Raw genomic sequence first — 57,671 nt, 5'->3', positions numbered from 1 at the left:
GCAGCGGAGGCAACGGCGGAGCTTGCTGCCGGATATTTCCTTCGAACTTGACGCTATCTGCCCGCGTAATGATGGTGCCTGTCGTAGGTTGCGTTCGAGTCAGCCTGACAAATTCAGTATCATTACCACTGAAATAATACTCCCCCAAATCAACCCATCCGGCAGATGGGCCCGACGAGGGCCTGAGATCCATAAACATGACATCCGTAATCCCATTGTGCACAATTTCGATTTTTACATTACTATCTGCTTTATCCGCCCAATTAAGCTTGTAGAACGATATTCTCGCCGTTCCTGCTTCCAACCGCGGATTCCATGTGATGCTTCTTCCGACAGCATCCGTATATTTGGAACTGGAATTATTGTATCCCTTCACTCCCGCACTTGTGGTCCAATAAGGAGCGGAGTACCCGTTATTCGCGTTATCCACATCGCTTGTAACGACATCATCAATCGTGATGCTTCCATCATCAATGATGATCGTCTTATGAGGCTCTTTCTGCCGAATATTCCCTTCGAACTTGACCGCGTCAGCACGCGTAAGTATCGTGCTAGTGGTGCTGGTAGACCGAGTCAATTTAACGAATTCTTCACCAACCCCGGAGAAATAGTACTCTCCCAAATCTACCCATCCCGCAGGCGCCCCGAATGAAGGCCGCAGATCCATAAATCGTACATCCGTCATTCCGTTATGAACGATTTCTATTTTTACATTACTATCCGCTTTGTCCTCCCAGTTAAGCTTGTAGAACGATATTCTCGCCGTTCCTGCTGCCAAACGTGGATTCCACGATATAGTTCTGCCTACTGTACTCGTATATTGGGAACTGGAATTATTATACCCCTTCACCCCGGTACTTGTGGTCCAATTGGGAGCCGAGTATCCGTTATTCGCGTTATCCGCATCAGGGGTGACGACACCATCGATCGTGATGCTCCCGTCATCGATGATGATTGTCTTAAAAGGGAAGGTCTCCGCATTAGCGGTCCTTATCCCGAATAGGCTTAAAGGAACTATCATCGTCATGATGAGAACGATTAAGAAGAACAGCTTACTTTTTATCATAAAACTCACATCCTTTCCATGATTTGCTTTCAAACAATACGGATTTCAACGTATGGAATGTTCGAATCATTCTGATAACGCTTTCAAAATAAAAACCAACCTCCTTTTTTCGAATTGTTGTGACGCAGCTATTATCCGTATCGGTCCGACTAGTCCCTACGTCTTTTTTTATCTTAGCATGTCATATAACTGTAAAATTTCTTTAATTTCAAGAATTTCTTATAAGATTTTATGTCAAAAAAGAAACCTACGTCGTATTGGACCGCTCAACTGCAGTCAGATACGATGTAGGTCTTGCGATGGGAACAATGCCGATTTGATCAATTATAATGGCGGCTGTACCAGCAACAACCTCCCAAGCTGAATCACCGTTTGCTTGTACCAATCCGGATGCTGCCGTACATGCTCCAAACTTCGTTCATTGCCACTTGCCTCAAACACTGCCACTTTATTTGTCATCTCGGCATCGATTTCGAAGTGAATTGTATGTTTCCCATTCGGAAGTTCCGGCAAGAAAACATACTGATTCCGATTATGATCGTTAAATGGCGTGAATCGATCGATGAGGAAAGGTTCCCCGCCATCCACCGTTACTTTCAATCTGCCGGAATCGGGTCCCCCGATATCGAACAGCCCGATGTGAGTGCCTATGAACTCCACCTTGATAGACTCCCCCGGATCGACCGCTCGCCATAGGCCGGGAAACAACCAATTGTACTCGCGGACCAAATCTGAATCATCGGAAGTCATATAGGTCCACCCTGCCGAAAAATTGGCAAGGCCATCCAACGGCAGCATGGCGGCGTATTCCCAAGGATTGGCCGGGACCAACGGCTCCTGAGGTAAGTTATGTTCAACCCTCCCCAAGTGTCCTCGAAGTTCACGAATCTTCTCAAACGACCGGGTGATCGTATCTGTGTAAATCTGGTGTCCTTCGGGAATTGTCGGATGGATCGAATCATGCGTAAAAACAATGGCTCCGGGAATGGACTTGTCTGCCCCTGAGGTAAAAATGAGCTTTCCCTCCGACACCAAATGACTGACCGCTACGCCCAGATGAATCGAAGGAATACCGTAATAATCGGCCACATCCTCCTGCATAAGAGCTCCCTTCTGATATTCCCCAGACTGAAATCCGACCACATCCCGCTCCTTCAACGTATAAACAAACAGGATATCAGTATAACGACTCCGTTTGCGGATTTGACGGACGATTCCTTCGATCCGCGCTTTGGACTCAGGAACTCCGCCGTCGTTACCGACAAATTCGACAAACACCAGGTCCGGCTGATGCCGCAGCACGTCCGTCTCCAAACGAGCACAGCCCAAATCCGATCCAGTCCCGTCAATGCCAGCATTCACAGAGCGGATATCCGCCTTGGGATATTGCTCACGAAGCCATTCCGCTGTCATTACACGGTATCCTTCAGAACGGGTATTACTACCGCCGAAATAGACTATTGTCACCGTGTCCTCATTTTCCAACTTTTGAATTACATTTGGAAGGCCTTCCCTAGGAAATAATTCCTTCATCGTCACTTCACCTAACCTCACTTATCTTTTTTAGGAGCATACAACTAACATGGTAGTCCTTTTTCTCTGCGTTTTTTTACATGATTTCGAGAAAAATTCATACATTTTTTTGCCCCCTAGACCAACAAAGAGAGTGGCAACTAATTGCCACTCTCTTCCTTTTTCTACTTGATTAAGCCTGCTTCTTTAAACTGCTTGGTTGCTGTGTCCTTATATTTCTGCATGTCAAACTTGGTATCCAACGTTTTGAGGAAATTATCCCAGTTGGAAAGAGGGTCTTTGCCCGTCATAAATTTGACCAAGCTTTCATTAATGAAACGTTGGCGGTCAGCTGCCAATGTATCGCTCGGGTCTGCAGTCAATAAATTCCCGGGCAAAGTAGGCGCCACATATTTCTGATTGTTCGTAAAAGCTTCTGCCGTCTTCGGATTCTGGAAGCTGAAGTACTCGGCATCATCGCCACGACGCGGCATTCTATAATGATCAACCCATAGGTACTTTTCTTTCATTTCCTTGGATAATTCGGAGGTTTTATTTTTGACCTTTCCCTCCACTACATCCCAATGAATCCCTTTAATGCCGTATGCGAAATTCGGATATGCTTCTTTGTCCGTAAAGAGATATTCCAACATAGACAAGATCCGAATGATTTTGTCCTTGTCCGCTTTCTTGGAAATGGCCCATGAATTGCCTTGGAACGATTTTCTCTCCACGATTTGATCGCCGTAAGGCCCTTTCATTGGAGGAATGACGATCCATTCCGGCACCTCTCCGCCGATTTCTTTCATTTTCTGCTGGGCATCCGGTTCCAGTCTGCGGGCATCTCTTATCATGAAGCCAACTTTACCTTTAAATAACTTTTGGTCCAACAAATCGGGCGTATTCATCGTCACCCAGTCTGGATCTACAACTTTAGCTTCCATCATTTTATTGATGTAAGCGAGCGCTTCTTTCATTTTTGGATCGATAAACAGGAACACTGGTTTATTGTCTTTCACTTCAATGGCTGAGGGAGGATTAACGCCAAACATCCACATCAAACTATCGAAGCCGTAGGTTTGCAGATTGCCTTCTTTATTCATACCGCCTATGAAACCGTACGTATCGTTCTTGCCGTTTCCGTCCGGGTCTTTCTCCGTAAAGGCCTTCATCACTTCGAACAGCTCGTCAGGGGTTGTCGGCACTTTCATATTCAGCTTTTTGAGCCAATCGTTGCGGATGAAGAAGCTTCGACTGATACCGTTTACATTATCATAACCTGGAACTGCAATGGTTTTTCCTAGATATGACATCGCATCCCAGGAGTCTTTACCAAAACGTTTTTTCAATTCGGGAAATTGATCCAAGTACGGTGTCAAATCCGCAAGAACGCCTTGGTCATAATATTGTGCGAGATCAGCCCGGCTCTTCAAGAAGAGCAAATCTGGAATATCACCGCCAGCAATGAGCGTATTTAATTTGGTTGTTGCTTGCCCTGATTGAGGAATCATCATATCCAAGTCGATATTCACTGCTTTTTCCAACATTTGGCGTTGGATATCTTCTTCACGGGGAGGAAGCGGAGCAGCAGCGTTGAAAGTGCCTTGGTTAAACATCGAGATTTTCATTTTGGTTGCAAACTTGTTGGGCTGGCCTTGAGAACTGCTCGAAGCTGTCGGTATAACTTCATTTTTTTCCCCACATCCTGACAATACCGCTCCTAAACCTACTATTGCTGTCAGAATAGTAAATGAAATCTTTTTACGCTGCATATTGACCTCTCCTTTTGCTTATATATTATCACGGTTTTCCCGCAACAACCTAGGTTGGAATGCCTTTTAACCTTTAACCGATCCCATGAGCACACCTTTAGTAAAATGCTTTTGCATAAACGGGTAAACGATCAAAATCGGAACCGTAGTCACGACTACAGCAGCCATTTGCACAGCGAACGTGCTAACGGTTCCGGAATTGGCGAGTGAATCAGCACTTTGTGTTGCGACGTTAAGCAGGATGTTTCGCAAGATAACTTGTAGAGGCATTAAGTTGGAATCATTAATATAAACAATAGCATCGAAATAACTGTTCCAGTGCCCGACTGCGTAAAATAAGGAAATCGTGGCAAGGACGGGTAAGGACAGGGGTAAAATGATCTTCCATAACGTCTGAAGTTCGCTTGCACCGTCTACCCTTGCCGATTCCTCGATTTCAGCAGGCAATTGCTCGAAAAAGCCTTTAATGATCACTAGATTAAATGCACTAATGAGATGTGGAATAATCATTACCCAAGGACTGTTTAGCAATCCCAGAGAGCGGATTAATAAATAAGTAGGAATTAATCCTCCCCCAAACATCATGGTAAAGACAATGAATAGTAAAAATGCGCTGCGCCCTGGCAAATATTTTTTGGATAACGGATAAGCCGCTATTATCGTAAAAAACACATTAAGCGCAGTACCTACGATCGTTCGAAACAAAGTAATTTTATACGCCTGCCCGATACCATGAGAAAGAAATACTTCTTTATATGCTATAAAGGTAAAGGATTCTGGAATAATAACAATTCCTCTTCTTAACACTTCCGATTCTGGAGTAACAGATACAGCAACCACATATAAAAAGGGAAACAAACAGAGTACAGAAAGCACAATAAGAATGAAATAAACGGCTGTTTGCCATACTTTTTCCCCGAATGACAGATTAATCATACCCAAAACCACCTCACCAAATTTGCCCATCGAATTTTTTGGCGAGCTTGTTCGCAGCCAAAACTAAACCAAATCCGATGACAGCTTTAAACAATCCTACAGCAGTAGCCAACCCAATCTTTAGACGCTCCAACCCTTCACGGTATACCCATGTGTCGATGATGTCGATCTTCTCCTGATTAAAGGTGTTGGCAAACATGAATATTTGGTCAAATCCAGCGTCCAGAATATGGCTTAGTTTAAGGATCAGCATCAGAATAATGACTCCTCGAATGCCGGGTAATGTTACATGCCATAGCTGTCTCCACTTGGATGCGCCATCGATTCGGGCCGCTTCATATAAGCTCGGATCGATTCCCGCTAATGCTGCAAGGTACAATATCGCCCCCCATCCAATATCCTTCCATATTTCAGATAAGATGATCAGCAGTCTGCCCCAGGCAGGTTCCGTCAGGAAGGAGATCGGTTGGAAGCCATTTCCCTTCAGAAGCATATTAAAAAGGCCATCTCCTGGGGCTAATAATGCCACCATTATTCCATAAACAATGACCCATGACAGAAAATGGGGTAAATAAGTAATTGTTTGCACGATTTTCTTAAACCAATGGACATAAACTTCATTGAGAAGCAGAGCAAGTACGATAGGAGCGGAGAAGCCGAACAATAGCTTGTACAGCGATATGATAATCGTGTTTCTCATAATATCCCAGAAATAAACCCCGTTAATAAAATCTTTAAAATTTTTCAATCCCACCCACGGGCTATCCCATAGTCCCAAGGCCAAATTGTAGTTTTTAAAAGCAATAACGATTCCCGCCATAGGAATGTACTTAAATATTGCAAAATATAATAATGCAGGGAATAAAAGAGCATACATCACTTTATACGTTCGTATCGTTCTTATCAAAGATTTCCACTTGGGAGGGAGGGGAGTGGCGTCCGCTGCCAATTTCGTTTGCATTTCATCACCTCAGCTTTATTTATATTTTTATAATAGCATCCCAAAATCGGATAAATTTCTGTGATTTCTAGAATTTCTTATAAGATATTAAGTAGGAGAGCCTGTGGAAAGAAGGCTGCCATGTGGCAACCCTTTTTTATCTTGGCTCATGCCATGAAAGCAGACTCAGCTTCCAACCACCGATACTTTCGAGGCGTGGGATGGTGTGAACTACCGAACCTATTAACTAGTGATTGATCACTTACTATTGGCTGTAAAAATAGTGCCATTTCTTTTCTGCAACGCGTGAACCGTAGCCGTAATTCCTTTTTCGAAGGTGGTTGCCCGTGCCGGTCCGATCAATCGCTCGTATTTGTCCCCGCTCAAGACAAGCGGCTCTTCGGTCAAATAGAGCATCTCCACTACCTCCTTCATAACTGGAACAGCCATACCGAGCAAAGACAGCCCGACTCTTCCAAGCGGAATAACCGATTTGGCGCTTCCGCTAGCCTGCTGGGCTATTTGCACGATCTCCTTGCCCGACATCAAGCCTGCACCAGGTATATGCCAGTTCTGCCCATAAGCATCGTTCTTGCTGGCGAGCTCCGTGATCATGAACGCCGCGTCCGGTAAGTAGACGAACTCACGAGGGACACGCATATTGCCTATGAAAAATGCCATCTTGCCAGCTGCGATCGCTTCAAGTGTAGAGCCCAGATAAGAAGCCTCATTCGCCGTTGGGCCGTAATAATCGGGCAAACGGACAATCATGACCTTAGCTCGGCTCCACCGCTGATCGAAAAGCATCTTCTCATAAGCGAGCCTGGTTCTGCCCTTCTTCGTATGCGGCTGCTTGGGATGCTCCTCGGTCGCCCGAGCCATCTGCCTTCTTCCATAGGGATAGATGCCGTCGATCACGACTACTTTTATGCCCAAACGATCAGCGGCCTCCATCACCGATTCGCCAAGAGGAATCAGCTTGCTGACCATCTCGTGATAAGGCACGTTCGCACAATGGAATAGGACATCTGCACCTTCCGAAGCGGAGACGATGTCATCCGGACGAAAAGCATCGCCCATGGCAATCATCAGATTCTCTGGATGGCCCAACCTAGCCCTAAGATCCTCCAGCTTTTGACGAGATCGCCCGAAGGCCACCGTTCGAGTTCCTCGATTGACCAGTTCTTCCGTAACCGATGCACCCGTACCTCCTGTTGCTCCTACTACTATCGCTTTTTCCAAAGGAATCACCTCTTCATTTATTTTATAATTGATCAATCACTAACTTGAAATCAATATAACACGCCGTTATTGATTGGTCAATTACTTTTTTTCTAACTCGCAATGCTCCTCTTTTTGCAACACGCGACCAGGATACCTCCAACGCCGTCAACAACAAAGCTTCTTTCACCCAAAAGAGCCCCTTGTCTCTTCCCAAAAGGAAAAGAAAGGGCTCCGCTTTATGGATGGCGAATAATAACTTTGCCAAAATTCGAAGCCTCCTTGAAGTAGCTGAACGCCTCCTTGGCTTCGTCAAAAGAAAACACACGGTCGATGACAGGCTTCATCCGGTGGACCGCAATGGCTCGGTTCATCGCGTTGAATTGAGCACGGCTGCCAACGGCTATCCCCCGGAGGGTAAAGACGTTATAAGCAATAGCTTTGAGGTCAATCGAAGTGCCTTCTTGTGTGAGCCATCCGACCTGACTGATTTGACCTTCAAAGGCGATAGATTTAATCGACTTCTCGAGGGTACTCGTTCCGCCAACCTCTACAACACGGTCGACGCCTTGGCCTCCCGTCAGCTCACGCACTGCGATATGCCAGTCGGGAACTGTATTATAGTTAATGACTTCATCTGCCCCAAGGGCCTTCAATCGGTCTGCCTTTTCATCGCTCGAAGTGGTTGCAATGACTCGGGCACCACACAATTTGGCAAGCTGCAGGGCGAATAGCGAGACACCACCTGATCCGAGCGTCAGTACGATATGTCCGGCTTGCAGCGATTGTCCGCTAGTGAGAGCATTCCATGCGGTAACGGCTGCGCATGGCAAAGCTGCGGCTTCCTCGAAAGTTAGATGATTGGGTATATGTACAACCGCCTCTTGGCTCAGAACCGCATATTCAGTAAGCATCCCGTCGAGTGAGCCGCCGAGCTGCGCTGCATACTCCCAGCTGAATGGACCGTCAATCCACTTTGGAAAGATAGTGGCCATGACTCGTTCCCCCGGCTTGACCCAGGTGACACCCTCTCCTACCTCTACAATTTCGCCAGCCCCGTCTGAAACTGGGATAAAATCCGGCCGGACCGGCAGAGGATACCTGCCATGAAATAGAATTGATATTTCTCGATAATTAAGAGAACAACCCCTAACCCGAATTAGCACTTCTCCTGGACCCGGAACCGGTATGTCGTGTTCCTTAACCGAAAGGCCGTCAAGGCCCTCTCCCAAATTTCCATGATAACTTCTCACGTGATCTCCTCCTCAATATTGGATTGATGCTGTAGTTTGCCGAATGACCAGACAATATGCTCGAATTAAGATGCTTGCAGCACATCGGTGAATTGATAGTCGGAACGGATCCGGCCATCATCGTCTAGCAGCATGAAGACGGTTCCGGCAGCAACCGCCACGTTGCCATCCCTAGGAACCATCGCCCAACTGTACCTCACGGCTTTGTGATGCTCATCGGTGACCCCTATGGTTTTAAATCTTTCATAGCCTAATCACCATTCCTTCATCGTTAAGTTGTTTACAAATATGACTATACCATTTAAACAAGACAGTTCCCGTCTTGTTTAAATGGTATAATTAAAAAAAATGAGAGGAGGAGTGCTATGTTAAAATCACAGCGACTGATCCAGCTCATCATGATCGTCAACGCCAGGAAATCCTTTACCGTTCAGGAGCTAGCAGATGAATTAGGCTTATCCAAGCGCACGATAACCCGCGATTTGCAGGAGCTCAGCGAACTGGGTACCCCTATTTATTCCGTCCAGGGGCGAGGAGGTGGCTACAGGCTGCTGCAGGAGAGGCTGCTCCCGCCGATTACATTCTCGGAAAGCGAAGCGGTTGCTATGTTTTTTGCCTGCCAATCGCTGCAGTATTTCGGTTCCCTTCCTTTTGACGAAGGGGCTTCCTCGGCACTTCACAAGTTCTACCATTACCTTCCTCCTGATATCAAAGAACAAATCGACCGGCTGAAGAACAAAGTGGTGATCTGGAACCCCCTGCGGTCCATGTCCGCTAAGTTCCTTCGCACCTTGTTGCAGGCCATCATGGTCCGAAGCGTAGTGACCATCGAGTATGACACGGGTAAAGGAGCCGAGAGTAGAGACATTCAGCCGATCGGTCTTTACGCTAGTCAGGGCTATTGGTATTGTCCTGCCTACTGCTTCGAGCGCAGGGGATATCGCCTCTTCCGTGCGGATCGCGTACGCTCCGCCAGCTTGAACGATTTGATCGAGTGCTTGGATGAGGTCGACATGAAATCCATCTTCGACTGGAATGTCGACGAGCTGAATGCATCGGAGAAACGGGAATTGATAGTCACTCTGACACCCATGGGCGTAAGAACCCTAGATGATAACGGCTGGTTTAATGAGTTCATTGAACACAATGAGGATGGAAGTGGTGTGATCCGTATGATGATCCCCGTGAACAAGGTGTCGTTTTACGCGGAGATGATTTGGGGAGTTGGAGAAGCGGCCAGGATTATCGAACCACCAGAGGCGATAATTTATATCAAACAAAAGTTGGAGCTGATGAGGAAGCAGTACGGGATTTTGTAAATTGGGGAGCGCTCCAAATATGGAGAAGAGGCTAGCATCTCTGCTAGCCTTCCTACTGTTATTGATTTAAAATCTTTTTAGCAATGGCTTCAAGGTCGATAATCGAAATTTTATTATCTTGATTGATGTCATATCTCTGAATAACTGCCTAGTCACTACTAGCGGATGTTGACCTATAGTGTGAGGATATGATGGCCAAATCGCCATGTGATCAAATAATGTTCTACTTTTGTGTCAATAAATATTGAGCGTCTCGCAGCAAATAGGTTACCGCTTCGCTTGAAATGTGTTTCCCGCTTTGCGCCTCCACCTCGTTCACAAAGCTCTTCAAATTGTTGTTCGCCAATTTAGCCTGCAGGCTGTTGGCAATTCCCCCATTGTCGATCCATTTGGCATCGGCAAAGCGTGTTACCAGCGCCTTCAAGGAATCGATGCTGGCCACCGTCTGGAAGTGAACGGTCTTGCTTCCCACATTGCCGGCCATGTCGCTGGAGGTAACAATAAGGGTATGCTGACCGAGCGGCAACTTATAGAGCGGGATCGCCGTTCCGATTTGGTAAGAATACGTATCCAGCGTCACCGTCGTCTTGCTGCTGTCTACACCCGACAAGTTATCTGTCCATGCAATCTGAGGCGTCAAATCCACGGAATCTTTATAAATATTGTTATCTCCCGGTACGGACACCACGATCGACGGAGCTGTCTTGTCGATGCTAACGGATACTGTATGTGCCCGTTCCACGTTGCCTGCTTTGTCTACACTCCAATATACAAGCTTATGCACGCCTTCTTCCGACAATACAACGGTCGTTCCCGTTTGCTTAGCGCCATCGTCTACGATGTAGTAGGTATTGGCTACACCCGATTCGTTATCGCTCGCGCTTAAGGTTACAGTGACATCTTGATTGACCCAGCCGCTTGGCGCATTGTCCGTTGTCGTTGGCGGTTGATGTTCAACTTCAAAGACATTAATCTCCGCAGCCGATGCCCAGCCGTTAACACCCGCCGTTGCTTCGAGCTTGACATATAATGCATCTGTCGGATCAAAAGTTACTACTTTCTCCGCATTGTTGTTTGCCCAAGTTCCGCTTGCAACTTTAGTAAAGGTCACTCCATCCTTACTTACAAATACGTTATAACCTGTAATAATTCCGTTGCCGCCTGATTGCCTTGGTAAATATGTGACTTTATCGATTGCGAAAGTTGTTCCAAGTTTTAAGGTAATCGATTGAGGGAGAACGTCGGATTTATTCCACTTGGTATGCCAAATCGTTTGTGGGTTTCCGTCAATCGCCATGGAGGCACTATCATCTTCACCGGCTGTTTCTTGGCTTGTCGCCGTTGCCGACTGAATGATCCTATTAACAGTTACTCTAATGCTTGTTGTCAAAGGCACGTTATTGGGATTTGCCACCCCAGTTGGCAAAGTTACAGTTCCATTTACAGTGAAGGTCTGTACAGTCATTACAGTGGGATCATAGTTTGAAGCATCTACATTCCATGTCACATTGGCATTCCCAACGCCTTCATCAGTAACCAAGGATACTGTCCCTGGCAATCTAAGGGCGTCCGCTGTCTTCGCCGATCCGAATGCCACCCCTGTTATGTCAGCAGGCGCAGTGATGCTTTTTAAATTACCAGTGTTAATCTTAAGGTCAATGTCCTCCGACGAACGGTTATACATGGAATCGTCGGCGAATACCCTGATTATATATGGAGTATTCGGCGTCAAACCTGTAAACTTATAATGCCTGTACACATCGAATGGTTTGTCCATCGGATACGAAAGGCTGTTAAACGATTTGTCCACTTTCCCCGTGAGCTTGTTGATAAGCTGAATATTATATTCCATACCGCGCACATTGTCATTTGCTTGCTTTATTGTAAAAGCAACTTCGTTGTTATTGAAGGAATCGATCTTAATGCCCTCATCAAACTGCGGAGCTATGAGTTCTCTTATATCGCTCTTGCTATAGCTAAAGGCATCTTTGCCTTCGCCAACGTTGACTACACGAGGTATGCTTACAAATTCATCTGTAGCTAAATTATACTGCTTGAGGATCAATTTTGTACCGTAAACCTCTATGAAATTCGAGATGCGAGGTGCGGTATGATAGCTTCCATACGAGCCTTCGATATATCCGCCGAACGGACCGTCATCTTGATAACTGGAATAGTTCGAACCACCGGAATCGAGAAACGAAGCCGTACCTTGATAGAGAGAACGTTCGTCGGTCGGGTCGTATTGTGTATGACCTGACATATAGAACACTTGAGAAAAATTATTGTCGGCAATAAATTTACCGAAATTATTACTTGCACCGCTGCTCCATGCCGATCCCCACACGGTTCCGCCTATCGGGTAGTGAGACATGGCAAATATGGGTTTTGTTGGATCATAATCCGCTTCACTTTTAATTTGGTTGAGGTAATTGGTGGCTTTTCCCACCGTGCTGCTGCTGTTAATATTTGCATCAAAACCAATCAAATTATATCCTTTTATCTTTACCCTATAAGCACCGTTATAGAAATCGTTATCGTACGAATTCGTTGATTCGTTCCACGCGTCCGCCGTACCGACAGGTATTAAATTTTCGGTGCCGTTCATATCATGGTTGCCTTTTACAATATATAACTTCGTAGTGTTAAATAAGCCCTCAGCTTTAAGTTTATTGTATACTTTGGTAAGCTCACCCATCCACACATATTCATTGGCATTGTTACCGCCGGTAATGTCGCCAGGCTACACCAATACGTCGGCCTGTGGGAATACTTTCAGGGCTTTTCTATAATCTGCTTCTACACGCGAGATTGTACTGGGATTTGCAGAGATTTCCGGGTCGCTGCTATCCGCTATATTTAAATCGGCGGGAGTTAATGTTTTATTGCTTTTTTGATAGATGAATATGGCGTTGTTTAGTTCACGTTCGTAATAATTGATGGTTTCCTGTGTATATAATTTTACTTTTTGCGTTGTTGCAACCGTAGCTACCGTATTCAAAACCTTTTTCAAATAATCAAAATCGGTTTGGCTGAAGCCGCTGCCGAGACCGCCTGCTACTATTGTATTTGCTTCTGATATTATGCCGTTAAGTGCGTTCATATCTACTTTATTTAAACCGTAACCATTATAATTAGCTTGAACTACATCACTGCTTAATGCACCTTTCCAAACCTTCAGATCAGCGATATCGAAAGAATTACTACCATTGCCGCCTAAAGCGTCGCTACCTATATTTAATGGGTTCGATGTATCTAAACTACCGATCCCCAGCGAAGATTCAGCCATCTCGTAACCATCAATATACAACGACCCGAGCATTTTATCTCTGTCTACAACAAATGTCACGTAACGCCAAGTGGAAGCATTAAACGTGTCGCGGCCAAATTTTACTGATGCGGTCGGGAATCCTATATTCATATTGACCGAATTGGCTGAAGTATAGATCGCCCACCCTGGGTTAGAGCTCTTGCCAAAATCCTTGTTTGATAGTATTACCTGATTATCCTTCGTGTCGCCCTTATACCAGAAGGATGTGGTAAAACTGCCATCACCAACATTCAAGCTATGCGTCATACCGGCATAATTGCCGTTTCCGCTTTCTACGTGCAGAGCTTTGGTCCCGGGTAATACACCGTCTACATAACTCAAATTTCCATTTTTTGTCAATGGATGTTCTGGATCTGCATCGTCCTTTAAATTATTATCGAATTTAATCGATGCTAGAAGGGGGTTATCATTTACGACTGTGTTTACGGCATCATTATCTGCATTTACTGCGGTATTCGATAACATACCGAATATCATCGTTGATGCGAGAGTAACGGATAAAATTCTTTTCACTACAGAAAACCTCCATACATTAGTTTTTCAAACAAACAAGGATGATCGAAAAAGTTCCCTCAATTAACCTTACTGCTTAACTTCAAGCCGATGACACCGACAACGATGATTACCGTCCAAGCTAATTGGTTAATATTGAATGATTCCTTGAAAAGCACATATCCCACCAGTGTAATGAGAACAATACCGACGCCTGACCAAATCGCGTAAGCAACTCCAACTTCAATGTAGGTTAGAGCAAAGTTAAGCAGGGTAAAGCTGCAGCCATATAAAACAAACATCAAAATCGACGGCCAAAGTCGGGTAAAACCTTCGGATAACTTCATTGACGTCGTACCCGATAATTCAAAGAGAATGGCAAGTATTAAAAGGATCCATCCCAAACCGCTCTCACCCTTCATCTGTGGATTCCTCCAACTGAAGTTCAGCGTACGAAGAGACTAGCACATTCGCGTCATTGAGCCAGCAATCGCCAGACTGTGCAGCATGTTTCATCATTATCCCTATAGTGGCTGCAACCCCTGCGGATTTACCCATCTGCATATCGCTGTTGGTATCCCCAATCAAGGCCACCTGATTCGGTGCTAATCCAAGCTCTAAGCAAGCCATGTGTACCATTTCGGGAAAAGGCTTTCCCTGTTTCACCAGATCGTTCCCGACAATAACTTTAAAAAACTGGCGAATGCCCAACCACTGCAAATGTTTTTCCGCATCCGCTGTCTCATCAGCCGTTACAATGCCCATGGGCACTTTTTGATCATGGCATTGTTTCAGAAAGTCTACAACTCCCGGCAGCGGATAAACGGGGCGAACCTGTTCCATTTCTTCATCCGCCAAGCGCTTACTTTCCCTTGCAAACCGCATGGATTCACTCCAAGGGAGTCCTAGCCGGTAGCCTTGCCATGCTAATATAGCGAGCAAATCGCCAATCGATCCCATGGCGAGTGGACCGTTTCTACTATAATCAGTCATATGCCCGGCGGCGTCATGAACTGTTCCCCACAAATCAGAGATAGGATCGATGACCCCCGTTGCAACAGCCAAGACTTTACTTGAATAGTTCCGGTATAACGACTCGCTCCAATATCCCCAAAGACTTATAAAATCGAGTAGTGTGCCATCCTTATCAAATAACACCCCCTTTACAGAATAGCTTCTCTTGTTAATCATCAATTTTGGCATTCCAATCGCTCCTGAGATCCTCATATAGGTGAAACTAACTGTCTTTCCTTACCAATAAAGCTTCCGGACGCCAACATGACAACTGTTCGCATAATCAGGTTAGCTAGTATGATTAGCAGCGACATGGCTGCCGCCTGAGCGGTACCACCTGAGTCCTCCATGTTAACAATCGCTATGGCAGCCGGTTTCAGGTCTGGCGCATACAAGAAGATGATTGCCGACACCGTCACCATACTGTTGATAAAATAATACATACAAATCTCCAAAATACTCGGTAATGACATGGGCAGCGTAACTCTGACAAGTGTCCTATACCAGGGTACATTCATCGTTTCTGAGGCGGCCTCGAACTCGCTATCCAGCTTTTTAAGCGCCGAGGTCATCGTTAAAAATGAAACTGAATAAAAATGTACAATATTACAAATAATCATAATCCAGATGGTCCCATACAGCCCATGTAAGGGTTGGTTCGGATTGTTAAAGAAGAATACATAGATGAGACCTAGCACCAATCCCGGCAATGCAAGCGGCAGCATCGACAAGAAATAAGCCGCATTGCGTAATAATGCATAACCGCGAGATTTTTCAATGAGATAGGCAAATAGGAATGTCACTACACCGCCAATCAGCGCAACACCAGTTGAAATGATCAAACTATTCACAAACGGTCCCGCTCCATCAAGAAAACCATCGTAATGGGAAAAAGAGATCTGTAAGTTATAAGGCCACACTCTCACTATCGATCCAAAGAGTGCCACAAGAATAATGCTTAGAATAGCAGCTGATATAACCGAACAAAGCAGGAATAATAGGGCGTCGCGCAGCTTGTTTGCTTCAATTCGATATGGCATTGATTTCGCGCTAAGCCACCCGCTCTGCTTCCGCTCTGAAATTCGGTCTATGACAAACGAAAGCACAGCTGGAATTAACATCAGCACACCGACGGCGGCCCCCATTTGCATATTCTGTTGACCAATCACTTGTTTGAACAAATCAGTTGCAAGAACATTGAATTGTCCGCCTACAACCTTAGGTGCTCCAAAGTCAGTAAACGTCAGGACAAAACAAACAAAAATAGAGCTAATGAGCGCAAACTTGGAGCCTGGTACGGTTACTGTCCAAAAAGTACGCCATTTTGACGCTCCAAGCGTCTCTGCTGCTTCATATAATCGATAATCCGAACTCGCAAAAGCTACCGAGAGGATGAGAAATGCTTGAGGAAAGGTATATAATATTTCGGATAGAACGATCCCGATCTGCCCGTAAAGCTCGATTCGAAATTCAGGCAGCAGACCGAAGAACCCCGTTGAAATAAGTCCTTGATTGCCAAACAAATAGATTAATGCTAATCCATGCAGCATCGAAGGAGCAAAAAGCGGAAGAAGAGCTACGGAACGGAAAAACCATTTCCCTCGGATTCCGCTTCTCTCAAGCGCATAAGCAAATCCGAATCCGAGTGTCACAGAGACTACGGTCGTAATTATTGAGACCCTAATTGAATTCAATAATGAAGTTACTAGCGTCGGTGTAGAAAAATATTTAGCAAAATTAGCGAATCCAATAAAATTTCCATCTCGATTGCTAACTGCTTTGATCAAGAGCTCTCCAAGCGGCAATAGGATCGTAAAAATTAAGGCGAGTATCATTATTAGAATGAAACTGTTTTGACTCCAATTGTTAGTATTCGGTCGTATTCGTTTTAACCATGTATCCATGTCATTCACCTCCTCACCCAACTGCAATATCGGATACCGTATCAAACCGAATGACGTGTTCAGGCGGCAAGTTGAATGTTACCTTTTGATTTAGTTTGATGTTAAAAGTCCCCATAGCCTGCGCCTGCAGATCAACGGTAAGGAATTGCATAAGCGGAGAATCCAGATGATCCAATAATTCTAGAACCATGCGGTAATGTGTCCCTCGATATTCAATTTCACGTACGATTCCTTGTCTGCCTTTCTCATGACCTTCCCGAACCAATTGAACATGTTCTGGACGGATAGCTAGTATAGGGTTCCCTTGTTTTCCGTTATCCGTTTCGATAAAGCTAACTGCACCGATAAAATCGGCAACAAAGGGACTATTCGGACGTTCATACACTTCATTCGGGGTGCCGATTTGAACGATTCGCGATTGGTTCATAACGACTATGCGATCAGCCATCGTTAAAGCTTCCTCCTGATCGTGCGTCACCATAATTGTCGTCATCCCAAATTGCCTGTGCAGACGGCAGATTTCACGTCGCAGCTTGATGCGAACCTTAGCGTCGAGTGCGGATAATGGCTCATCCAGCAACAAACAATCCGGTGAAAATGCGAGCGCTCGGGCAAGAGCTACCCGCTGCTGTTGGCCTCCCGATAATTGTGAGGGTACTTTATGGCGTTGTTCCTCTAACTCCACTAATCCTAGCAGCTCGTCCACGCGATTTTCGATTTGGGATTTGGTTAACCGATTGCGAAGTCCGTACGCAATATTCTCGGAAACCGATAGATTTGGAAATAGAGCATACGATTGAAACATCATGCCGAAGTTCCGTTTTCCAGCCGGTACAGAGGTGATATTTTTGCCCCCAATGGTCAAATGGCCCCCATCCGTTTTTTCCAGACCTGCAAGGATACGCAGCAATGTTGTTTTGCCGCATCCGCTTGGCCCCAACAAACAGATGAATTCATGTTGATAAATATCTAAATTTATGTCCTGCAGCGCAGTTTGCTTCCCAAATTGCTTGGAAAGGTTGCGAAGCGATAAATACCCTGGCTTCATAACAAATGCTCCTTTTTCACTAAATTACCCAAATAAATCCCCGAAAATGGGAGGGATGCCAAACATCGGCATCCCGTAGTAATCCAACCTTTATTTTTTCGGCTCTGACTTGGAATCGTATTTCTTTGTCCAATCTGCCAGCACGGATTCACGGTCTCTCGCAGCTTGGTACAAATCTAACTTGCTCAATTGCGATACCGGATCTTTACTGTAACCATCCGGAATGATGTTTCCATCTTGTTTAATACTTAAGATAGCGTAATTTTTATTGTATTCCTTCATCGGCTCCGCGCTAATTGCCCAATCCAAGAACAATTTCGATTCCGGCTTAATGTCTTTCTTACTCACTAATGCATTTGCTTCCATATCCCAGCCTGATCCTTCTTTAGGAAAAATGACTTCAACCGGGGATCCTTTCTTCTTCTCCTGGATGCCGCTGTATCCATATGAGATACCAATCGGAGCTTCTCCTGAAGCTGCCATTTTCGCCGGTTTGGATCCGGATTGGGTATAAATCATCATGTTATCATGCAATTTATCCATAAAAGTCCAAGCTTTATCCTTACCGTACAATTGGAGAAGTGCATTAACAGTCAAGTATCCTGTTCCTGAGGATGCAGGATTCGGCATAGCAATTAATCCTTTGTATTCAGGCTTGCCTAAATCCTCGTACGATTGGGGAATGGCCAAGTGACGTTTTTCCATCTCCACCTTGTTTACAATGATGGCTGTCTCCCAGATATCAATACCGACCCATTTTGGAATACTCGATTTATCTTTAAATTCAGGGAGTACCTTTTCGACACCTTTAGGCGCATACGGCTCAAGCATTTTTTGATCATCCATAACGAGCAAGCTTGTTGCGGCCAATCCCCAGATGACGTCGGCTTGAGGATTTTCTTTCTCTGCAATTAACTTGGCTGTCATGATCCCTGTCGAATCACGAACAATATTCACTTTAATTGAAGGATATTGAGACTTAAATGAAGTAAGATAGGTTTTAATTTGTTCATCTTCCATTGCGGAATATACCGTGATTTCTGCCGGTTTGTTTGTAGCCGCTGTTGCTGCCGGACTCGGTTGGCTGCTGTTTGGAGCAGTGCTTGCCGGATTTGCTGTACCGCATCCTGCCAATAAACCAGTAATAAGTAACATAGACCCAAGTGATTTCCATTTCGTTTTCATTGTTAATCCCCTTTTCCTGATATCATAGTTTTGAGATGATTCTACTTCGATTGTTATGGATTGTACGAATTAATCAAGCAGAAAAGCAAATCTCTGGATGTTCAAAAAAATTTGAATTAATGAGATTTTATTACCATATATTTCTACATGACCAATATGTACAATTTTTATTGTACAATAAGAATGCTTTTCTTGTGTCAACCGAGCGTTAACTCAACATTAAGATTGTGTAAATGCACAAAAACATTTTCCTTATCTATCTCAAGTGTGTTTTTTTGCTATAATATATGTACTACAAACAAAATCTATTGAATCTATCAGTCGATCAGGAAAAGGGAAGTGAAAACTAATGTCTCAAAAAGAAGAAAATCAAGCATCAGAACAACGGGTGCGTATCAGACAAGACATCATTGATGCTATTGCAGAAACGATGGATTTGTACGGAGCCACTCATTCATCCGGTCAATTATACGGGATTATGTTCTTTGAAAATCGGCCGATGACTCTCGATGAGATGAAAATTCGAATGAATATGAGTAAAAGCAACATGAGCTATGCGGTTAGATCATTGGTAGAATCCCAAATGGTAAAAAAGCTAGAGGAAAAGCAGGAGCGAAAAGAACTGTATGCCGCGGAGGTTGATTTTTTCCTTGCGTTTCAAAACTTCTTCACGCTCAAGCTTCAGCGTGAAATCAATGTCATGACAGAAGCCATTAATAAAGCTCTTCCTGAATTGACAGAATTGATTCTAGACGAGCATATAACAGACCAGGAACGCAATCTTGCTCTTCAAGATTTATATAAACTTCGGCATGGGCATACCTATTACGAATGGCTTCAGCAGTTTGTCGATGCCCTGAAGCGAGGGGAATATTTCAAGGACCCTTCTTCAACGTAATGGATTGTTTAACTAAGAACCAAGCGGCTTTATGGAGCTCTTGGTTCTTTTTTCATTTTTTAGTTCTTGACCTGGGAAAATAAAGATCTTTCATGGAATGTTGATTTGGCGCGGTTTCTAGATGTTCAATGTAAAGACGGATAATAATTAAGTTTTTTAATATGCTGACTACCAATCAAAACATTATGAAGCAACAAGAAAATAAAGTTCTTTAATGGGACTCAATCCTCGTTTACAATTGTAAAATCGCCGTTATGATGCTATTTTGCTACATGAAATTCTTTTCCTGCTAAATCAATTTTCAACTCAGCCAGCTTATATTTCAATACTTCTTCCCTTTTTGCGTCCCGGCATTAAACTGATCACATATTATGAATTGATCTTGGTTTTCGACTTTTTTTACCTTTCTTATATTGCTGTTCTATCTTATTCTGAATCATCTTGGTGACGCTTGAAACTCCGGTTCGTTCATTAGCCTCACACTCCTTAACATTAATTTCCTGAGATGCTCCTATATAAAAAACTTGGCTTAAGGAAACATTAGTCACATGCCAATATGCCAGTATGAATCAGGGGGGATGACATGTACTACCTTTACAGCACCAGTCTCGTATTTGGAGGCTTATTCATCGTCAATTTCATTTTTTCTTATCAAAGTAAACACATCGATCCTCACTTTTGGACGACGCTCAAGTTTCAGCTTTTGATGCTTCCTTTATTTCTGGTTGCCAATACATGTATCGGTTATGGAGTGAAGTTCGGATTAAAAGTCATAGGAAACCTCAGTTATGTTTTAGCCGCGGCAAAAGGAATGGAAATCTTGATTTCATTGATCATGGGATACTTTTTTTTAAGAGAAGTTCCGACATGGAAAACAGGAATCGGTTTAGGGATTGTCCTCATCGGTTTTGTAGTGGCAATAACCAAAAAAAGTTAACATACCCAAATATCACGCACCTGTATGTTAACTTTCCTGGTTCATTCAATCCCTTATCCGCGTAATAACCGTAGCCCGTTCAATATGACGAGAATGGTGCTTCCTTCATGTCCAACCACCCCTAGCGGCAGGGAGATACCCGAAATAAAATTCAACGCAATTAAACAGGCAATTACCGAAACGGAAAATATGATATTTTGTTTCACGATCGAATTCGTTCGTTTTCCAAGCGCAATCGCCGCAGCGATGTTTTCAATTCCGTCATTCATAAGGACAAGATCTGCTGTTTCAAGGGCAGCATCGCTGCCCGATACGCCCATTGCGATGCCAACTGTCGCCGCTGCCAAAGCTGGTGTATCATTAACGCCATCACCTACCATAGCTACATGGCCATAGTTCCGCTTCAAGTCTTTCATACAGCTTACCTTATCTTCAGGCAGCAATTCAGAATATACCAATGAAATCCCAGCATCTTGAGCTATCGACCGGGCAGTGCCATTCTGATCGCCAGTCAGCATTGCGACTTCGATACCGAGGTTTTTTAACTCTGCGATGGCTTGTTTCGCCTGTGTGCGAATACTGTCTTGCAGTGCGATAACGCCAACCACATCTTCTGAATTATGAATGATCGTTACGGTTTTTCCTTGATGTTCCAACCGGTCGACAACAGATTGTAGTTCCTCAGTCAACATATCATGTCCGAGCAGAGTCGGCTTGCCAATTTTCCAAGTTTGACCCATCCACTCCGCTTGGACGCCCCATCCTGTAAGAGCCTGAAAGTCAGTCGGTCGTTCAAACGATAGTCCTTGCTCAGTTGCTTTTTGCACGATGGATCTGGCAATCGGATGTTCAGACAAGCTCTCAATAGAAGCCGCTGCTTGCAGCATTTCTGTCGCCTTATATCCTTGGAATGCAACAAGATCCGTGACCAAAGGACGGCCATTCGTCAACGTTCCTGTCTTATCAAAGGCAACGAGTTTAATCCGAGCGAGATTTTCAAGATGTGCCCCTCCCTTAAAAAGCAGCCCTTTTCTCGCACTGTTCGAAATAGCGGATAGCATAGCCGGCATAATCGATGCAACCAATGCACACGGAGAAGCTACGACGAGAAAAACCATCGCTTTATATAGCGTCTGTTTCCACGTCCAATCGAAAAGAAAAGGTGGCACGGCAATAAGCAGAAGGGTTGCCATGATAATGCTTCTCGCGTAAATGCGTTCGAAACGCTCGATAAACATTTGCGAAGCCGGCTTCTCGCTCTGTGCTTCTTGGACTAAACGGATGATCTTGGAAAATAAGGTAGATTCGCTGGGCTCAGTAACTTCAATGAATAATGCACCTTGCCCGTTTAACGTTCCTGCGAACACATCGTCTCCGGCCACTTTATCAATCGGAATAGATTCCCCCGTTATGGATGCCTGATTGACGGCGGATGTTCCTTCTTTTACGGTGCCATCAGCAGGTATCCGTTCACCTGGTTTTACTAAAACAATGTCTCCCACCTCTAATTGTTCAATGGAAACAATGGATTCTAAGCCGTCTTGATACCGTGTGGCTGTCTCTGGCTTCAAATCCATAAGTGATGATATATCCCGGTGACTGCGCTCCATCGTATAACTTTCCAATGCGCCGCTTAATGAAAAAATGAAAATCAGCATGGCTCCTTCTGTCCAGTAACCGATGCTGGCAGCACCAATGGCTGCAACAATCATAAGCAAATTAACGTCGAGATCCCGTTCTGTGATGAGTGTATGCAATCCTTCCTTCGCCTTGACAAATCCGCCCACTGCAAAAGAGAGGAAGTAAATAACCACAGACCATGCATGAGAAACATGTCCTAGCTCCCAGGCGAGAATGATCAGAACACCGCTTGCTAAAGCGGCGATGCCCTCGCCAAACTTTTTGATCCATTCAAATATCTTTTTCTTGTCGGTTGAAGCATTAGTTGAATGAATTTGATCTTTCACCAGACCTTCTGCACTGCCGATTGAAGAAGTTTTCATGAAGACTCTCTCCCTTTCAATTGAGAATGATTTGCATTTTTAATACCCTTAAAATGACACATGCTGCTCCGTTTAGGGAGCAGCATGCAAAACGAGAAGGATCTCGTTTTTGATTGATTCAATTAATTTGACCTAATGCAACTTTACAATAATTATTCTAATAAAGAAAAATGGAAAAGTAAAGAATAAATTTTGCCTTAGGTAAAAATTTTGTTGTACAGGCAATTCTTTTGGTGTAGGATAATAATATATTTACCAAGGCCATACATATTTCTAAACATCCATATTTTTTTAATTTAAATTTTGCCTTAGGTAAAAACTATTGTTCAAAGGAAAGAAGGGTGAAGAATGGAACCTGCAGTTCAACAGGAAACAGAATCTTCCATCCCCCTCTCGGGATGGCGGAGGAAAAGAACGGAACCAAGTTTGCCGGAGGTGTACAAAACATTATCTGTCCCGAAAAAGGGAAGTTTTCTGCGGAGGCTTCTGGCCTTTGTCGGACCGGGATATTTGGTGGCCGTAGGTTATATGGACCCGGGCAACTGGGCGACTGATTTGGCCGGAGGCGCGTTGTTTAACTATACATTGCTCTCTGTTGTCCTCATTTCCAATTTAATGGCGATATTGCTTCAGTCGCTGACAGCCCGGCTCGGCATTGCTACCGGAAGAGATCTGGCGCAAGCATGCCGCGATCATTACAGCAAGCCCGTCAATTTCGGACTGTGGGTTCTCTGCGAGCTGGCGATTGCGGCGTGCGACCTGGCGGAAGTAATTGGTTCCGCCATTGCGTTAAACTTGTTATTTGGGTTGCCTCTCATAGCAGGGGTTTTAATTACCTCTATGGATGTCATTCTCGTACTCCTGCTGCAAAATAAAGGATTTCGTTATATCGAAGCCATTGTGATTTCTTTGATTGCGACCATCTTTATCTGCTTCGGCATCGAAATGTTTCTTTCGAAGCCCGATATTGGCGGAATATTCGGCGGATTTGTGCCCAGCGCCGAGATCGTCAAAAATCCTGAAATGCTCTACATCGCGTTAGGTATTCTCGGCGCAACCGTTATGCCGCACAATCTTTATCTGCACTCTTCCATCGTACAAACAAGAAGATATGAAGAAACCTCTTTAGGCAAACGGTCTGCGATCAAATTTGCTACCATCGACTCCACCGTCGCATTAATGCTCGCGCTGTTTGTCAATGCGGCAATTCTAATCCTGTCTGCAGCCGCCTTTCATACTACCGGACACACGGATGTAGCCGAGATCCAGGACGCTTATCAACTGCTGAATCCACTGCTTGGAACGAGTATAGCCAGTGTGCTTTTCGCGATAGCGCTGCTCGCCTCCGGGCAAAACTCAACGCTGACGGGGACGCTTGCCGGTCAAATCGTTATGGAAGGATTTTTAAACATTCGGTTGAAGCCATGGCTAAGACGATTAATTACCCGCCTTATCGCCATTATCCCGGCCATCCTGGTGATTGCGATAACCGGAGAAAAAGGAACCGGAGAATTGTTAATCTTGAGTCAGGTCATTCTTTCCCTACAGCTCTCGTTCGCAGTCATTCCACTCGTCATGTTTACATCCGATAAAAAGAAAATGGGCGAGTTTGTCGCGCCGAAATGGTTATCATTGCTTTCATGGGTAGTGGCAATCATCATTGCAGGCTTAAATGCATATCTGCTTTATGGCACGTTCTTCGGTTAGGTTCTAGATCATGTCTGCATATAGACCATCAGAGCAAAGTCTATATGCAGATTCTGCTTTTGGCTGCTTTTCATAGGGCGCCAATGTCAAGTGGGATAGAATGCCATGTCTATAGCATTTATGGAAGACTATCTTGAAAAAATCGAGGACTTTGAATCATTTGTAAATCAATATCTTTCAAAAGGAGACCCTTCCCGTGTTTATGTTTCTTGTTGGTACGATTATGATGTATGCCCTCCTTGCTTTACTAATTGTCCTTTTTTTAGTTGCCCAAGTCGTTCTGGCTGGAAGAAACAAAAATCATTACTAGGACATACGAAAAATTATATTATGGATATATGAGACCACAAACTTCTGTAATCCCCCTATGCACAATACAAGACCCAGCTCCTTTTTGTTCGTAAACTTTTAGATATCCGTATATCCCATGGACTTGATTTTACTTACCAAGTAATTGAGTCACCCATTGTAATTTAAAACACCAAAACCGCCATCTTCCACAGAATATACTGGGAAGATGGCGGTTTTGGAATTGTATTCGTATTATTTAATAGAAATACCTAACTTTTCAGCATTGCCTTTTAGCATGTCTTCTAAATTTTTCTGAGCAGGATCAGGATAATTACGAAGTTCAATTCGTGGAACTTTAGCCATTTCAGCAATGCCCTGACCTTGCGGCATGTGCATATTATCAGCAATAAAATCAGGCCCAACTGCTCCACCTAAAAGAGCCATGTGCATCAGTGCTAACCGGATCGTTTTCAATTTCAACATAACAATGTCGATACCCAATAATGAAAAGGTTGCGCCTGCTAATATGGAGACCAACAAAGCTTCTGTCCGCCAGAGAGGGATCGGCAGTCCTGCTCCTTGAAGTCTTGCAAACCCACAATCTTCAGCATGCGCTCCGCGATATCTTTGTCCCTACTGGAAGGCCGACGTAAATAGGCAAATGAAGTTCCCCATCTGCCAAGTAGAACCGCTTCAAACACCGAGATCGGAAACTGCCTTGTCCTTAAGTTAGTGGTACGTAGCCGATCTGTGATCGAGCCCATCTTTGATCAGACATACGTTCCATTGTTCTACCCAAGATTTGCACTTGTCCTGCATGCTTAGGAAGCAATTGCATGATGGAACGAAATAATGTTGTTTTGCCTGCTCCAAGCACAGCAATAACTTGACCTAATTCAGCCTGGAAATTTACACCTTGTAAAATAGGTTTTCCACGATAACCTGCAGAGTAGTTTTTCATAACAATTGCAGCAAAATCATCAATCATTTATTTCATCCTTTTTTTACAACGAACATTTTTTTATTGATGAGCCTATCAGAGCGCGAGTTCTCTGGATTCCGTCATGGCACACCTCTTGCATTCAGATGTCAAATAGATGACTACTTAAAAATTTAAGTTGATGGGGACAATCTCATAGAGCGTATATACGGCTTTCTCGTTTCTACATCTATTTCTATTCGAGCATGAACTCCAAACACCTCAGCGAGCGACTTCTGGTTCACAATCTCTTCAGGTGTCCCTTTGTATCGTATTTCCCCACCTTTCATCATGATTAAGTCATCCGAGTACATCGCCGCATGATTCAAATCATGAAGCACCATGATAATCGTCATATCCATAGATTCTTTTAGTTTCACAACCAACTCCATGACTTCCAATTGATGACTAATGTCCAGATAGGTAGTCGGCTCATCCAAAAACAGTAATCTTGGTTGCTGGGCAAGAGCCATAGCTATCCAAGCTCGCTGCCGTTCTCCACCAGATAAAGAAGCTACGCTGCGGTCTGCAAGCGGTAGCACACCTGTTTGTTTCATCGAATTGTTGATAATTTCCTGATCTTCATCATCCAATCTTTGCAGCATATTTTTATGGGGAAATCGACCGTAAGCCACTAGATTGCGTACACTAACATCCGTTGGTTGATCATGCTGCTGCATAAGAAAAGCTAACTCTCTGGCAAGTTCCTTCGGTTTCCTTCGGTTTCCACGACTTCATTTCCCTGCCATCCAGCATGACGCTTCCTCTATCCATCTTCATCTGCCGTGCTAAAATTTTAAGTAATGTACTTTTCCCACATCCATTAGGCCCCAAAATCGTTGTAATATGGCCCTTTTTCATATCCGTTGTCAAAGAAGAAATGATGGTATGCGCGCCATAACGGACGGATAGCTGCTCCACTTTAATGATATTCATAATTCCCTCCTGCGAAGCAAAAACAAGAAGAATGGCGCCCCAAAGACACCCATGACAATCCCTACTGGAAGCTCAATGGGAGCAAATGCAATACGAGCTACCGTATCAGAAATAGTAAGTACAGCTACGCTTAATAAAACACTTGCCGGAAGCAGCCAGCGATAATCGCTGCCGATGAGCAACCGAGCAGAATGTGGAACAATCATGCCCACAAAACCGAGCAAGCCAACTACACTGACAGTACTGGCCGCAAGTAAAGTAGCGATCGCTGTAAAGTATAGCCGATAGGCTTCTACACGCAGACCTAGTGCCTTGGCCTGTGTATCCCCGAGTGCCATAATATTTAATCGTTGGCTCCCAATCAAAGCAAGCAAAGTTCCTATTATCGTATATGGAAGAAGGATATTAACATGCGGCCAGCTTCTTGCTGATAGTCCCCCAACCAAGAATAACAGGGCTCCTCCCACTCGATCACTGTAAAAAGTGAGCAATGCAGAAATTCCAGAATTCAACAAAGCAGACACGGCTACTCCCGCAAGAATAACTCTGATCGGACTTACTCCACCGCGCCAAGCCATAAGATATATGAGTAATGCAGCACCAATAGCCCCAATGAATGCAACGGGTGTAAGTAAATACGCATAGGCAGGAAATAAGATGAGAATACCAATTCCAAATAAACCGGCTCCTGATGATATACCAATAATATGAGGATCAGCCATTGAATTACGCATGACTCCCTGTAAAAGCGCCCCTGATAATGAAAGACTAATACCTACCAATGCGGCAACGATTGTTCTTGGTAGCCGAATATTCCAAATAATATCGCGATATGTGCTCTCCCCGCCGAATAAGGAAAGTATAACTTCTGGAATCGCAATATTAACTGCCCCACATATGAGGCTCAAGCCTATGCCCGTTAAAGCGAATAGTGCAAGTATGATAAGCATACTCGCACGCCATGATACACTTTTTTGTACAGTTATCATTTTGTCATATTTCCGTAAATTTCAGGATATACCAGTTTAGCCAGATAGGTTAACGATTGATTAAAGTTTAACCCTGGATTAGTCACAAAGAGATTAGATGGAAGGAAATAGATTTTATTTTCTTTGACCGCCCTCAATGTTTTCCAAGCAGGATTACTTTCCAAATCTGTTTTAAGTTTCTCCTTGCCATACTCTTCTGTGCCATGCACGATGAAAAATAAATAATCCGGATCCAGTTCGACAAGCTTTTCCAAGCTGAAAGGAGCAGCACTAGGCATCATTCCTGCCGGGAGAGATTCAGCGACATTTTTTAGTTTCAATCGATTTGCCACGTCTAGTGATAGGGTCGAATTCTTTTGTACACTAATACCCATTGGCATAATGGTAATCATCGCAAACTTCGGGCTTTGTTGCGGAAGTTTGCTTATAACCGTTTGCATCTTTTGCTCCGTTTGATCAATCGCAGCCTTAGCTTCTACTTCTTTCCCGACAATTTTGCCAAAGAGTTCCGCAGCAGATTTAATATCCTCATAGCTTTTGATATCGATCAGCGCCAACGGTATTTGAGAAGAAGCTAAAGAATCCTTTAAGGAAGCGTGGAACATGGTTTGACCTATCACCAGATCTGGTTTCAGGCTCATCACTTTTTCCAAGCTAACTTGGTTAATTTCACCGACCTTTTCGGCATCCTTGGCCGCTTCTGGAACTGGAATTCCTGGAGCTGTCGCTAATCCAACGGCTTTGCCTCCCACCTGATAGAACAATTCTTGAATTTCTGTGTTTAACAAAACAACACGCTTAGGTTTTTCCTTCAAAGTCACTTCTTGCTTCGTGCTATCTTTAAAACTAATCATATTCCCTGCTGCAGGAGTTGAATTGTCATCTGATTTCGGAGTCGCAGTTTGTACTGTGATGACTGTAGGTTGCGTAGAAGAATTCTCCAAGGGTTTGGCAGTTGAGCAACCCATAACTATTGCTGATAGTAAAACTGTACTAGTAAGTGCGGAAACTATTTTTTTCAAGAAATTTCCTCTCCTTCATGTTTGGATGCTATTGATCATACAGAAATTTTTGCATTTAGAGATGACTCAAAAGTGCTATACGCAGGGCAATTATGTGAAAAATTCTGGAAATCTGTTTTAAACGTCCACAAAAATGTCAAGAGAATAGCACCTTTGAGTCATGCCGCTGACAGTACTCAATGTGTATAGTAAATTCATAAAAATCTGTCAATGGTAAGGGAGAGTTTAAAAATGAAAGACAAAAAATTCAGAGTTTTAATTATAGATGACGAAGCCAATGTACGCAGCCTACTGCGAATGCACATAGAAAAAGATGAATTTATCGTGGACGAAGCTGAGGAAAGCTTGTTGGCTCTCACGATGGTTCAGCAAAATCATTACGATGCCATTCTACTTGACTGGGTGATGCCCGATCTTGATGGTCGCGCATTTTGTCGACAAATTCGTGAAGTTAAACAAACGCCATTGCTTCTGCTTAGCGCCAAAAGCGGAGTAGATGACCGGATAGCTGGATTCCAAGCTGGTGTAGATGACTTCGTATCCAAACCATTCAGTCCACGTGAAGTATTACTAAGGATTAAAGCTATTGTTCGACGTTTTACTTTCCTGCATCACTCGGATTACCAGATAAGCGATACAAAATTCATCCACTTCCCGCAACTTACGATTGATTTAAATGCATATAAGGTTATAGCCAATGGTATATCCATTTCACTTACACTAAAAGAGTTCCAAATCTTACTTTATCTAGCTCGAAACCACGATATTGTGTTTACGAGAGAAGAGCTGTTTACACAAATTTGGCAGCACTCACCACAAGGAGATTGTCGGACCATTGATACGCATATCAAGCGGATTCGCGAAAAATTGTTGGTGGTCTCTCCATTAGCAGCTGACATGCTGCGTACGAAATGGGGAATTGGTTATTCGTTAAAACTTTGAATGAAAAAGAGTTCTGCAAGTACGTATTCCCTGCAGAACCCTCTTTTGAAATTATTTTTTTGTAGCTAACCAGTTAGCCAGTTCCTGAACGTCCTGGTCTTGAAGCTTCGATTTAAAGGCTGGCATCCCTCCGCCACCATTTTGGATCTTAGTCGCAATTTGATCATGACTACGCGTCTCTGCAACGTTTTTCAGGCTTGGGCCAATCTTCCCCTCTAAATTAATGCCATGACAACTCATGCAATTGCTCTTGTAAATGGTCTCGACTGACCCTGCTGAACTTGCTGTCGTTAAAGTCGAACTTGAGGCCACTTGCTTCTCATTTTGATCAGCAGGCCTAGTATTGGATCCACACCCGGATATCAACCCTGTAAGTAACAAGTAGCAAATTGAAAAGAATAGTCTCTTATTCATCATTGTGTAACACTCCACATTTTATCGACCTTTCTGATGCAACCATCCCTGATCAAATACATATCTGGTAAGCTGCACTCGGTTATCCATTTGCAATTTCTGCATGATATTCTTTAGATGGTTTTTCACCGTATGCTCCGAGATACCCAATCCATCCGAAATTACCCGGTTAGATTTTCCACTTGCGACCCATTCCAGTATTTCTCGTTCTCGTCCGGTGATAAGCGCATTAGGGGCTTCGTGTTTTTCCTTAGGTGTAAATTCCTGTAGTAATCGCAAGGCAAGTTCCCTGGACATAGGGGCTTCGTCTACAGCAATAGCTTTTAAATATTCATGCCAGGAGTTCGGACTCAAATTTTTGAGCAGATAACCCTGTGCTCCTTTTTTCAAAGCTTCAAACAAATGTGTAATATCATCGGATACAGTGACCATTACAATTTTGACGTAGGGGAATTTCTCCTTAATTTGCTTCGTAGCCTCTAAACCATCCATTTGCGGCATGTTAATGTCCATCAAAATTAAATCTGGCATCCATTCTTCTGTAAGCCTGATCGCCTCTGCACCATTTCTTCCCTCTGCAACGATATCGAAGGAAGAATCCATACTTAAAATGCTATGGATCCCTTCCCTGGCATGGTGATGATCATCTACAATTAATACCCGAAAAGGCTGATCCATCAGGATGCCTCCTTCCGAATTTCTACGCTTGTTTTACCATACTCAGAATTTATTTGGAACATCCAACCCATTTCCTCTGCTCGCTCATGCATAATTTTCAATCCATATCGATCCTTGTGGCCAAACTTATCATTTTCAAATCCTACGCCATCATCCTTTACGATGCAGCTCCAGGAATTTTTATTATACCCCTCTGCTTGAATCCAGATTTTCTTAGCTCTTGCGTGTTTGCGAACATTGAGCAGTGCTTCACGAATTGATGCATAAAGTTCCACCTTCTCCTTGGCTGACAACTGTTCTTCGGAGAGGTGCCAATTCCACGAGGCTTCAATCCCTGTTTCGGTTGTAAAATCATGTACCATACTTTCCAGATATTGCATCCAAGGCAATGCATCCGGATCAGTCGGGTATCGTAAGTTCGAAATGGCTTGTCTCACGTATTCATTAACTTGATGAACAGTTTTTCGCAATTCCTTTATTTGTTTCACTTGCTTTGCATCCTCTTGCACATGTTCCAGTTGATCCATCTTGATTGACATAAGAAACAAAGACTGAGCGATATCATCATGAAGCTCACGAGCTATCTTTTCCCGCTCTTTTAGGGCTATTTGACGAGAGCGTTCTCGTTGAAGTTCTTCTTGAGTCGCCTCCAACATTGCGAATAGTTTCATCAAAAATGTAAGACTGACAGTGAATTCAATCAGAGGAGATAGCCAATTGCCCAGCTCCATGGAAATGTGATCCAGAAAGAAGTGATGGCGCGTGTATTCCCATGTCGTGAGCACTAGACTTGGAATAATCAAAATTAGCCATTTGATTTGCCTGTAAGACATCCTTATCACCTTTTCCTTTCCTATATACCTAACTATACGCAATAACTTCAAATTCAAAATGACTCGAAAGAGCTATTAAGCATGTTTTAACGTATAACCTTCATGAAATGTTCAAAATCGCTTGGCTGGCATAGCACTTTCTAGTCATGTCAGACTTGTAATTGCTAGTTATAATAGCATGGAACATTCCTGGTGAGATTGTTTTGATAGCGAGGATTTGACTGAAGGAAGGAGAAGTTTATCATTTCTTTTATACAAGCAACTCAAAAGCATTGGTTTAAAGCAGCATTAGTGCTGTTAATTCTTGTCCTTGCATTAGTGGTTGTGTATAGGCTAAAACAAAGCAACAACCCACTTCCTACCGTGAAGAAAGCACCTAGTTTTACCCTCCAGAACTTGAAAGGACAAAATGTAAGTTTAAGTGAGTCCACGGGTAAGGTGCGTTTGGTAGAGTTCTTTTTCGCCAGCTGCGTAGATATTTGCCCTGCTACAACCTCCAATATGGTGCTTATGCAAAAAAAATTAAAGGAAAAGAACATGTTTGGCAGCAAGGTTCAATTTATCAGCATCACTTTCGACCCGCAGCGGGATACTCCGGAGTCGTTACAGAATTATGCTAAAATGCTAGGCATTGACCAAGATGCCGGATGGCAATTGCTTCGTGGTTCTGAAGATCAAGCGCTGAAGACAGCCAACGATTTCGGCCTCATGGTTGTCAAACAAAAGGATGGGCAATTCGCACATTCTATTCGCTCCCTGTTTCTGATTGATCAAGCGGGCTTCATCCGTAAAGTGTTTGAAATGGGAGAAAACATGAATAACGAAGATATTGAAAGAAGCATCGCTCAGTTGGCCAAATAACAAGAAGGAGTCTCTAACAATGAAGAAAAACTGGATTATGTTCGTACTTTTCTGTTCAGCAGCAATTCTCGGTTTAGGCATATTATTTGAAAAAGCAGCTACACATAAAGCCACAGAACAAAAAGCAGAAACAGCTGCTAAAATGCCTGCAGGCACTTTAAATGCTGATATTGCTCAAACGACATTTAAACAAAATTGCATGTCGTGTCATGGAACTGAACTCCAGGGCGGCGCAGGCCCCAACTTGCAAAAAGTTGGTAGCAAGCTTTCTCCTGAACAACTATACAAAAAAATAGAAAGCGGTGGTGGTATGATGCCTTCCTTTAAGTCAAAACTGAATGACGAAGATGTTGCGAATCTAGCCCGCTGGCTAGCTGAAAAGAAGTAGATTATTTTTACATTAAAAGCCCAAAAAGTGCCTTACAACATACATGAAGCCGCCATCCTTGTGGGATGGCGGCTCATTTAATTTCGCCAAGATGCGCTTTGCAGTCTACAAGCATTTGCAACGACCGATACAGAACTCAGTGCCATTGCAGTTCCAGCGACCCATGGTTGCATATAACCCATAAAAGCTAGCGGTATAGCCAAAACATTGTACATTAAAGCGAAAATTAAGTTTTGACGGATGTTACGCATCGTCTTACGGCTCATTACGATGGCATCCGCAACGCCCCCCAAGTCACTATGAAGCAAGTTTACGTCTGCCGCTTCCTTGGCAATCTCCGCACCGGTGCCGACAGCAATACCAATATCTGCGGCTGCAAGGGCCGGGGCATCATTCACACCATCTCCTACCATCGCTACTCGTTTACCTTTTCGCTGCAACGTTCTTACCAAATGCACCTTATCCTGCGGCAGCATTTCTGCATAAACCGCTGTTATACCAGCTTTTTCAGCTATAGCATTGGCTGTTCTACGCTGGTCGCCGGTTACCATCACGACCTCTGTACTCAGCTTTTTCAACCTTCGTATGGCTTGAGGCGTAGATGATTTTAACGTGTCCATAAGAGCAATAATGCCTGCAGGCGCACCATCCAACGCAGCAAAAAGCACCGTCTTACCTTCTAACTCTAATTGTTCTGCTACTTGAGCAAACCTTTCCAGAGAAATCTCAGACTGCTTCATAAAAGCTTTAGAGCCTATAAGAATGTCATGTTCATCTACTTGTGCTGCCACACCCAATCCGGCTAGTGCTTGAGAGGAAACTGAATCTTTGACATGAAGTCCGCGCCTAATAGCTTCTTTCACTATCGCTTTTGCATAGGGATGCTCCGTTCCCTTCTCAGCAGCAGCAAGCAAACGAAGAAGGCGCTGTTCCTGACCCGAAGCTGTGATGATGTCTGTAACTCGGGGAGTTCCGTGGGTGAGTGTTCCCGTTTTGTCCAGCAAAACGACATCAATCTGCTGCAATTGCTCAACATATTTGCCTTCTTTAAATAAGATCCCCGACTCCATAGCACGGCTCGTACCCACCAATATCGAAGTTGGAGTCGCTAACCCCAAAGCGCAAGGGCACGCGATAACGAGAACGGCGATTGCTTTGAACAGCGCCCCTTTGAAGTCTCCCGGATTAAGCCAAAAGGACCAAATACACATAGTGAGCAATGCAAGCACCAGAACAGAAGGAACGAACACCGCCGCGATACGATCTACATATCGCCCTATCTCAGCCTTTGAACCCTGTGCTTCCTCCATCAAATGGATCATCTTGCCCAAAGCAGTATTAGGTCCAAGAGTAGTCACTTGCATAGTAATGAGTCCGTCCATATTTACGGATCCGCCTATCAGACGGTCATATTGACGTTTCTCCGCAGGTACGGACTCACCGGTAACGAAAGACTCATCAACGGCAGACCTGCCACTCATAACTCGTCCATCCGCAGGAACGACTTCTCCGGGAAGGATCAGGAGTGTGTCCCCAATTTTGACGTTATTTAAAGTTATGGTCTCTGGGTGGTTCTCACTTCTGATGATTGTAACTGTTTGCGGACTTAGCTTGCGTAGTTGATGAATGGTCTTCATACTTCTTTCTTTGGCGGAAGCTTCCAACCATTTACCAAGCAGAACAACGGTAATAATCATGGCGCTTGTCTCAAAATATACCGCATGCGGGTCAGCTCCCCCCGAATGCAGCATGTGCATGGTCATATAATGACTGTACAAGTACGCGCATGTTGTACTAAGGACTACAAGCACATCCATGTTTGCACTATTGCTCTTCAAAGCCTTCCAAGCATTAAAGTAAAAAGGAGCACCAATGACAAATTGAACAGGCGTGGCGAGCGCCCACTGAAACCATGGCTGAAGAAATAGGTCAGGAATCCAAATTCCTGATGTCATTGTATAATGACGAACCATTGCCCACAAAAGAGGAAGTGTCAATAGCGCCGAGATGAGTAATTTTGCACCTAAACCAACTACCGTTTTCTGAGACTTGCTCCCTTCTTCAAACTTTCTCGCTGAGTATCCCAATTGCTCGATACGCTCAATAATTCGCCCTCTAAGCGCAGAATCAGAGTCCAACACTAATGCGGCACGTCCCAAAGGTAAATTGACTGCGATTTCATGAACGCCAGCCATCTTACCAATGACTTTCTCAATACGCGCCGAGCAGGCTGCACAGGTCATCCCCTCTATTTCCAAACTTATTTTTTGAAGCGTTGAATTTTCATTCAACTCGTCCACCTCCCATGCAAATCTCCGCGCTTACTTGCAACTATATGGGGTGTGATCCAGGATCATGCTAGATTCGTTGTAAACTTTTTAATCGAGATCAGTAGTAAATATCATCAAATAGACAAACATATGACTTAAAATAGCTCTTTCGAGTCATGCTGATTTTTTTAGATTAGGAGTAAATTAGGTAATGGGGGTAAGAACAATGCAATACTCTAACAAGTTATGGCGCGTAATCATCAACATGGCGATATTTCTTTGTCTTATCGTTCCAAATAAGACCTTTGCACACTCGACATTGGTAGATGCCATCCCTGCGCCAAACAGTTCGTTATCGGAACTACCATCCAACATTACATTAACTTTCAACGAAAGCTTGGAAAGGGAACTTTTTCAGCTAAAACTCTTTGACAAAACTGGGAAATCTATTTCCAAAGATGCTCCTCAAATAAGTGAAGATCAACGACAACTCACACTCCATCTTCCAACACTCAATGATGGCGTCTATACAGTCAGCTACAAAATATTGTCTGCCGATGGTCACCCGGTTAGCGGGTCTTACATATTTGTTCTTGGGCAAGCTGATGTCGCCGCGGATAAAGGACCGACTTCATCTTCACAGAATTTCTCAACAAAGCAAATATTAATTTACTTAGCCAGATTTTTATTCTATTTAAGCCTACTAACCTTAGCAGGATGGATGTTTTGGAAATTTATTCAACGTGAAGAACCATCCATGTCTCTCTCCACTTATGATCAAAGATGGGGAATACGTTTGCAGCTTATCTTTTTCATCTCATTTTTGTTGATGGTGGCGACAGAGCTTCAGGAACTCCTCAGTAGTTGGGATATGCAGAGCTTTGCATCACTTTTGCTACACACAAGAATAGGAAATTCTTGGCTAGGGACGCTGATCCTCTCTGTATCCGGATTTATATTCTTACATCGCAATAAAACTTTTTTAATCTTTTGGACAATCCTTATCCTCGGGGTCAAGGTATTTAACGGACATGCGATGACCTTTGAGCCAAGAAATCAGATGATGATGCTTGATTTCATACACTTGTTCGCGGCATCTATTTGGGTAGGTGGTCTCGTCTATATTGTTCTTCATTTACGATCCTACAGAGAGACAGTCAATCGCTTTTTGCCAAAATTCTCGCAGTTAGCATTATTCAGTATGATTATTTTGACACTGTCAGGGATCTTCTACACGGTTGGCATTCTGCCAAAATTCACTTACATTTTTTACACCACTTGGGGTATTTTATTGCTTATCAAGGCAACGCTTATTCTACTTGTTCTTATAACAGGCGCTTTGCTTCGTTATGTTTTGAAAAGAAATGCTTTAACAAAGTCAGATACCCTAATCAGAATCGATGTTACTTTAATGGCATTAATTGTGCTAATAGTGGGTGTATTCACTTACATGAATCCGATTCCATTAAATAAACCGTTGTCTTGGCATGAGTCAAGTTCCAAAGGGGACATACTGCTCAATATTTCACCCAATACACCTGGAAAAAACGTGTTTTCTTTAACTGCTCACGGCCCCTCCTCATCAAATGCTGTACCAAAATATGTTCATGTTTATATGAAGTACTTGGATGATGATTCTGTGGCCCCCATCGAGGTTCCGTTTCAGCAATCGTCAGACAAACCAGCTTCTTTTTCTGCTGAAGGGCACTATCTCCCTTTTCCCGGTAAATGGCATATTGAGGTCAGGGTGATGGATACAAATGATGACGAATCGGTCTATAACCACACGGTAATGATTTTTAGATCATTATAGATATTTCAAAAAAGGGAGAAATTACAATGAAAAAGTTTTTTAGTGCTCTATCTTTGTGCTTTATGGCTATGCTGCTATTTGCAGGTATCGCAAGCGCACATGTTGTTGTGTACCCACAACAAACTACGCAAGGATCTTACGAAAAGTTCACTGTTCGTGTTCCTACGGAAAAAGAAGTTCCTACTGTTAAAGTAGAAATTAAAGTTCCAGCTGAAGTGGCGGTCTCTCGCTTTGAACCTATGGCGGGATGGAAATATGAATTAACCAAAGATGGCACCGGTAAAATCACGAGCGTCGTTTGGACAGCAACGGGTGAAGGACTTTCTAGCACTGAATTCGGTGAATTCAACATGCAAGGAAAAATAGGAGATCAAGCAGCTTCTATCTCTTGGAAAGCATACCAAACTTACAAAGATGGAAGTGTCGTTGAATGGGTCGGGGCTGCTGGTTCAGACAAGCCTGCCTCTGTTACAACCGTAAATCCGAAGCCAGCGGCTGCTAAAACGGATTCTGATGGGCATGATCACGGTGGTAGTGCAACCGCGGCTGCACATGACCAGGAAACAGGAAACTCTAAGCTTCCTCTTTATCTTTCAATTGCTGCACTCGTGCTTGGAGTCTTATCGTTATTTACTTCTTTGTTAAAAAAAGCGAAATAAATCTATAAAAGATTACATGGTAAAAAGATCGTTTCATGCCCGTAAAGGTTGAAACGATCTTTTTTTACTCTATTACAAGGAATTTCTATTAAACTCCATTTTATTTCACCGTAATTGTGCCATGATACATATACATACCACAATCAAATTTATAGGTTCCCGGCTTTAAATCTTTTAATGTTGTGAAGTTATCCCCTTTTTCCAAATAGACATCTATTCCTAAATCTTTAGAATCTACGCTTCTGATACAAGTAAAGCCGCTTCGCTTTTTAAAATTTAACTTTGTTGGAACTCCTGCCTGAACTTCGATATTAGCTGGATAGAAGCCGTCACTCTTAACATTTATTGTAGCAACTTGATAACCTTCCTGTTGCGTAATTACGGGTTCTTCGGCTGATGACTCGGTATGCTGAAAGTAAAATAAAGCAAAGATAAAAAGACATATAATAAGGATTCCCGAAATAAGCCCTACCGTTGAGTACTTGGTCATACTTTTCTTCATGCGATTTACCCCTTTCGCTGTCATTATTCTGCATATAAAAATCAACCTACGCCAATGAGAGGCAAGGTTGATTATACACCTTATCATTAAATTATAATGACTCCTTGAGGCTATGAATTTGAATGATTAGTGAATATTTATTTTCATTAAGATGAACTATATGTTTTTTAATGCCTACGTCTACTATTATGCTTTCATCTGAGAAGTATCGCTAAGTGTTCAATTCTGTAAATTAGAATCGCTATTTTTACCATTAAGAATTTCTTCGGTATCTATCAATTTATAAAGAAATAACATCGAAACCGCCAAAACAATATCCATGAAAATAATTGAAAGCGTAGGGTAATCAGAGATCACCATAACACCTAACATCGCCCCCATCATACCTCCCATTAAACCTGCTAACATGCCATCTAGAGAAGCAAGAAGATGTAGAGACTTTCCGGATATATAACCAACAATCATCCCAAAGGTGACTCCAATAACGGTTGGAAGAAATAATTTTTCCAACACAATTCCTGCTATTGTACCGACGAGCAGGCTTGATACCATAGCAATCGTCATAGCTGCCATCATGCCCGTCATTTTAGATAAAAGTGTGCTCTTTGACCGTAAGTGGAAAATGAGAACAACAACTACCAACAGGACGAAAATGAGAGATGCAATACTTGTATTAATCGTTAATTCAGAAGGTCCCATTTGGATCTCTGTTGCTGAGTCTCCACCGTGTTCATGTGCTGCTGCTGGTAAACCGTGAGAAAACACACTTAATATCATGCATAAACTGCATATTTTAAAGTATATCCCTTTTATTAAACTTCTCAATAGACTTTCACCTCTTTAGAAAAATAGACAATCATCCATTGCTTTATATCGTAGAAACAACATCAAAACCTTTATTTTCTATCGCCTCTTTAAGTGAATTTATATTCAATAAAGTTTCCTCATAATCAATATGAACGGATTTATTTACTAGGTCTACCTGACCCACAGCCCCAAGTTGTTTCAAAGCATTTTCTATCGTAGTTACACAATGATTACATGACATACCTTCAACCTTAAATATTAATTGACTCATGTTCATCCTCCACCTCAAATTTCCGTACGCCTCGCTATATCCTATAATGATGTTACTCAACTCATTACTCTTTATTCTGAGGAGCCTAATTAACCAAGTAGCTGCTTTAAGGCTGGTACTCTACGAATAACTAATGAATCCAAGATCAAAACGATTAGTAAAGAAATTCCAACTAAAGGAAAAACTATACCTAACAGAATGGTGATAACCGCAACCCATTTGACCATTTTAAAATCCTTTGGCAGAGCTGGCGCTCCTACTCTTCCCTCTGGTTTTCTCAACCACCACATGACAACTCCGCTAACGGCAACTAGAATAATACCGAGACAAACAAGCAAGCATATAATTTGATTGGTCACGCCAAAATACTCACCCTGGTGCAGCGCGATACCAATCGTTACGGCTTTAGCCATGAAACTGAAATCCTTAAATCGCTGATCCGCCAATACTTTCCCGCTATATTGATCAATATGAAGGGTCGTTTGTTGCTTCGGATCCCCTGTCGTAGAATAGATAGTGTATACACCCTTTTCACCTGCAGGAAGAGCAATTTGATAACCAGGGGCCAGTTCTTTACTCTTACCAATATCCATAACCTGTTCAATCGAAATGGAACCATTCACGCCTGGAGCTGAATTCGGAATAGGAAGCTGCTCCGCTGCCCATGGAACACCTTTGACCACATCCTTGGTCGGTACAGTTGACTGTGGCTTCTGCGGATCAAAGGAGAAAAACCCTTGAGGGTATGTAGCTGTTTTATTGATATAAGTACCCATAAAGCCTGACCATGGCAATCCCGTTAAAATAAGTGCTGCAATGAAGAGAGACAACCAAAATGCCGTCACTGCATGCATATCGCGCCAGAACATCCGCTTCCCTTGATTTATGCGTGGAAGCACGATGCCGTAAATAGATTTCTTACCTCTGGGCCACCATAAATAGATACCTGTGACTAATAGAATCATAGCCCAGCAAGCAGACAATTCAACAATGCGATCGCCTATTTTACCAATCATCAGTTTTCCATGAAAATCTCTTATTAGCTGCATGAGTTTTGTATTCGGGTTAATGTCTCCTAGAACTTTCCCATCATAGGGATTGATAAAGATGAGCAAAGATTGCCCCCTATTGTTTACTTCAAATTCAGTAGAGCGATTAGGTGCATACGAAGGTTTTACTTTTTTTAGCATTGCGTCCGGATAGACTGCGTTCATTTTTTTAATTTGTTCCTGCACAGTTAATTGCTGTTGTCCTTGTTGTACGTAATAATAATCCTTGTACATGATGGACTCAATTTGTGGTTTGAATAAATAAATGCCACCTGTCACCGCCAAAATAACTAAAAAAGGTGCAAATATCATACCTGCATAAAAATGCCACCTCCATATGGCTGCATATAAATTTTTTGTCTTAGTCGGTTGTTGCCCTCCATTTACCATTTCAACACCAATACTCATGGTTAAATAACTCTCCCTTTCCTATACAACTCAGATTAACTGACTAAAGTATACTTGGAAGCTGAAAATTTGAAATGACTCATAAGAGCTATATTTGCAACTAATATTTGAACAAAATCATTAAAAAATTCTAAGAAACCATAATTGATTTTATCCATATCAGTCATCTACATCACGATTACCATGGACATTGGGACGAATGCAACATATCTGTTAGTAGTGTAAATCCAGCTGAAATTATACCAATGAATTGTGAATGTAAACACGAGAATGACTGTGGCCATGAAATGGAACAACATAGTTTTCAGGATGTATCCAGAAATAAATCTATTTTTCATCTTGCTTTAAGGAATTAAATACATTAAAAATCGACTTGACATTTCCGTTTAATAATAGTAATAATTACTATTATAAAGAATCTTAACGGAACAGGACGCCAAATATCAACCAGCCATTGCCCGACGTCTCAACAGGTATAACAAAAAGTCTAGCTCAAGGAAAAGCTCTCATCTGACTTGGAGGATAATATTCATTTTTCAATTTTTAGGCTACAACTTTTTCGATCATTCTGCATCTAATAGATTGTTAGAATTTGTCGAAAAAACATACAACTACGAGGTGCATAATGAAACAGATGCTTTTCCTATTAACCTTCCTCTTCCTTTTCCTTCATCATCCAGCAACTTCAAGTGCCGCTGATTTGACCCAACTATTTTTAAATGGAACAAAGGTAAACACCGAGGTCCCTCCACAAATCATTAAAGGAAATACAGTCGTTCCTGTACGTGTTATAGCCGAGAAGCTCAATTCCAAGGTTGCTTGGAACGAAGCGAAGCGCAAGGTTACCGTTGACAAATCAGGTACAAAAATTGAGTTTACGATCAATGATCCTACCGTTTATGTAAATGGCAAAGGGTTTACTTTAGAGGTTGCCCCACTTCTCGATAATGGAACCTCCCTTCTTCCTCTGCGGTTTATTGCGGAACATTTAGGCATAAAGATAACTTGGGATGAAGTTACACGATCTGTATTTTTATCATCTATGGAAACCACAGCAACATCCGCGAACACAGAGACTCTTTCTACTCTTCAATCCATACAAAGCTCTGAAAACGATGTGTCTGTGCAGGCTGACCGAAGCATAACAACTGATCTCTTTGTTTTAGAAAACCCAAACCGGATTATTATGGATATTCCTTACAGTAAGGCCGTATCATCTCTAAAAAACGAAATTCCAGTTCATAGCCATCTCGTTCAAAAAATTACATACGCATTATTTTCGGATCAACCAACTATTGCCCGAGTAACTATAGATTTAAAAGAGAAAGTAGTTGCTAGCACCATCCAAAATAAAGAAAAGAACCAAATCACTCTTCAGCTCGCCCAAGCCTCTCATCCTGTTTATAAGGTTGTTATCGATCCCGGCCATGGAGGTCATGATTCTGGTGCTGTTGGCATAACAGGGCGATTTGAAAAGAACTTTACCCTAGCTACTGCCCTTAAGGTCAAAACTTTGCTTGATCAAGACTCTTCATTTAAAACTTATGTAACGAGAAGCGATGATACATTTATCCCTCTTGAAGATCGGGCAACATTGGCGAATCGAATTCCCGCAGATGTCTATCTATCCATTCATGCCAATAAAGCCGCCTCCAATATTAGAGGTACGGAAACCTTTTACTCGCGTGAAAACAGCATTTCTTTCGCTCAAATCATTCAAAATCATGTTCTTGAAGCTACTGGCTTTCCTGATCGACATGTCAAGCAAGCCAACTATAAGGTCATCAAGGATACGACAATGCCTGCAGCACTTGTAGAAACGGGGTTTCTATCAAATTCTGAAGAAGAAGCGGCCTTATTCTCGGAAAATACTCAAAATAAAATTGCATCTGCAATTGTAGATGCAATAAGGGAATATTTATCTATTAAATAACATAAGATCCACCGTTTTTGGGAGCTTGCTGACAGCCCCTTCGGTGGATCTTTGTTCATTCAATCGCAGTATAATGATCTAAATTGATTAGGCCCCCTGGCAAATATTTTTGCTTCGGGGCCTATATTATTTTTAATGAAAAAAGGATTTCTCGAAAAGTGCATCCATTTTCAAATTCGTACGTCTTTGTAATATAACAATTCTGGAGGAAAAGTATGACCACCGAGGAAATATTTACTTTCATTCGTTTATAAAGTTGTAATACTTTGTTCAAACCGTATTCACATATTATGTGAAAAAAATCACATACATCGAGTAAGATAGAAATATATAACAAATCAAATTGAAAACAGAAGGTGATACCCCTTGAACCAATCTCGAAAACATGAAAAACAATTGATGTACCTGATGTTCATTGTTGCTTTTGTCATGCTGCTCTCTTTTATCCGCAAGTTTTTTTGAAACTATGCAAGCTACTGAGGAGATGAGTCCATATGCCAATCTACGATTCCGTATTTTATAGCCGCCTACTCACTGAGACTACACTGGCATTTCATATCATTTTCGCTACCATCGGCGTTGGTGTTCCGGTCATGATTATGTTAGCTGAGTTAGCCAGCATTCAACGTAAAGATCCCTATTATGCCTTGCTGGCACGAAGATGGGCTCGGGGATTCGTTATCACCGTTGCTATCGGGGTGGTTACGGGTACGGCTATCGGGCTTCAACTCAGCCTGTTGTGGCCGAAGTTCATGGAGATTGCTGGGCAAGCCATTGCGCTTCCTTTATTTCTAGAAACTTTTGCCTTTTTCATCGAGGCTATCTTCCTAGGGATTTATTTATATACATGGGAACGTTTAAAACCTAAACATCATTTGTTACTACTCGTGCCTGTTGTCATTGGTTCGTCTGCTTCCGCATTTTTTATTACGACTGTTAATGCCTTCATGAATACGCCGCAAGGCTTCACGCTAAAAGATGGCTTGATTACGAATGTACAGCCGATTCTAGCTATGTTTAATCCATCCATGCCTACCAAAGTGGCACATGTACTCTCCTCTGCCTACATGACCAGCGCATTCATCTTGGCTGCTGTAGCGGCCTATTCCCTTCTCAAGAAAAAGGGGGACACTTTATATGCCAAGAAGGCTTTAAAGCTGACCGTCACGGCTGGGCTCGTGTTCGCCATATCTACGGCAATGATCGGTGATCTATCAGCCAAATTTCTAGCTCATACTCAGCCTGAAAAACTTGCCGCTGCCGAGTGGCATTTTGAAACGACATCGAATGCACCGCTCGTACTTGGCGGTATTTTGACGGAAAATAATGAGGTTAAATATGCGTTGAAAATTCCGTATGCACTAAGTATCTTGGCAGGTGGAACTCCCGGAACCGAGGTAAAAGGACTGAATGAGATTCCGAAAGATCTCCGACCTCCTTTGTACGTACATTATTTCTTTGATGCCATGGTTGCTATAGGGATGTTTGTGATTGTAGTTGCCATTTGTCATATGTGGTATGCCCGTAAAAAGTCCCGTAAACCTTATCCTAGATGGCTTCTAGCGATTATCGTTGTTTGTGGTCCTCTTTCCATGCTAGGCATCCAATGTGGATGGTTTTACGCGGAGGTTGGTCGCCAACCATGGATACTGCGTGGATATATGAAGGTAGCAGATGCCGCTACAACTTCACAAGACGTAGATACTATGTTGCTGCTGTTCTGTTTACTTTATCTCGTTTTAGCTCTAACCGCAGTAAAAGTATTATCCAAACTCTTTAGAAAAAACGATGTCGCAGATGAACTGATTGCACTTGGTATTTTCGGGGGGAGGACCAAAGAATGAGTCTAGAACTTATTGGAATCACGGTTTTGTGGATTTTCCTATACGGATATTTAATTGTGGCATCCATTGACTTTGGTGCAGGCTTCTTCAGTTACTATTCGGTTATTACGATGAAAAAGCATATCATTCATAAGATTATTGAGAGATATTTATCTCCCGTCTGGGAGGTTACCAATGTATTCCTAGTTTTCTTCTACATCGGCATGATTGGTTTCTTTCCTGAAACTGCACGTTATTATGGCACCGCGTTACTTGTACCAGGCAGTTTAGCTATCATATTATTAGCCATACGTGGAGCCTACTACGCTTTCAGCAACTATGGTTCCAAGGATAACAAATGGTACATGCTGCTTTATGGAGCAACTGGCTTGCTCATTCCTGCAACTCTTTCAACGGTGCTAACCATTTCGGAGGGCGGCATTATCGTTGAACAGAACGGCACGATTTGGCTAGATTGGAGCAAGTTGCTTGGGAGTCCTTATACTTGGTCGGTCATATTGCTATCGCTAGTCAGCGTCCTCTATATTTCAGCGATGTTCCTTTCCTACTATGCCTATAGAGCAAAAGACTATCCCGCTTTTGGCATTTTACGAGGCTATGCTCTTTTCTGGAGCGGACCTACAATTCTAGCAAGCCTTCTTGTATTTTTCGCTATTAACCAGCAAAACCCAGAACATTTCCGCAATATGATTAACCTGTGGTGGATGTTCGGAGCATCATTGCTCTGCTTTTTACTTGCCGTCTACTTCCTTTGGAAAAAAATCAAGCTAGGTCTAGCGTTCATATTGGTGCTTTTGCAATTTGCTTTTGCTTTCTTTGGTTATGGTAAGGCCCATTTGCCGTATCTTTTATTTCCCTACATCTCCATTCACGAAAACTTCACTAATCAAGCAATGGGAACTGCGCTAGTCATCGCCTTTATGGCAGGGCTTGTTATTCTAATCCCCTCTCTGTTTCTGCTTATGCGTCTTTTTCTTTTTGATGCTGATTATGTGCAAGGTAAATTTATCAAGAAGGGTGACTAAACTTATGGAAAACTTGCTAATCCAATACGCTCCACCGGTATTTGTTCTATTTTCACTTGTTTTTATGATTTTATGGGTACCAAGAGCAGCAGATGTGACAGAATAATCCGTAAAACGAATAAGTCGACTAATTGCTAGTCGACTTTTCTTTCCTTATGATTCGTGTTCAATATCCTTTTCCATGTCGTGTTTAAGCTCTTTAGGCATTTTTTCTGGTTTACTTCCGAACCACTTCGTATAGAGAGCTTCATAAGTTCCATCTTTGGAGACTGCTATAATGGCCTTATTGATCTTACCCATGTACATGTTTCGCTTTTTTGCAACGACTGCGTAGCTATCTTTGTTGAAAACTTCTCCTACTTTTTTAAATTTTCCATCTGCTGAATTTTGCAAATAATCTTGAATACTGTGCTCTTCAAAAATGACGGCATCAACGGATTTATTTTTCAAATCATCGTAAGCGTCGGAGATGTTCGCATAACTCCTTATTTTGATCCCTTGAATTTCACTTGCAAATTGATAAGCAGTCGATCCATTCCTAGTGGCTACCACCTTTTGGGCCAAGTCATCTTGGCCTTTGATCGCCACGTTATCTGATGCGGTAAGTATCGCTTCTCCCGATTGAAAATAAGGATCTGAATAGTCTAATTTGTTCTTGCGGGCATTCGTGACTGTCATTCCCGCGATTGCCAAATCAACATCCCCCGATTTAACACTTTTGTTCAACTCACCGTATTCCATGGCTACCCATTCATATTTTAATTTCGCCTTTTTAGCAATAGCTTGCCATAATTCAACTTCAAAGCCTTTCTGCTCTTCCCCTTCTGTATAAGTGAAAGGACGGTTGTTTTTCTCAATACCGACTTTGATCGATTCATTTTTCGCGCATCCTGTGGAAGCCAGTGTTAAAAAAAGAACGACCAACAGAGTGATCCCCTGCATACTTCGAACTCGTATATTCATTGCCCTTTATACCCTCCTTATCAGGTAAACAACGGTATTATTTGTAAATTGTTAATCGGTTATGCAGATATGGCAGCATATATTGTGAATGTTGCCAATCCCCAACCAAAATAAAAAAGCCCCTGTTTTGTATGGTTACAAAACAGGGGCTTTTCCCACAATCTTACTTCTGAAAGGTTCTCGGCGAGCTCCCGAACTTTTGTTTGAAGGCTCGTTCAAAGTGAGTTAACGTGTTAAATCCGGAGGCATAGCAAATTTCTGTAACAGGTATATCCGCTGCCATTAACAACGACTTAGCAAAGTTCAAACGCAGTCCCTGTAAATAAATTTGGAAGGGGATGCCTATCATTTTATGAAAGGCTTGACTAAAATAATTAGGTGCCAAAGCCGCTTGCTTGGCGGCATCCTCTAATCGTAGCGGATCTCGGAAATGGTGGTGAATATAGACAAGAGCCCTCTGAATCGAACGATGCTGAGCTCCTAAATCCTTTTCCTCAATAGGCGGGTGTTGCAAATTATAGGCTCGATAAAGGGTTAGAAGGATCCGCTCTAGAGCACCTTTTACCATCATTTGCTGACCTGGCAACCAATTATGGGCCTCGCTGCTAATTAGTCGAAATTCGGACTCAATCATGTCAAAGCTAACATCCAAATCAACCATATATTCGGCAAATTGTTGAAACATCAGCTCTCTTATGTCTTCCCCAAGAAATTCTCCGGAGAAAACAAGGTTGTAAATATCCATGGGTTCATCGGGAAACGAATAGATATCATGAAAATCAGCTGGAGTAAGTAAAAAGAGGCTTCCTCTGGTAAGCCGATGCTCGGTTCCATTCACGATGTTCACTCCACTACCACGGAGAACAAAGCAAAGCTCATAAAATTCATGCCAATGCAAGGAGTGGTGTTCGTAGCTGATATGTTGAAAGTAAATTTGAAAAGAGGAGGAGGGATCAATAAATTGGGCATTCGTTAACCTAATCGGTTGTTTCTTCATATCTGCCCTCCGCCTCCATTTTTTCATCTAGTATAGCACAAGTGGTCGGCCCCTTTCGGTTTTCACAGCCATTTTTATACGTTAACGTACGTATTACCTGCTAGATCTTTGCCTCGTGCCAACCATACTTTAAAGTTTCGATTTTTCTCTGGATACACTTGCGTGTCGGTTGAGAAATAGCGCATGGTATATCCGCAACGACGGTTTTCGCTTTTGTTAGGATCCGCACCGTGAATGATGCGCGAGTCATGCAGCGAGCATTGACCTCTTTGTAATTCGAAATGAACGGCTGTTGATGTATCCATGTTTTTAATTTGCGTATTAAACAGATTTTGGGACCCATCTACACTTTCATACTCAGAGAAACCGTTGTTATGCGTACCTGGAATGACCTGCATGCAGCCATTTTCCTTCGAACTATTATCGATAGCGAGCCAAACTGTAATGATTTTATCAAATGAACTAACCCTGCTATTCCAATAAGCCGAATCCTCATGCCATGGCGTTGCCCGGCCAATAAAGGGGTCTTTGCATATAAAATGGCTGGACCATAGACCAATGTTCGGTCCGATAATAGGCTCAACGAGATCCAGAACTTCATCCGACAGGAGGAATTTGAGCAGTCGTTCTTCACGGAAATGAGGTGTGTCCAGCTCGTCGGACAGTTTACTTCCCTTTTGCTTCAGTTGATCTTCAAATATATCCGTTAATTCAGCTAACTTCTCTGGTGAAAACAGCTGCTTTTCATAAAGTAAGTACCCATTTTTCTTATAAAATTCGACTTCTTCATTCGTTAATTTACTCAACGTAATCCCTCCCTAAATATAGCTCCTAACACTAAATTAACTATAACTCACATGTACGATAACAGGCTTATCGTTTACTCAGAAAAAGTTAGCTTATCTTAAGGTAAAGTAAAGTTAGCCGACTTTCAGCACAAAAATAAGCCACTCTTGGAAGAGTAGCTTTGGATCTTGCATGATAAACATCACGATGGAAAAAACAATCAATTACCTGCGAGCTAGCTTGGTCAAGCGTCCATCCGAAATCCACTCGGCCACATACACATCCCCGCGCGAATCGACACAGATGCCATGCGGAGAACTGAATTTGTTGGCACGATAGTAAGCTTTATCTAGATTAGGCCATCCCTCCTGCGATTTCGCTTGACGATCCTCTCCCAAATGCGCAACCAATCGATCATGTTTATCGAATACCGTTACACGGCTGTATAAGTCCGGAAAATACATTTCATCCTTGTAGAAATAGAAGCTGCAAGGCATATCCATATCATGGTCAAAAGCCCGTTTGAATTGCCCACCCGGTGTAAACACTTGAATCCGATGATTGCCCCGATCCGCAACATAAATTTCCGGTTCACCGCGTCGCAAATCAACGGAAATACCATGTGGACAAGCGAATTGCCCAATTTCTGAGCCTTTTCCTCCCCATGAGCGAATATAGTCACCAAGCGCATTATACTGATGCACCCAGCTTTGGCCATAACCATCTGAAATATAAATATCGCCATTTGGCGCCACAGCCACATCCGTAGGTACGAATTTGCGTTCAGCATCATAAATCTCTGGTAGATCTGGCGTGCCGATAGTTAACAAATGTTCACCGGTTAATGTTGTTTTAACCATTATCCCCTTTGCCGTGTCAGTCACATAAAGGAATTCGCCGCCTGCTTCTTTGTGCAGATAAAAGCCGTGCGCACCTCCTTCGAATTCTTCGCCCCATGCATTCAAATATTGCCCATTGCGGTCAAATACGACAACGGAAGGCGTTCCAGTATGGAACAAATAAAAGCGATCCGCTTCATCAACTTCAATTCCGTGTGTATAGCCTAGTGTGACATTCGCGGGTACTTTTGCCCAATTCGGAATAACTTCATAGTTATGTGACGTATTTCCTGCTTGAAGGGCACTTAGAGATAGCGCTTCCAATTCACCCACATCCTTTTTCTACTTATTTCCTTTTATAATACCACTTAAATATTGCAGTGTACTAGTTCAAATGTTGAAAGCCACTTACATTCTGGAGAAAGGCTATCTCTTGGCTTAATGAGAAAAATGACCAAAGATAATTTCAAAATTGGATACAATTATTTGTATCAGGGCAACCTATTGAGTGCCTTTTCCAAGGAAGAGAGATTCAATCTTAGGTCCAACGTTTACATAGTAGTAGGCATTTGAAACAACTATCGAAGATGATAATCCATACAGATACACGTCAAAGGAGGAATTTCCATGCCAAACAAAATTCATCTTGAAGCCGCGGCGAAGAAATTCGCAGAAAATACTGCGAAGCCGCCATATCTCTTCGATCTAGGTCCTATAAAGGGGCGCGAGACTGTTGACAAGGTGCAATCTGAGCCTGTCCATAAAGAATCTGTCGACTCGCAAGATCTTATAATCGCAGGCGGCCCTAGCGGTGAAGTATCCGTAAGAATTCTACGACCCAAAAAATCACCGCCGACACTTCCTGTTATCCTCTATATTCACGGTGCTGGATGGGTCTTCGGAAATGCCCATACGCATGATCGTTTGGTCCGCGAGCTTGCTGTTGGCGCTCAAGCTGCCGTCGTATTCCCCAACTACAGCCTTTCACCTGAGGCCAAGTATCCAACAGCACTTGAGGAGATCTACGCTGTACTCCAATGGATAGCCAGCCATGCTCATGAATACGGCTTCGATACAGAGCGCCTCACTATTGCAGGCGATAGCGTTGGCGGCAATATGGCCGCAGCCATTACGTTGGTCGCCAAGGAACGCAAAGGCCCGACCATCCATAAGCAGCTGCTGTTCTACCCTGTCACGGATGCATCCTTCGATACGGATTCCTATGAGCAGTTCGCAACGGGATATTTCCTACGTCGGGATGCCATGCAGTGGTTCTGGGATCAATACACGTCTGATCCCCGCGAGCGAGCGGAGGTGACAGCTTCTCCGCTGCGAGCTACGCTCGAGCAGCTCAACTGCCTCCCACCTGCGCTGATCATCACGGGCGAGGCCGACGTGCTGCGCGATGAAGGCGAAGCCTACGCGAACAAGCTTCGCGAAGCCGGCGTGCCCGTCACGTCCGTGCGCTTCCAAGGCATCATCCACGACTTCGTGATGCTGAACGCCTTGGCCGACACCGCTGCCGCGCGTGGTGCCATGATGCTCGCCAAAGCTTGGCTGCGAGAAACATAATCTTAGCCTGCGGGGCAAGCAGGCCAACGCGAATAAACAGAGACGCAATCCACAAGTGGATGTGTCTCTGTTTATTTTCATAGATGAGCATCGTTGTAATTAGATCCTCGAAACCGTATTTCCCTATATGTTTGTACAAGCTCCAAGTAATGTTTTACTTCCCACATGGGCTGCGTAAAGCACTGAATTACTTCCCACATAGATTTGTACAAGAAATATTCAACTCTCCCCACATGAGTTGCACAATGCAATGTTTTATTCTATACAGTAGCGTTGCATTAAAGTTAACACGTCTCGGGTCGATCAAAATAATCTAAATTGCGCTAAAAATGTTAAATTATTGTCATTCATAGCAATAAAAAAATCTCCATATTTAGGGTAACAGGTAGTCCCTGTCCAAATCCCTAATTTAGGAGATTAGCGCATGGACAAGAATACACTATTTTCATCATTTGGTAAATGGGTTGCACCACTTAATTCACAAATTATCCATAACTGGAAATGTACGAGCAAGCTCGACAGCTACGTGAAAAAGCTTGATCATTTCTGCTGATCTTCATTGAAGCTCAATTGAAGCAGCGCAAAGGGCTGCGGGAAATTATGAGAGAAGTTCAGAACAATGTGGATTTTCTTCAAGCGCTTGGTATCACGTCAATCAGTGCTTCCCAATTGTCCCGAAAAAACAACAGGCTTGATCCTGAAGTTCTACAAGCCATCCTATGTGATCTCAAGACTCTGTTGCATCGGCTTCGTTCTCCCATGTCCGCTCGCCTTGGTATCGTGAAAATTATCGATTCAACTACGATGAGCTTATGCCTAAACAAGTACAAATGGGCCATCTTCCGCAAATCAAAAGCAGGAGTCAAACTTCATCTTCGCGTGACCTTTGCTGATCCAGATCATGTCTACCCTGACAAAGCAGTTGTCACACCAGCGAAGCCAGCCGACCATACACAGATGGATTTTTTCATTGATGAGACAGATGCTACGTATCTGATGGATCGGGGGTATCTCGATTACGGAAAGTATGACAACTACTGCAAGCTTGGAATCCGCTTCGTTTCCCGACTTAAAAACAACGCCCTTATCGAGGAAGTCGAAGAACTTCCCGTCGCCGCAAGGTCCAACATTCTCCGAGACGAGAAAGTGATCTTGGGTAAAGGCAAGAAGCGAATGACAAATCGATTTGACCTAAGCGCCGCTGAAATCGGTGATCTGTACCGGAGTCGCTGGGAGATCGAGACGTTCTTTCGCTGGGTCAAGCAGCACCTGAAATTGACTCGATTTTACGGCACTAGCGAGCAGGCGGTTATCAATCAAATCTGGATTTGTCTCATTGCATACTGTTTGGATTTGTTGATCAAGTTGGACCTCGAGACGAACAAAACCTTGTCGGAGCTTGTGGATATACTGAAAACCTTGTTATGGAAACCTTGGGATAACTTTATCGCCGCCGTAATATGAAGTCCCAGTCGAAACCTCAAAAGGTAGACAGAAAAAGGCCTAAAGGTAACATAATCTTGGTAACGAATTGAAATACGCCCATTGAAATGGATATAAATACCAAATGAACAGCAGCTGCCTGATCGAGAGACCTCCGTCAATTTTTAGCTCTCAAACCAAAATAATACTTTTCAGAAAATTTAAATAAATGTAGGTGTTATGTTTTATGCAACACTATTGATCCCATATAGGATGATTCGTGTGACAAAGATACGGGATTATTTATACATCGTTATCCGATTTTATCTTTTTCGCAAAAAAATAGCCAGCAGCGAAATTATCGATGATAGCCTGTCTATTAATCTATTGTTTGTACAGATACACACGCCAAAATAGCACCCCAAACAGAAACTTGTTGAATTACACCGAACATGACTAACAAGGCACAAATAAAAACGAGTGTTGCCCCTGTCATACCCAAGATGGATATAAACCTGGGTACGAGCTTGGTTTTATAAAATATATAACTGTACATCATCGTATTTATGCCCAGCATGAAAAGTGGGCCAAGCATAAATGTCCAGTCATGTATTTTGTCCCCGCCCGTATTAATCGCCACCTTATTTTTCAATTTCCCACTGCCTACATAGGTAGGATTTTCAGATAACGGGCGAGGGTTCATCAAATATTCAAACCCTGGATGCCTATTTTGATGCTTCGGTGGAAAGACGACAGGGACGTTGCTGCATTGCTGCTTCCAACCTAAATATGGATACATGGGATACGGCATGGTTGTTCTCCTCTAGGATTCAATTTAATATCTAGCTTTATTCCTTTAGACATCATAGTAATGAAACAGCGGCAGCTAAGGACTGTGAAAATAAAGTCCTAGACTGCCGCTGCCTTTATTGAGCTAATGACCGAAGTCAAAGGTCCCCAGCAAACCCATCTCTTTAGCTTTCATGGCCGCTTCAATCCGGGATTTGACATTTAATTTTTGAAAAAGACTAGTCAAACTATACTCCAATGAGCGTTGGCTCATGCACATGATTTCCGCAATTTCTTTATTGCCTTTTCCTTTTGCAATTTTTTGTAGTATTTCATATTCTTTGTTACTAATGGCGAGTTTATCAAGCCCATTTTCACACTCAGAGGGTTGGACGGTCACTTTTCGTAGTTGTTTAACTAAAGAAAGCGGCAGAATGACTTCACCCCTTAAGGCGCAACGAACCGCTGACACCAGTTGTTCTTTATTCGCTGTTTTCAATATATATCCGGCGATCCCGGCTTCGATCATCAGATTAAAATGGTTTTTAAATTCAAAGCCAGTGTAGATTAAAATAGTTGCATCAGGATTAATGCTTATAATTTGCTTTGCCAGCTCTATTCCATTTATGTCCGATAAATGCAAATCAATAAGCATGAGGTCAAAATGCAACGTTTTCGCCATTTCCAATGCCTTTTCGGTGTTATTGGTTAAGGAAACCTCAAAATTTCCTTCTTGTTCTAGCAGCATTTTTGTACCTTCCATAATGGTAGGGTGGTCGTCAACCAACAAAATTTGGATCATGTTCTAAGCACCTCTATTTAATTACTATTTCTTTCCGTCAAATGAGTAGGAATAAAAACATGAATGGCCAATCCGTCGTCGTCAGGTATTGAATGGAAATCTATACGCCCATCCATACTGCGAACGCGTTCTTTCATTCCATATACACCCATACTTTTAAACGAATCCTCGACCACGCTTAAGTCCATACCGATTCCGTTATCTTTATAAGTCAATTCTATTCCATCAGAGCGGCTGAACAAAGTGATATGGACTTGCGTTGCTTTGGAGTGTTTCGATGCGTTTGCTAAGAGCTCTTGTACAATTCGATATAATCCGATTAACAGCTCATCATCAAGTGCATGGCGGAAACTGTTAATTTCGAACTGAATTGCGTAATCCGCTCGCAATTGTGTGAATTCAAACAGTGCTTCCAGAGACGACACGAGCCCTTCTTCTTTCAACATAGGTGGCCGTAATTCATTACACGTAATACGTATTTGATAAACGACATCCAACAGCCCATTGGTAATTTGTTGAAGTTGAACTCTGAGATCTGGGGTAACGGAAGGGTCGGTTAACATTTGATCCAACTTGCGGTACCAAATGATTTGCTCCTGAAGCGCTGCGTCATGTAAATCTTGGGAAAGACGCTTTCTTTCGTTCTCAGACATTCGAAACAAAAGCCGTAAGAGCCATGAAGGCGCTACTTGAAGAGAAACATTTTGCTCCAGCTCTTTGGTCAAATCTTCAATTAAACGGAAGTTATCGTATAAGACGCTGACATAACGAGTGATCGTCTTTAGCCAAATACATTTAGGCTTAATTTTTAAAAATGGAGGTTTTTCATTAAAACAGAGTAAGTGAATATGCTCTTTGATATCAATAAGTTTAATGATATAGCCGTCAGCTATCTCTATAATTTCGCAAAATGGAAGTTCTTTAAGATTAAGCTCTAGGATATCCCTCATTAAGCTATTCCCGATATCCCGATTCCCGTTTCTTATAACTGCATGATTATTTTGATCAACTTCAAGGATACTTATAGTTGACGCCCTTGTAATATCCTGAATTTCTTTTATTAGCCGCGTTTCAATTTCTTCAACTTTCATAACACCTAACAAATCGTGGGAGAACCTATCCAAACTTGTCTGTAATCGACAGTACCTATCTTCGGATTCCCGGATGATTTGCTCCGTTATTCTCCTCTCTTCCTCTACTATTCTTCGATCTGTCACATCACGTATCATTGTTAATCCAGAGTTTATTCCTCTATGGGAAAGAGGAGCAGAAATGATATCAACATCAATGATTGATCCATCATAACGAATCAGCTTTTGCTCAACAATAGAAGTGGCGCTATGCAAGTCATAGATCGCGGAAAGACGCATAGATGTTTCCTCTTTAAAATCAGGATGAATGTAGTCTAATATGTTTTTCCCTTTCAATTCGCTCATGCTAGACGCCCCAAATAGCTTGAGACCCACGGTATTGACATATTTGAATTTAAAATCACAATGCAAAACAATGGCCTCCGGAGATAACTCCACTAGGCGGCGACTAAGCTCCTCACTTTCCGATAAAGCCCGTTCCGCCTCTTTACGAGCCGTTATGTCTTCGAAGGCAAACTGCACAGAATCGGATTGGGAATCATAGACCGATATCAATGATACATCAATCTCTTTACCATCCAAACGAATAATTTTATATTCTCTGGGGGCAGTATAATCAAAAGGTAAGCGATTTTTCAAAAATTCTCGAACAATATCCTTATCGATTGGATGAACCCATTCCAGTGCGTTTGTGCCTATAAAATCCTCAGGCTTCTCTGCCCCTATCACTTTCATCCCAGAGGGATTGATGTAAGTGAACCGATCATCTTTATAAATAGTGATAGCCACTGGAGAGAGCTCCACTACTCTTCGATAACGTTCTTCACTCTCTCGAAGAGCTATTTCCATCTTTTTTCTTTCTGAGATGTCATTAAAAATAGCAATTACGGATCGTGCTGTGTCATCGTAAATGCCTATAATTTCCGCTTCTATCGTCTGTCCATCCAGTCGGATCATTTTATATTCAATAGAGTCAACATATTTTTCTTCTATTACTAACTTAACCCTTTCTTTCGCCATTTCTTTGTAATCCGGATGCACCCTTTCATAGATGGATTTCCCCACGATTTCATGCTCACCTGTTGCTCCCAGAAAACGTACCCCCGATGGATTGATATATGTAAATACGCCATCCCGATGAGTGGCAATCGGTTTTGGAGAAAGCTCAATCAATCTCTGATAGCGATCCTCACTTTCTTTAAGTTCTCTTTCAATTTGCACTCTATCAGTGATATCTCTGGACACAATGACTATACTTTTGACTTCACCATCTTCCTTAAGAACTGGTGTAGCCATGCAATCTGAATATATCGTGTGTCCATCTGCATGAATAAAGCGAAAATTTAGAAGTGCGTTTGTTTTTGATCGGATAATTTCAATAAATTGTTCACGAACAAAATTGTTATCTTCCGGAAACACATAATCAAATCCCGAAGTTCCAATCATACATTTATCGTCATACCCTAGCCCTCTTTTAGAAACATAAAGAAGCTTTCCATGTATATCTACAACACCGATTAAATCGGTCATATTTTCAGCAATCAATCGGTATTTGGCTTCACTTTCTTCTAATGCCAACTCTGTCAGTTTCTTATCTGTAATGTCGCGTGCCACGAAGATAATATGTTCAATTTTCCCATCATCCCTAACGACAGGGGTGCCATATTCTTCGAAGTATCTCAGTTCTCCATTGGCATGGGTAACACGAAACTGGACACAACGCGGTTGCTTGGATGCAACCATCTCCATAAATTCGCGAATAATCATTTCTGTATCTTCCGGGTGAATCATTTTAGTGAAAATGTCCTGTTCGATATATTGCTCAGGCGAATAGCCCAGTAATTTAAGGTGCGACGGTGACGCATAAATCGTTTTTCCATTGACTTCTACGATGCGTACCATATCTGTTGTATTTTCCGCAATTAACCGATACATCGTTTCGCTTTCTTCAAATCTGTCAACTGCATAATCCTTGTCGATTAATGATTTATACCGCAACTCACTTTTATATAATGCTTCTTTCAGTGGTGTAACATCTATGAGGATTCCTTCAAGTCGTTTCTTATATCCAATATTATCCATGAATGGTTCCACTTTTACTTCAATCCATCGAATATCACCATTTGAGCGAATAATCCGATATCCAGTGGAATGCTGCAATCCTTGGAGCACAATTGCTGACGATGCTTCAAAAATAGGCAGATCTTCAGGATGAATCAAATTTATCCACGAGTTCCAATCTATAATTGTATCCGGCGCATACCCAGTAATTTTGAAAAATGCTTCCGAATTACATACAAATTTTTGCAAATCGTTTTCAAATGACCAAACAGCCACATCCATGTTTTTAAGAAAGTCTTGAACCTGCTGTATAATCTGAGACAACTCCTTAGTTAGACGTTTTACATAGCTCCTATAAAAGAAAACCGTCAACACACAAAAGCCGTCCTCAATAAAGGACGGTATGTATTTTAAAGGAAGATTCTGTTCAATCATTCTGGCTATGATATTATCTATTATACAAGATATTACGCTTATTTTATTTACTAATTATTTCCAACCAGCACAGAGCGCTAAATGTTTTGCTTTTCCCCACGCCACTTTTTTTATTTATTTGATTATCCAACTAGCTCAGGATAGGTAATCGTCGTAGACGATAGGCAACAATGAACTAACCTATTGAATAACTCGCTTTTGACCTCACGGCGGTTGAATCGATAGCAAAACTCATCGAGATATGCTTGTAGGTGCTTAGGATCTAAGCCGTGGTAGGTACCACCAATAAAAGCTTTCGCATTAGAGATGATCGTATGAAGCCACTTTAGATGATCTGGATTTTCTTTCAGGTCGTACTTTTTGGCTTCATGGTGGAAGCCATTTTTGGCCAAAGCTTGATAAGAACGATATCTATCGCTGGCAATCGTTGATCCAGCTTCAATGTAGGTGGTTGCAAAGTCA

At 42.7% G+C, this 57,671-nt stretch carries 55 protein-coding genes (1 of these 55 running past the window's edge); 16 read left to right on the top strand and 39 right to left on the bottom strand.

Features of this window, described 5'->3' with window-relative positions; genetic code table 11:
* From G519_RS0121315 to G519_RS53070, 9 genes are all read right to left on the bottom strand, one after another.
* Positions 1 to 1,066, bottom strand: partial view of a golvesin C-terminal-like domain-containing protein gene (locus G519_RS0121315; RefSeq protein WP_029196430.1) — the beginning only. Its footprint begins 4,541 nt before the window's first position; 1,066 of the gene's 5,607 nt are visible here — the first part of the coding sequence; its start codon is at positions 1,064 to 1,066; its stop codon lies beyond the left edge, outside the window.
* A gap of 324 nt (positions 1,067 to 1,390) precedes the next feature.
* Complete coding sequence (locus G519_RS0121305) at positions 1,391 to 2,599, bottom strand: SGNH/GDSL hydrolase family protein (RefSeq protein ID WP_029196429.1); 1,209 nt, start codon at positions 2,597 to 2,599, stop codon at positions 1,391 to 1,393.
* A 164-nt stretch (positions 2,600 to 2,763) separates the two neighbouring features.
* Positions 2,764 to 4,350, bottom strand: coding sequence for an extracellular solute-binding protein (locus tag G519_RS0121300; RefSeq protein ID WP_029196428.1), 1,587 nt, complete (start codon positions 4,348 to 4,350; stop codon positions 2,764 to 2,766).
* A gap of 66 nt (positions 4,351 to 4,416) precedes the next feature.
* Positions 4,417 to 5,286: a carbohydrate ABC transporter permease gene (locus G519_RS0121295; RefSeq protein ID WP_029196427.1), complete on the bottom strand. Its 870-nt coding sequence runs from the start codon at positions 5,284 to 5,286 to the stop codon at positions 4,417 to 4,419.
* Between the two features lie 13 nt (positions 5,287 to 5,299).
* The gene (locus G519_RS0121290) at positions 5,300 to 6,247 is read right to left on the bottom strand and encodes an ABC transporter permease (protein ID WP_029196426.1); all 948 of its coding nucleotides are present in this window, start codon (positions 6,245 to 6,247) and stop codon (positions 5,300 to 5,302) included.
* Positions 6,248 to 6,484: 237 nt separating this feature from the next.
* Positions 6,485 to 7,468: an NAD-dependent epimerase/dehydratase family protein gene (locus G519_RS0121285; protein WP_029196425.1), complete on the bottom strand. Its 984-nt coding sequence runs from the start codon at positions 7,466 to 7,468 to the stop codon at positions 6,485 to 6,487.
* A 22-nt stretch (positions 7,469 to 7,490) separates the two neighbouring features.
* Positions 7,491 to 7,715, bottom strand: a complete 225-nt coding sequence (locus tag G519_RS0121280) for a hypothetical protein (protein ID WP_029196424.1) — start codon at positions 7,713 to 7,715, stop codon at positions 7,491 to 7,493.
* Positions 7,687 to 8,700: a zinc-dependent alcohol dehydrogenase family protein gene (locus G519_RS0121275; RefSeq protein ID WP_029196423.1), complete on the bottom strand. Its 1,014-nt coding sequence runs from the start codon at positions 8,698 to 8,700 to the stop codon at positions 7,687 to 7,689. The genes G519_RS0121280 and G519_RS0121275 overlap by 29 nt, the downstream gene beginning before the upstream one ends.
* Before the next feature lie 65 nt (positions 8,701 to 8,765).
* Complete coding sequence (locus G519_RS53070; protein ID WP_279626874.1) at positions 8,766 to 8,900, bottom strand: hypothetical protein; 135 nt, start codon at positions 8,898 to 8,900, stop codon at positions 8,766 to 8,768.
* 165 nt (positions 8,901 to 9,065) lie between these two features.
* On the opposite strand from G519_RS53070, the gene G519_RS0121265 reads away from it, so the two are divergent.
* Positions 9,066 to 10,019: a helix-turn-helix transcriptional regulator gene (locus G519_RS0121265; protein ID WP_029196422.1), complete on the top strand. Its 954-nt coding sequence runs from the start codon at positions 9,066 to 9,068 to the stop codon at positions 10,017 to 10,019.
* Between the two features lie 223 nt (positions 10,020 to 10,242).
* Here the strand turns inward: G519_RS0121265 and G519_RS0121260 are convergent, their stop codons facing one another.
* The 7 genes from G519_RS0121260 to G519_RS0121230 form a co-directional block, all read right to left on the bottom strand.
* Positions 10,243 to 12,753 (bottom strand): discoidin domain-containing protein, encoded by a 2,511-nt coding sequence (locus G519_RS0121260; protein ID WP_279626876.1) that lies wholly within the window; start codon positions 12,751 to 12,753, stop codon positions 10,243 to 10,245.
* Between the two features lie 9 nt (positions 12,754 to 12,762).
* Positions 12,763 to 13,863: a LamG-like jellyroll fold domain-containing protein gene (locus G519_RS52260; protein WP_029196420.1), complete on the bottom strand. Its 1,101-nt coding sequence runs from the start codon at positions 13,861 to 13,863 to the stop codon at positions 12,763 to 12,765.
* 59 nt (positions 13,864 to 13,922) lie between these two features.
* A complete protein-coding gene (locus G519_RS0121250) occupies positions 13,923 to 14,264 on the bottom strand; it encodes a DMT family transporter (RefSeq protein ID WP_029196419.1) in 342 nt (113 codons plus the stop codon).
* The gene (locus G519_RS0121245) at positions 14,254 to 15,045 is read right to left on the bottom strand and encodes an HAD family hydrolase (RefSeq protein WP_029196418.1); all 792 of its coding nucleotides are present in this window, start codon (positions 15,043 to 15,045) and stop codon (positions 14,254 to 14,256) included. The genes G519_RS0121250 and G519_RS0121245 overlap by 11 nt, the downstream gene beginning before the upstream one ends.
* A gap of 20 nt (positions 15,046 to 15,065) precedes the next feature.
* Positions 15,066 to 16,760, bottom strand: coding sequence for a putative 2-aminoethylphosphonate ABC transporter permease subunit (locus tag G519_RS0121240; RefSeq protein ID WP_029196417.1), 1,695 nt, complete (start codon positions 16,758 to 16,760; stop codon positions 15,066 to 15,068).
* 13 nt (positions 16,761 to 16,773) lie between these two features.
* The gene (locus tag G519_RS0121235; protein WP_029196416.1) at positions 16,774 to 17,808 is read right to left on the bottom strand and encodes an ABC transporter ATP-binding protein; all 1,035 of its coding nucleotides are present in this window, start codon (positions 17,806 to 17,808) and stop codon (positions 16,774 to 16,776) included.
* A gap of 90 nt (positions 17,809 to 17,898) precedes the next feature.
* The gene (locus G519_RS0121230; RefSeq protein ID WP_029196415.1) at positions 17,899 to 18,993 is read right to left on the bottom strand and encodes a putative 2-aminoethylphosphonate ABC transporter substrate-binding protein; all 1,095 of its coding nucleotides are present in this window, start codon (positions 18,991 to 18,993) and stop codon (positions 17,899 to 17,901) included.
* A gap of 349 nt (positions 18,994 to 19,342) precedes the next feature.
* Between G519_RS0121230 and G519_RS0121225 the strand changes: the two genes are divergently transcribed.
* Both G519_RS0121225 and G519_RS0121220 read left to right on the top strand, forming a co-directional pair.
* The gene (locus G519_RS0121225; RefSeq protein WP_029196414.1) at positions 19,343 to 19,891 is read left to right on the top strand and encodes a GbsR/MarR family transcriptional regulator; all 549 of its coding nucleotides are present in this window, start codon (positions 19,343 to 19,345) and stop codon (positions 19,889 to 19,891) included.
* A gap of 583 nt (positions 19,892 to 20,474) precedes the next feature.
* A complete protein-coding gene (locus G519_RS0121220; RefSeq protein ID WP_029196413.1) occupies positions 20,475 to 20,828 on the top strand; it encodes a hypothetical protein in 354 nt (117 codons plus the stop codon).
* A gap of 53 nt (positions 20,829 to 20,881) precedes the next feature.
* On the opposite strand, the gene G519_RS0121215 is transcribed toward G519_RS0121220, so the two are convergent.
* Positions 20,882 to 22,831, bottom strand: coding sequence for a heavy metal translocating P-type ATPase (locus G519_RS0121215; RefSeq protein ID WP_029196412.1), 1,950 nt, complete (start codon positions 22,829 to 22,831; stop codon positions 20,882 to 20,884).
* A 348-nt stretch (positions 22,832 to 23,179) separates the two neighbouring features.
* Between G519_RS0121215 and G519_RS0121210 the strand changes: the two genes are divergently transcribed.
* Positions 23,180 to 24,538 (top strand): Nramp family divalent metal transporter, encoded by a 1,359-nt coding sequence (locus tag G519_RS0121210; RefSeq protein ID WP_029196411.1) that lies wholly within the window; start codon positions 23,180 to 23,182, stop codon positions 24,536 to 24,538.
* A gap of 543 nt (positions 24,539 to 25,081) precedes the next feature.
* Here the strand turns inward: G519_RS0121210 and G519_RS0121200 are convergent.
* The 6 genes from G519_RS0121200 to G519_RS0121180 form a co-directional block, all read right to left on the bottom strand.
* On the bottom strand, positions 25,082 to 25,369 hold the full coding sequence (locus tag G519_RS0121200) for a hypothetical protein (protein ID WP_029196410.1): 288 nt from the start codon (positions 25,367 to 25,369) through the stop codon (positions 25,082 to 25,084).
* 184 nt (positions 25,370 to 25,553) lie between these two features.
* Positions 25,554 to 25,817 (bottom strand): ATP-binding cassette domain-containing protein, encoded by a 264-nt coding sequence (locus G519_RS0121195; RefSeq protein ID WP_029196409.1) that lies wholly within the window; start codon positions 25,815 to 25,817, stop codon positions 25,554 to 25,556.
* Positions 25,818 to 25,942: 125 nt separating this feature from the next.
* Complete coding sequence (locus tag G519_RS43940; protein WP_051253564.1) at positions 25,943 to 26,488, bottom strand: ABC transporter ATP-binding protein; 546 nt, start codon at positions 26,486 to 26,488, stop codon at positions 25,943 to 25,945.
* Positions 26,475 to 26,744: an ATP-binding cassette domain-containing protein gene (locus G519_RS53065; protein ID WP_051253563.1), complete on the bottom strand. Its 270-nt coding sequence runs from the start codon at positions 26,742 to 26,744 to the stop codon at positions 26,475 to 26,477. Before G519_RS53065 ends, G519_RS43940 begins: the two co-directional genes overlap by 14 nt.
* Positions 26,741 to 27,733: a FecCD family ABC transporter permease gene (locus tag G519_RS0121185; protein WP_029196408.1), complete on the bottom strand. Its 993-nt coding sequence runs from the start codon at positions 27,731 to 27,733 to the stop codon at positions 26,741 to 26,743. The genes G519_RS53065 and G519_RS0121185 overlap by 4 nt, the downstream gene beginning before the upstream one ends.
* A complete protein-coding gene (locus G519_RS0121180) occupies positions 27,730 to 28,755 on the bottom strand; it encodes an ABC transporter substrate-binding protein (RefSeq protein ID WP_029196407.1) in 1,026 nt (341 codons plus the stop codon). Before G519_RS0121180 ends, G519_RS0121185 begins: the two co-directional genes overlap by 4 nt.
* Before the next feature lie 231 nt (positions 28,756 to 28,986).
* Between G519_RS0121180 and G519_RS0121175 the strand changes: the two genes are divergently transcribed.
* Entirely contained in the window at positions 28,987 to 29,697 is a 711-nt protein-coding gene (locus tag G519_RS0121175) for a response regulator transcription factor (protein WP_029196406.1), read from the top strand.
* Positions 29,698 to 29,748: 51 nt separating this feature from the next.
* On the opposite strand, the gene G519_RS47710 is transcribed toward G519_RS0121175, so the two are convergent.
* Genes G519_RS47710 through G519_RS0121160 form a run of 3 tightly spaced genes read right to left on the bottom strand, consistent with a single transcriptional unit; the run spans position 29,749 to position 31,622 of the window.
* Positions 29,749 to 30,114 (bottom strand): c-type cytochrome, encoded by a 366-nt coding sequence (locus G519_RS47710; protein WP_051253560.1) that lies wholly within the window; start codon positions 30,112 to 30,114, stop codon positions 29,749 to 29,751.
* Positions 30,115 to 30,132: 18 nt separating this feature from the next.
* Positions 30,133 to 30,789, bottom strand: coding sequence for a response regulator (locus tag G519_RS0121165; protein WP_174806670.1), 657 nt, complete (start codon positions 30,787 to 30,789; stop codon positions 30,133 to 30,135).
* The gene (locus tag G519_RS0121160) at positions 30,789 to 31,622 is read right to left on the bottom strand and encodes a sensor histidine kinase (RefSeq protein WP_029196404.1); all 834 of its coding nucleotides are present in this window, start codon (positions 31,620 to 31,622) and stop codon (positions 30,789 to 30,791) included. The genes G519_RS0121165 and G519_RS0121160 overlap by 1 nt, the downstream gene beginning before the upstream one ends.
* A gap of 291 nt (positions 31,623 to 31,913) precedes the next feature.
* On the opposite strand from G519_RS0121160, the gene G519_RS0121155 reads away from it, so the two are divergent.
* Positions 31,914 to 32,483, top strand: coding sequence for an SCO family protein (locus G519_RS0121155; RefSeq protein ID WP_244280170.1), 570 nt, complete (start codon positions 31,914 to 31,916; stop codon positions 32,481 to 32,483).
* A gap of 19 nt (positions 32,484 to 32,502) precedes the next feature.
* Positions 32,503 to 32,871, top strand: coding sequence for a c-type cytochrome (locus G519_RS0121150; RefSeq protein ID WP_029196402.1), 369 nt, complete (start codon positions 32,503 to 32,505; stop codon positions 32,869 to 32,871).
* 77 nt (positions 32,872 to 32,948) lie between these two features.
* Here the strand turns inward: G519_RS0121150 and G519_RS43930 are convergent, their stop codons facing one another.
* Positions 32,949 to 35,162 (bottom strand): heavy metal translocating P-type ATPase, encoded by a 2,214-nt coding sequence (locus G519_RS43930; RefSeq protein WP_244280169.1) that lies wholly within the window; start codon positions 35,160 to 35,162, stop codon positions 32,949 to 32,951.
* Positions 35,163 to 35,352: 190 nt separating this feature from the next.
* Here G519_RS43930 and G519_RS0121140 point away from each other — a divergent pair, with 190 nt between their 5' ends.
* Entirely contained in the window at positions 35,353 to 36,954 is a 1,602-nt protein-coding gene (locus G519_RS0121140) for a copper resistance CopC/CopD family protein (RefSeq protein WP_029196401.1), read from the top strand.
* A gap of 26 nt (positions 36,955 to 36,980) precedes the next feature.
* Complete coding sequence (locus tag G519_RS0121135; protein ID WP_029196400.1) at positions 36,981 to 37,613, top strand: YcnI family copper-binding membrane protein; 633 nt, start codon at positions 36,981 to 36,983, stop codon at positions 37,611 to 37,613.
* A gap of 100 nt (positions 37,614 to 37,713) precedes the next feature.
* Here the strand turns inward: G519_RS0121135 and G519_RS0121130 are convergent, their stop codons facing one another.
* The 4 genes from G519_RS0121130 to G519_RS0121115 form a co-directional block, all read right to left on the bottom strand.
* Positions 37,714 to 38,115, bottom strand: coding sequence for a cupredoxin domain-containing protein (locus G519_RS0121130; RefSeq protein WP_029196399.1), 402 nt, complete (start codon positions 38,113 to 38,115; stop codon positions 37,714 to 37,716).
* 219 nt (positions 38,116 to 38,334) lie between these two features.
* The gene (locus G519_RS43925; protein ID WP_127528114.1) at positions 38,335 to 38,940 is read right to left on the bottom strand and encodes a hypothetical protein; all 606 of its coding nucleotides are present in this window, start codon (positions 38,938 to 38,940) and stop codon (positions 38,335 to 38,337) included.
* A 43-nt stretch (positions 38,941 to 38,983) separates the two neighbouring features.
* On the bottom strand, positions 38,984 to 39,193 hold the full coding sequence (locus tag G519_RS0121120) for a heavy-metal-associated domain-containing protein (RefSeq protein ID WP_029196397.1): 210 nt from the start codon (positions 39,191 to 39,193) through the stop codon (positions 38,984 to 38,986).
* A gap of 89 nt (positions 39,194 to 39,282) precedes the next feature.
* Positions 39,283 to 40,650: a PepSY-associated TM helix domain-containing protein gene (locus tag G519_RS0121115; RefSeq protein ID WP_051253559.1), complete on the bottom strand. Its 1,368-nt coding sequence runs from the start codon at positions 40,648 to 40,650 to the stop codon at positions 39,283 to 39,285.
* A gap of 625 nt (positions 40,651 to 41,275) precedes the next feature.
* Between G519_RS0121115 and G519_RS47705 the strand changes: the two genes are divergently transcribed.
* The 4 genes from G519_RS47705 (at position 41,276) to G519_RS53605 (ending at position 45,558) form a co-directional block, all read left to right on the top strand.
* A complete protein-coding gene (locus G519_RS47705; RefSeq protein WP_029196395.1) occupies positions 41,276 to 42,583 on the top strand; it encodes an N-acetylmuramoyl-L-alanine amidase family protein in 1,308 nt (435 codons plus the stop codon).
* 494 nt (positions 42,584 to 43,077) lie between these two features.
* The gene (locus G519_RS0121105) at positions 43,078 to 44,427 is read left to right on the top strand and encodes a cytochrome ubiquinol oxidase subunit I (RefSeq protein WP_029196394.1); all 1,350 of its coding nucleotides are present in this window, start codon (positions 43,078 to 43,080) and stop codon (positions 44,425 to 44,427) included.
* Positions 44,424 to 45,452 carry a cytochrome d ubiquinol oxidase subunit II gene (locus G519_RS0121100; RefSeq protein WP_029196393.1) on the top strand — a complete coding sequence of 343 codons (1,029 nt, stop codon included), beginning with the start codon at positions 44,424 to 44,426 and terminating at the stop codon, positions 45,450 to 45,452. The genes G519_RS0121105 and G519_RS0121100 overlap by 4 nt, the downstream gene beginning before the upstream one ends.
* 4 nt (positions 45,453 to 45,456) lie before the next feature.
* Complete coding sequence (locus tag G519_RS53605) at positions 45,457 to 45,558, top strand: cytochrome bd oxidase small subunit CydS (RefSeq protein WP_409372021.1); 102 nt, start codon at positions 45,457 to 45,459, stop codon at positions 45,556 to 45,558.
* 47 nt (positions 45,559 to 45,605) lie between these two features.
* Here G519_RS53605 and G519_RS43915 read toward each other — a convergent pair whose 3' ends face one another.
* The 4 genes from G519_RS43915 to G519_RS43905 all read right to left on the bottom strand — a co-directional run bounded on the left by G519_RS43915 (position 45,606) and on the right by G519_RS43905 (position 49,361).
* Entirely contained in the window at positions 45,606 to 46,415 is an 810-nt protein-coding gene (locus tag G519_RS43915) for a substrate-binding periplasmic protein (protein WP_051253558.1), read from the bottom strand.
* A 163-nt stretch (positions 46,416 to 46,578) separates the two neighbouring features.
* Complete coding sequence (locus tag G519_RS43910; protein ID WP_051253557.1) at positions 46,579 to 47,412, bottom strand: AraC family transcriptional regulator; 834 nt, start codon at positions 47,410 to 47,412, stop codon at positions 46,579 to 46,581.
* 74 nt (positions 47,413 to 47,486) lie between these two features.
* The gene (locus tag G519_RS0121085; RefSeq protein ID WP_029196392.1) at positions 47,487 to 48,218 is read right to left on the bottom strand and encodes a phytanoyl-CoA dioxygenase family protein; all 732 of its coding nucleotides are present in this window, start codon (positions 48,216 to 48,218) and stop codon (positions 47,487 to 47,489) included.
* 204 nt (positions 48,219 to 48,422) lie between these two features.
* A complete protein-coding gene (locus G519_RS43905; RefSeq protein WP_051253556.1) occupies positions 48,423 to 49,361 on the bottom strand; it encodes an NHL repeat-containing protein in 939 nt (312 codons plus the stop codon).
* 303 nt (positions 49,362 to 49,664) lie between these two features.
* Here G519_RS43905 and G519_RS0121075 point away from each other — a divergent pair, with 303 nt between their 5' ends.
* The 3 genes from G519_RS0121075 (at position 49,665) to G519_RS43900 (ending at position 52,073) form a co-directional block, all read left to right on the top strand.
* Positions 49,665 to 50,609: an alpha/beta hydrolase gene (locus G519_RS0121075; protein ID WP_029196391.1), complete on the top strand. Its 945-nt coding sequence runs from the start codon at positions 49,665 to 49,667 to the stop codon at positions 50,607 to 50,609.
* A 424-nt stretch (positions 50,610 to 51,033) separates the two neighbouring features.
* Complete coding sequence (locus tag G519_RS53060; RefSeq protein ID WP_268618430.1) at positions 51,034 to 51,162, top strand: hypothetical protein; 129 nt, start codon at positions 51,034 to 51,036, stop codon at positions 51,160 to 51,162.
* Between the two features lie 47 nt (positions 51,163 to 51,209).
* Positions 51,210 to 52,073, top strand: coding sequence for a transposase (locus tag G519_RS43900; RefSeq protein ID WP_244280168.1), 864 nt, complete (start codon positions 51,210 to 51,212; stop codon positions 52,071 to 52,073).
* A gap of 337 nt (positions 52,074 to 52,410) precedes the next feature.
* Here G519_RS43900 and G519_RS53600 read toward each other — a convergent pair whose 3' ends face one another.
* The 4 genes from G519_RS53600 to G519_RS52255 all read right to left on the bottom strand — a co-directional run.
* Positions 52,411 to 52,842: a DUF4386 domain-containing protein gene (locus tag G519_RS53600; RefSeq protein ID WP_029196390.1), complete on the bottom strand. Its 432-nt coding sequence runs from the start codon at positions 52,840 to 52,842 to the stop codon at positions 52,411 to 52,413.
* A gap of 123 nt (positions 52,843 to 52,965) precedes the next feature.
* Positions 52,966 to 53,622 (bottom strand): response regulator transcription factor, encoded by a 657-nt coding sequence (locus tag G519_RS0121060; RefSeq protein ID WP_029196389.1) that lies wholly within the window; start codon positions 53,620 to 53,622, stop codon positions 52,966 to 52,968.
* Between the two features lie 17 nt (positions 53,623 to 53,639).
* The gene (locus G519_RS47700) at positions 53,640 to 57,149 is read right to left on the bottom strand and encodes a PAS domain S-box protein (protein ID WP_161632944.1); all 3,510 of its coding nucleotides are present in this window, start codon (positions 57,147 to 57,149) and stop codon (positions 53,640 to 53,642) included.
* 182 nt (positions 57,150 to 57,331) lie between these two features.
* On the bottom strand, positions 57,332 to 57,671 hold a 340-nt coding region (locus G519_RS52255), incomplete at its 5' end, for an IS1595 family transposase (RefSeq protein ID WP_036633432.1).

It is taken from the genome of Paenibacillus alginolyticus DSM 5050 = NBRC 15375, from assembly GCF_000422905.1.
GTDB classification, from domain to species: Bacteria; Bacillota; Bacilli; order Paenibacillales; family NBRC-103111; genus Paenibacillus_E; species Paenibacillus_E alginolyticus.
Note: the sequence above shows the minus strand (reverse complement) of the source record. Positions and strands in the feature narration are given on the sequence as shown.

Bases quoted from the DNA above. Each gene is read 5' to 3' on its own strand.
- G519_RS0121305 (WP_029196429.1), bottom strand. From the start codon at position 2,599: ATGAAGGAATTATTTCCTAGGGAAGGCCTTCCAAATGTAATTCAAAAG.
- G519_RS0121300 (WP_029196428.1), bottom strand. From the start codon at position 4,350: ATGCAGCGTAAAAAGATTTCATTTACTATTCTGACAGCAATAGTAGGT.
- G519_RS0121295 (WP_029196427.1), bottom strand. From the start codon at position 5,286: ATGATTAATCTGTCATTCGGGGAAAAAGTATGGCAAACAGCCGTTTAT.
- G519_RS0121290 (WP_029196426.1), bottom strand. From the start codon at position 6,247: ATGCAAACGAAATTGGCAGCGGACGCCACTCCCCTCCCTCCCAAGTGG.
- G519_RS0121265 (WP_029196422.1), top strand. From the start codon at position 9,066: ATGTTAAAATCACAGCGACTGATCCAGCTCATCATGATCGTCAACGCC.
- G519_RS0121250 (WP_029196419.1), bottom strand. From the start codon at position 14,264: ATGAAGGGTGAGAGCGGTTTGGGATGGATCCTTTTAATACTTGCCATT.
- G519_RS0121245 (WP_029196418.1), bottom strand. From the start codon at position 15,045: ATGCCAAAATTGATGATTAACAAGAGAAGCTATTCTGTAAAGGGGGTG.
- G519_RS0121240 (WP_029196417.1), bottom strand. From the start codon at position 16,760: ATGGATACATGGTTAAAACGAATACGACCGAATACTAACAATTGGAGT.
- G519_RS0121235 (WP_029196416.1), bottom strand. From the start codon at position 17,808: ATGAAGCCAGGGTATTTATCGCTTCGCAACCTTTCCAAGCAATTTGGG.
- G519_RS0121230 (WP_029196415.1), bottom strand. From the start codon at position 18,993: ATGAAAACGAAATGGAAATCACTTGGGTCTATGTTACTTATTACTGGT.
- G519_RS0121225 (WP_029196414.1), top strand. From the start codon at position 19,343: ATGTCTCAAAAAGAAGAAAATCAAGCATCAGAACAACGGGTGCGTATC.
- G519_RS0121220 (WP_029196413.1), top strand. From the start codon at position 20,475: ATGTACTACCTTTACAGCACCAGTCTCGTATTTGGAGGCTTATTCATC.
- G519_RS0121215 (WP_029196412.1), bottom strand. From the start codon at position 22,831: ATGAAAACTTCTTCAATCGGCAGTGCAGAAGGTCTGGTGAAAGATCAA.
- G519_RS0121210 (WP_029196411.1), top strand. From the start codon at position 23,180: ATGGAACCTGCAGTTCAACAGGAAACAGAATCTTCCATCCCCCTCTCG.
- G519_RS0121195 (WP_029196409.1), bottom strand. From the start codon at position 25,817: ATGATTGATGATTTTGCTGCAATTGTTATGAAAAACTACTCTGCAGGT.
- G519_RS43940 (WP_051253564.1), bottom strand. From the start codon at position 26,488: ATGCAGCAGCATGATCAACCAACGGATGTTAGTGTACGCAATCTAGTG.
- G519_RS53065 (WP_051253563.1), bottom strand. From the start codon at position 26,744: ATGAATATCATTAAAGTGGAGCAGCTATCCGTCCGTTATGGCGCGCAT.
- G519_RS0121185 (WP_029196408.1), bottom strand. From the start codon at position 27,733: ATGATAACTGTACAAAAAAGTGTATCATGGCGTGCGAGTATGCTTATC.
- G519_RS0121175 (WP_029196406.1), top strand. From the start codon at position 28,987: ATGAAAGACAAAAAATTCAGAGTTTTAATTATAGATGACGAAGCCAAT.
- G519_RS47710 (WP_051253560.1), bottom strand. From the start codon at position 30,114: ATGATGAATAAGAGACTATTCTTTTCAATTTGCTACTTGTTACTTACA.
- G519_RS0121165 (WP_174806670.1), bottom strand. From the start codon at position 30,789: ATGGATCAGCCTTTTCGGGTATTAATTGTAGATGATCATCACCATGCC.
- G519_RS0121160 (WP_029196404.1), bottom strand. From the start codon at position 31,622: ATGTCTTACAGGCAAATCAAATGGCTAATTTTGATTATTCCAAGTCTA.
- G519_RS0121150 (WP_029196402.1), top strand. From the start codon at position 32,503: ATGAAGAAAAACTGGATTATGTTCGTACTTTTCTGTTCAGCAGCAATT.
- G519_RS0121140 (WP_029196401.1), top strand. From the start codon at position 35,353: ATGGGGGTAAGAACAATGCAATACTCTAACAAGTTATGGCGCGTAATC.
- G519_RS0121135 (WP_029196400.1), top strand. From the start codon at position 36,981: ATGAAAAAGTTTTTTAGTGCTCTATCTTTGTGCTTTATGGCTATGCTG.
- G519_RS0121130 (WP_029196399.1), bottom strand. From the start codon at position 38,115: ATGAAGAAAAGTATGACCAAGTACTCAACGGTAGGGCTTATTTCGGGA.
- G519_RS0121120 (WP_029196397.1), bottom strand. From the start codon at position 39,193: ATGAGTCAATTAATATTTAAGGTTGAAGGTATGTCATGTAATCATTGT.
- G519_RS0121115 (WP_051253559.1), bottom strand. From the start codon at position 40,650: ATGAGTATTGGTGTTGAAATGGTAAATGGAGGGCAACAACCGACTAAG.
- G519_RS47705 (WP_029196395.1), top strand. From the start codon at position 41,276: ATGAAACAGATGCTTTTCCTATTAACCTTCCTCTTCCTTTTCCTTCAT.
- G519_RS0121105 (WP_029196394.1), top strand. From the start codon at position 43,078: ATGCCAATCTACGATTCCGTATTTTATAGCCGCCTACTCACTGAGACT.
- G519_RS0121100 (WP_029196393.1), top strand. From the start codon at position 44,424: ATGAGTCTAGAACTTATTGGAATCACGGTTTTGTGGATTTTCCTATAC.
- G519_RS53605 (WP_409372021.1), top strand. From the start codon at position 45,457: ATGGAAAACTTGCTAATCCAATACGCTCCACCGGTATTTGTTCTATTT.
- G519_RS43915 (WP_051253558.1), bottom strand. From the start codon at position 46,415: ATGAATATACGAGTTCGAAGTATGCAGGGGATCACTCTGTTGGTCGTT.
- G519_RS43910 (WP_051253557.1), bottom strand. From the start codon at position 47,412: ATGAAGAAACAACCGATTAGGTTAACGAATGCCCAATTTATTGATCCC.
- G519_RS0121075 (WP_029196391.1), top strand. From the start codon at position 49,665: ATGCCAAACAAAATTCATCTTGAAGCCGCGGCGAAGAAATTCGCAGAA.
- G519_RS53060 (WP_268618430.1), top strand. From the start codon at position 51,034: ATGGACAAGAATACACTATTTTCATCATTTGGTAAATGGGTTGCACCA.
- G519_RS43900 (WP_244280168.1), top strand. From the start codon at position 51,210: ATGAGAGAAGTTCAGAACAATGTGGATTTTCTTCAAGCGCTTGGTATC.
- G519_RS53600 (WP_029196390.1), bottom strand. From the start codon at position 52,842: ATGCCGTATCCCATGTATCCATATTTAGGTTGGAAGCAGCAATGCAGC.
- G519_RS0121060 (WP_029196389.1), bottom strand. From the start codon at position 53,622: ATGATCCAAATTTTGTTGGTTGACGACCACCCTACCATTATGGAAGGT.